The organism is Sphingobacterium sp. UBA7631 (genome assembly GCF_002483935.1).
GTDB lineage: Bacteria > Bacteroidota > Bacteroidia > Sphingobacteriales > Sphingobacteriaceae > Sphingobacterium > Sphingobacterium multivorum.
The window spans coordinates 115344-173014 of record NZ_DLIX01000010.1 but is presented as its reverse complement, the minus strand read 5'-3'; the positions used below and the strand labels follow the sequence as shown (position 1 = coordinate 173014).

The following is a 57671-nucleotide window of genomic DNA, read 5'->3' as shown; positions in this document are numbered from 1 at the left end:
TATTTTTTTAGCACATCAATTTATCACCATCAAAAAATATTACATATTTTTCGTAAATTGTTCCAAGCTTTACAAATATTAATAAGGTAAAAACAGATCATTAAAAGACATATCATCTGCGAATGAAATTACATGCCATAGAAACGGGATTTTTCAAACTTGATGGCGGTGCAATGTTTGGCGTTGTCCCCAAGAGTATCTGGAACAAAACAAACCCGGCCGACTCAAACAATATGTGTACCTGGGGAAACCGCCTGCTCCTCATCGAGGACAGTAATCGTTTAATGCTGGTCGATACAGGATTGGGAGACAAACAAAATGAAAAATTCTTCAGCTATTATTATCTTCACGGCGATGCAACGCTAGATAAATCATTAAAAAATAGTGGGTTTGACAGAAGTGATATCACCGATGTCATCCTTACACACCTGCATTTCGACCATTGTGGTGGCGCTATCGCCCGCGAAGGTGAACAACTCGTTCCGGCTTTTAAAAATGCTCATTTTTGGAGCAATAGCGACCATTGGTCTTGGGCTACCGATCCTAATCCACGCGAAAAAGCTTCTTTCTTAAAAGAGAACATTTTACCAATACAAGAGAGTGGGCAATTAAAATTTGTCGAAGATCACCAAAATCCTTTCGGAAGCAATATTGCTATCCGTTATGCACACGGTCATACAGAAGCGATGATGCTGCCTCAGATACTGTATAAAGGCAAAACGATCCTCTATATGGCGGATCTATTGCCATCGGTGGGACATATCCCCATTCCTTATGTTATGAGCTATGATGTTAGACCTCTCGTGACCATGGAGGAACGCAACAGCTATTGGAATGAGATCGTCGATAATGAATACATCTTATTTTTCGAACACGATCCGATACATGAATGCTGTACACTTCAGCGTACTGAAAAAGGTATTCGGGTAAAGGATATTTTCAAACTGAGCGACATTTAGCTGAGACGTTTATAGAAGATGAAATAGGATATAAAAAGAATATACAAAAAAAGCTACTTTAAAAGTAGCTTTTTTTGTAACGAATATATTTTAAAATCTAAAGCCCAAAGCCCAGTAATTTTCAAAAAACCATATTTGTTGAGAGGCTTTATCTACCCCTCTTCTTCCAGTTGTACGAATGTTCGTTAAATCAGTCCAGCCCGTTTTGAAATTCCCCTGAAGGTAGAGTCCTTTATAAAAACGGTAGTGCAAACCAACTTTTGCCGAAGCGCCATACCCCGCAATGTTCCAAAAATGGTTGGCTCCTTCACCAAAAAGATGTACGTCAGAACGAGGAATCAATAAGCCTACATCCACACCCGATTCCATCGTCAATACCTGTTGACCCTTGCGGTTATTGATGATGTCGTCATAACGCTCTAGCCCTACTGAGGCAAAGTTATAGCCATCGGTGTGTTCAAATGTCAGCATGGCGGAGTCTACAGTAATCAATTCACCGTTATATTGACCAGCGCGATTTCCTGTCGGAATACCAGGGTTAGAAATCTCTTCACCGATAAAACCCGAAATTTTCACCTGTTGCGGAATATCGACCACATATTTCATATGGTCCCATCCCAATGAAATGGAATAATTATCCTTGATATAATAACCAAAGTGCAGATTAAATTGCGGAATAGTCAGTCTGCTAGGATCAAAATACGTTGAACCAAATTTAGTTGGCCTGTCACCCGCTTTTACATCATGCAGAATAAAATCATAATTAGGACCCGTAAAATGAATATCTGATTTCGCGTAAGAAGAGAAGTTGTACCCCCAAAAGAAGAAGAATTTGCCCTTGTTACTCTCTGTTCTCAAATTTTTCGGTTTGAAAATGCTTTTTCCTATCTCAGGATTTTCTTGGGCAAATAAGGCAGAAACACTTAGTGCAAGTGCTCCAATCGTTAAAAATATTTTTCTCATATCGGTGCTAAAAACGTTGGGCAAAAGTACCGGCATTCTATTTTATAAGCAAATAAAAACAGTGGAAATTGGTAAAATATGACGAAGATCACAGAAATGTCATTCGATTTAAAAAAACAAACCTTCTTGACTTCTCAAGCACCGAGAGCAGTTAAAGCAAACTAGCAAGTTCTTTCTGTCGAGTAACATCAGACACTTTCAAAAAAAAGCTGCTTTCCGGGAAAGCAGCTTTTCATTTTATTTCTAAAGAATTATTATCCTTGATTTTTGCGGATGATATTCAAAGCTCCACCGGCTTTAAACCACTCGATTTGTTGCGCATTGTAGGTATGATTCGCCAAAATCTCTTCCGAAGTACCATCAGCATGATGTAACACAAGCGTTAATGGTTTACCTGGAGCAAATTCTGTCAGACCGATAATATCAATGGTATCATTCTCCTGAATCTTGTTATAATCGTCTTTGTTTGCAAACGTTAATCCCAACATCCCTTGTTTTTTCAGGTTTGTTTCGTGAATACGGGCAAAAGACTTAACTAAAACAGCACGAACACCTAAATGACGAGGTTCCATCGCAGCATGCTCGCGGGAAGAACCTTCACCGTAGTTTTCATCGCCGACTACAATTGAACCAATACCGTGTGCTTTATAGTCCCGCTGTGTTGCAGGAACAGGACCATATTCGCCTGTAAGTTGATTTTTAACGCTATCAGTCTTCTCATTAAAGAAATTCAAGGCGCCAATCAACATGTTATTTGAGATATTATCCAAGTGACCACGGTATTTCAACCAAGGACCAGCCATAGAAATATGGTCAGTAGTACATTTACCTTTCGCCTTAATCAATAGTTTCAACCCTCTCAAATCTGTACCTTCCCATGGAGCAAAAGGCTCCAACAATTGAAGACGATCAGAAGTAGGCGCTACATCAACCACCACCGAACTACCATCAGCAGCTGGCGCTTGGTACCCTGGGTCATCTACCGCAAATCCCTTTGTTGGCAACTCATCCCCCACAGGTGGATCCAGCTTCACTTGTTCACCCTTGTTGTTTGTCAAAGTGTCAGTTACCGGATTGAAACCCAAATCACCAGAAATCGCAATCGCTGCTACCAATTCTGGCGATGCAACAAAGGCATAGGTATTTGGATTACCATCTGCACGTTTTGCAAAGTTACGATTGAAAGAATGAACGATTGTATTTTTCTCTTGTTTATCGGCCCCTACACGATCCCACATACCGATACATGGACCACATGCATTTGTAAAAATTGTCGCATTGAGATCTTCAAAAGTTTTCAGCAAACCATCGCGATCAGCCGTAAAACGCACTTGCTCTGACCCTGGATTAATACCGAATTCAGCTTTTGTGATAAGCCCTTTATCAACAGCCTGTCTTGCAATAGAAGCCGCACGTGACAAGTCTTCATAGGAAGAGTTTGTACATGAACCGATCAATCCCCATTCAACTTGCAGAGGCCAGCCATTTTTCGTTGCTTCTTCACGCATGCGTGAAACCGGAGTATACAAATCTGGTGTAAAAGGACCGTTTAGAGAAGGCTCTAATTCAGACAGATTGATTTCAATTAACTGATCAAAATATTGTTCTGGGTCAGCATAGACCTCAGCATCCGCAGTCAAATGCTGTTTTATAGCATTGGCCGCATCAGCTACTTCGGCACGACCCGTAGCGCGCAGATAACGTTCCATCGATTCGTCATAACCGAAAGTTGAGGTTGTTGCACCAATTTCAGCACCCATGTTACAGATGGTTCCCTTACCTGTACACGATAGCGACTCCGCACCTTCGCCAAAATACTCGACAATGGCACCAGTTCCACCCTTTACAGTCAAAATACCCGCGACTTTGAGGATCACATCTTTTGCTGCCGCCCATCCACTCAACTTACCCGTTAATTTTACACCGATCAGTTTCGGGAATTTAAGTTCCCAAGGTAAACCTGCCATCACATCACACGCATCAGCACCACCCACACCGATCGCAACCATACCTAAACCACCGGCATTCACCGTATGCGAGTCTGTACCGATCATCATACCGCCTGGAAACGCATAGTTTTCCAAAACGACTTGGTGAATAATACCAGCTCCGGGTTTCCAAAAACCGATACCATATTTATTGGATACAGAACTCAAAAAGTTGAATACTTCAGAACTTTCGCTTTTAGCACGAGCCAAATCTTTATCCGCACCCTCTTTCGCCTGAATCAGGTGATCACAGTGTACAGTAGAAGGAACCGCTACCTTTGGACGCCCAGCTTGCATAAATTGCAATAATGCCATCTGTGCAGTTGCATCCTGCATAGCAACGCGATCTGGGGCAAAGTCAACGTAAGAAACGCCACGTTTGTAATCCTCAGTAGCATTGCCATCCCAAAGGTGGGCATACAAAATTTTCTCAGATAAAGTCAAAGGTTTGTTAACCACCTGACGAGCAGCAGAAATGCGCTCATCATATTGGCTATAGACCTTTTTAATCATATCTATATCAAAAGCCATATCTCTCTAATTTATGTTGTTTAATTAAGTTACTAAACCCTATCACTAATTATTTTGTTGGAATAGGCGCAAACTTCGTTAAGTTAATGCCTTCCACAGCAGCTTTATATTCTTCAATATTCGGAATCCGGCCCAAAATCGCTGAAAGAACAACAACCGGAGTTGATGCTAATAAAGACTCCCCTTTTTTACCATCTCTGTCTTCAACGACACGTCCTTGGAATAAACGGGTTGACGTAGCCATTACCGTGTCACCTTTAGCTGCTTTCTCCTGGTTACCCATACAAAGGTTACAACCAGGACGCTCCAAATACATAATATTCTCGTATTCAGTACGCGCAGTACTTTTTGGTAAAGCATCGCTAAATTCAAATCCAGAGTACTTTTGTAAGAATTCCCAATCGCCTTCCGCTTTTAGCTCATCAATGATATTGTATGTTGGCGCTGCAACGACCAAAGGCGCTTCAAACGTAACAACACCTTTTTGCTGTTCAATATTTTTCAACATCTTCGATACGATCTTCAAATCGTCTTTGTGAACCATACAAGAACCGACGAAACCTAAGTCCACCTTTTTGTTTCCACCATAGTAAGAAAGATCGCGAATTGTATCGTGTGTATAACGTTTCGAAACATCTGCATTATTCACATCCGGGTCGGCAATCATCGGTTCTTCGATAATATCCAGATCAATAACAACTTCAGCGTAATATTTCGCATTGGTGTCTGGAGTTAAAGCAGGCTTAGTACCAGATTTAATTTCCTCAATACGTTTGTTCGCTTTGTCAATTAAGCCCTGCAAAACATTGTTTTTGTTTTCCATGCCTTTATCGATCATAATCTGGATACGGTTTTTAGCGATTTCCAATGATTCGATCAGCGTATTATCCTGTGAAATACAAATAGAAGCTTTCGCTTTCATTTCTGCAGTCCAGTCTGTAAAAGTAAATGCCTGATCCGCTAAAAGCGTACCGATATGAACCTCAATAATTCGACCTTGGAACACATTTTCACCGGCAAACTGTTGCAACATCTGCGCTTGTGTCGCATGAACCACATCACGGAAATCCATGTGTTCTTTCATACTGCCTTTAAACGTAACTTTGACCGATTCAGGGATTGGCATAGAAGCTTCACCTGTCGCTAAAGCTAGCGCCACCGTACCGGAGTCAGCACCAAAAGCAACACCTTTAGACATACGGGTATGTGAATCACCTCCGATAATGATTGCCCACTCATCGATGGTAATATCATTTAATACCTTATGAATAACGTCTGTCATCGAATGATACACCCCTTGAGGGTCGCGTGCAGTGATCAATCCAAAATCATTCATAAATTTCATCAATTTAGGAATATTGGCTTGTGCTTTTTTATCCCATACCGATGCAGTATGACAACCTGATTGATAAGCCCCATCTACTGTAGGTGAAATTACAGTAGCAGCCATTGCTTCTAACTCCTGCGCAGTCATCAAACCTGTCGTATCTTGCGAGCCAACGATATTCACCTTCACACGCACGTCAGAACCAGCATGTAATACCTTACCTGGCGTTACACCTACCGCATTTTTATTGAAGATTTTCTCCACTGCCGTTAGACCCTGGCCTTCAATTGTAATTTCTTTTGAAGGGGCAAATACTGCTGGCGCTTGAATACCTAAAGTTTCCGCTGCAAAAGTTTGGATCTTTTTACCAAAGACAATAGCATAAGAACCACCTGCTTTAATAAATTCCATTTTTTGAGGAGTCAAAGCTTTCGAAATATCGATTAGCTCCTGCTCGCCGTTATATAATTTTTTAGTCTTGGTATTAATTGTTAAGACAGTACCAGTAGCAACAGAATAAGCTTCTTCAAGAATTGGCTCGTTTTTCTCATTACGGATTACGTTACCATTTTCATCCACTTTCTTCACCCAGTTTTTAAGGTCTATACCGATACCTCCGGTTACGTCCACTGTTGTCAAGAAAATTGGTGAGATACCATTCGTACCACCAACAATTGGTGCAATGTTGACAAAAGGAACGTAAGGGCTCGCTTGTTTACCGGTCCATAGTGCAACGTTGTTTACACCCGACATACGAGATGACCCCACTCCCATTGTTCCTTTCTCAGCAATTAACATAACGCTTTTACCAGGGTGTTGCGCCTGTAATTCAACGATCTGTTGCTGTGCTTCAGGTGTGATCATACATTTTCCATGTAATTCACGATCAGAACGCGAGTGTGCCTGGTTACCTGGCGACAATAAATCTGTCGAGATATCACCTTCACCAGCGATAAAAGTAACCACTTGAATTTCCTCAGCAACCTCAGGCAGTTTCGTAAAAAACTCTGCTTTTGCATAGCTTTCTAAAATATCTTTCGCAACTTCATTGCCTTGCTCAAAAGCTTCTTTCAAACGAGCAGTATCTGCGTCGTATAAGAAAACTTGTGTTTTAAGAACCTCAGCCGCCTGTTTTGCAATAGCTAGGTCTGTGCCCAAAGCCAGGTCCAATAAGACCCTGATCGAAGGACCACCCTTCATATGTGACAACAATTCAAAAGCAAAATCAGGTGTAATTTCAGCAACAACTGATTGACCCAAAATAATTTCCTTCAGAAATTGTGCTTTAACACCCGCTGCAGGCGTAGTACCCGGCAACGTGTTGTAAATAAACAATCTTAAAGATTCAGCTCTATTTTCATTGTTTAAATCTTTAATCTGAGCAATTACCTCACTTAGTAATTCTGCTCCATCAATAGGCTTAGGATGTAATCCTTGGCCTTCTCGTTCTACAACCTCTTGTACGTAATCGTTGTAAATACTCATAGATATCTATCTTTCTATTTTATGGGCAGCATAAAAACACATTATCTTTCTACGCCACCATGTCTGTTATATAATTAAGCTAATACGCCATCTATCGGGTCCCCCTAACAAATCACAAATTAACCCTTCCACTTCATGTTTTGAAGTTGATTCATTTGTCGTAAATCAACTTGTATGACTAATTACAAAAATAGTGAAAATCCAACTTTAAACGCATGCATTCCATTTATTTAAATCAATTTGGAATTGTTCTAAACAGAACTTATGCAATCCCGCCATCTTTCTTTGCAATCCACTATTTTGCATTTATTTCTTTCAAAAAAAAAGGTGATTTATATTATCAAATCACCTTTTCCTTTTATATACTTTCTACAGTTATATCAATGTCTTTTAATGCTTTCACAGTTTCCAAAGGATCTGTCGCGTTGAAGACAAATGAACCTGCCACCAGCACATCTGCTCCCGCTTTCAATAACTGTGCTGCATTCGCAGTCGTTACACCCCCATCGATTTCAATCAGCAGTCCATCATTCACGCCTTGTGCCATCGCCCTTAGTTCCTGCACCTTGGCGTAGGTATTCGGAATAAATTTCTGACCACCGAACCCTGGATTAACAGACATGATACACACCAAGTCTAAATCTGCAAGAACATCTTTTAATAGAGCAACCGGTGTATGTGGATTCAATGCGACACCAGCTTTACATCCCAATTCTTTTATAGCAGCTATTGTACGATGCAAATGTGTACATGCTTCGTAGTGCACTGTAATGATCTCAGCACCCGAATCTTTACATACTTGCAGATAACGATCGGGGTCAACAATCATCAAATGTACATCCAAAGGTTTAGCAGCATGTTTTGCAATAGCCTGCATAACTGGAAATCCAAAAGAGATATTTGGAACGAAAACCCCGTCCATAATATCAATATGAAACCAATCTGCCTCACTGTTGTTTACCATGACGATATCATCGTATAATTTTGCAAAGTCTGCAGCAAGAACGGATGGTGCAATTAGATGTGATTTTGTTGACATGTTGTATTTTTTTTGCAAAGATAACAAGTATTTTTTGTTCATCACAGCATTTACCCGATTTAATACCTACAAACGACAATTGGCAGAAGCTGCAGAAAATAAATTATAACTACATTTGTATATTAACATTATATTAAAAATATAGCTCACAGTGGGAAGACTAAAAATAAAGTACAAAAGAGAATTAAATACAACGGAGAACCTCGTCCGAAAAATTGGATTAATACTTATCACTATTATTCTGATCTGTATATTCCTTCCCAAACAGCCTCGTTTTCGCTATGAATTCCAAAAGGGAAAAGTATGGAATCATGAGAATCTGATATCACCTTATAATTTTGCCATATTAAAAACGCAGGAAGAATTGAATGCGGACAAGAAAAGTATCTTGAACACGATTCAACCGATTTATAATGCCAATACGACGACAAGCAAAGAGCAAATTGATCAGTTCAATACCGATCTGGCCGAAAAATGGCAAAGCAGCAAGCTGGATACAACACATGAGAATATTGCGGATTATAGAAATGCCGGCAATGCCATCTTAAGCCATCTCTATGGCAAAGGCATCCTTTCATTGAACAATCGGTTTCAGAACCGCAGCAATGACAAATCTCCAGCTTCCAAGCATTACAATTTCACACTGATCCAGGACAAAGTTGCCAGTCAAAAAAACACGGCTGACTGTTACACCATCGAAAGCTCTTATGGGTATATGGATGAGATCATGCCCAAATTGACCAAAATAAAACAAAAGAGCTGGCTCGAGGAGACTTTAAAAAACTATATTACCATTAACTATATTTATAACGACCAGCAGACGGAAGCCTTGGAACAGAATGCCATTGCTAATATTTCAGCGACACGGGGTGTAGTCCAAAAAGGCGAACTGATCGCCGAAAAAGAAAAAATAATTTCCAATGAAACTTACCAGAAACTCGAATCGCTCCGGAAGGTATACGAAGATGAAGGCAAGATCAGTGGTAATCAAAATTATGTGACATTAGGGCAATTTCTAATCATCTCGCTCGCCCTTTCAATTCTAATGGTTTTCCTTTTTCTTTTCCGCAAGGACATCTATTTCAACAACAGATTGCTGGTCATTATCATGATTGTCATTATAGGTATGCTCGGCGTCCTATCCTGGGCCATTAAAATCAAGATACCGAATCTCTATTATATGCCGTTTTGTGCCGTCCCCATTATTATTCGTATTCTATTTGATACGCGTGTGGCGCTAAATATCCATCTGTTGATGGTGCTGCTGGCGGGTCTTTTTGTACCAAATAGTTTTGAGTTTGTCTTCCTGCAATTTATGGCGGGCATCGTTGCGATCTATAGTATTAAAACATTGGTCAAACGGGAGCAGCTGTTCATTTCCTCGGCTATCATCCTCGGCACCTATTGGATTGCTTATATCGGCTTGGTCGTCACAAGAAACGGATCAATAGACACCATTTACTGGTCTGACCTTCTTCCCTTTTTCGTAAGCGTCATGATCACCTTATTGGCTTATCCGATGATCTATGCATTCGAAAAGTTGTTTGGCATTGTCTCTGATCTCACACTCATGGAACTTACCAATAGTAATTCCAAATTATTGCGGGAACTTTCTTTTAAAGCTCCGGGAACCTTTCAGCACTCCCTACAGGTGGCTAATCTAGCGGAAGCCGCTATCTACAAAATCGGCGGGAATCCACTGTTGGTCCGCGCCGGAGCCCTATACCACGATATCGGAAAATTGACAAACCCTCAATTTTTCATCGAGAATCAGAAGACAGAAAAAAATCCGCATGACGAGCTTTCACCGGAACAAAGTGCGCAGATTATTATATCACATGTCATCAAAGGGGTCGATATTGCCAAAAAACATCAATTGCCCGACGTGATCCTTGATTTTATCCGCACACACCACGGAACGACGCGTGTTGACTATTTTTATAACGTTTTTGTCAAGAACAATCCCGACAAACTGGTGGATGAGTCTTTATTTACCTACCCCGGCCCTATTCCTTTTTCAAAGGAAACAGCCGTACTCATGATGGCAGATTCGGTCGAAGCCGCATCCCGTGCGTTAAAAGAACCATCGGAAGAGTCTATCAATAATCTTGTCGATAAGATTATTGAACATAAATTGATGCGGGGACAGTTCAATAATAGTAACATTACGCTAAAAGATATCACCGAATCGGCAGTTATTTTTAAGGCAATGCTCAAAAGCATCTACCATGTTCGGGTAGATTACGATTTAAGCAAAAAAACAATGTAATTTTAATTGTCAAACAACAAATTGAATTTCAAACGCTTATTGCAACGTTACATTTTTTTTGCATTTTTTTTATTATTTAGACTTTGCAGAATCAAATAATTGCCTTATGTTTGCAATGTCAAAACGAGGAAGGGTGCCTGAGTGGCCGAAAGGAACAGTTTGCTAAACTGTCGTACTGGAAACGGTACCGCGGGTTCGAATCCCGCCTCTTCCGCAGACAACAGCGCTTTCAGAGAAATCAGAAAGCGCTTTTTTTTGTTTCTGGCGCCAAGGCAGCACCAAAAACAGCACCTTGTTTAAAACCCAGCAGAAAGCGGTTCATGAGAACAAGACAGTTCAAGAACACCTATAAAATTTAGCTATCGAATCCTACTCTTCACACGGTCCATCGTAATCCGTGCAATTTTTAAAACAATTGAAAAAAATGTTTTAAATTCTCAAGCCAATTAGGGCTGACGTCCTCGGGTTGTGTTCGTATTGTGTTCGTACCACCTTCGGAGATGAACAATCTGGCGACAATTATTGACCTAATTCCGACCAGATAATTCCTGTACAGAGTCTGGTCGGAATCAGGTCAGCATTTGTACAATATCTGTATCGCATCCGAATAAGGTACGAAGCAGGTACGAACAAAAGGCAAGTTACATTCCTGAACATCGTTGTACAGTCTTTAGGCCCCAATAAGTATTGCAAATATTTTATCAATTTATTACATTGTGTTTGATTTTCATAACGCTATTAGATTGTTAAAAGCAATTTGTTCAACTTTGGCAATATGAAACAGCTTAAAAGAACAGGTCATCTACAAATTCCCTTCGGTACGCTCGAACTTGTACTCCTGACAGATGGTTATTTTACATTAGAAACATTACAGCCTACCCTTGCCCCAAAAATACCGTCTCAACTAGTCGAAATGGAACTGCAAAGGCTTTCACTTTCAACAAAGATCTACCAAGCACCCATCATCATCATGCTGATTAAACAACAGAATCGATACATACTCATTGATACTGGTGAGGGACATTATGACACCGACAAAGCCGGAAATTTAATGGAAAGTCTGCTTTTAGCGAATATTGACTGTAATAAGATAACAGATATTCTCATTACGCACGCACATCGCGACCATATCGGTGGCATATTGGATTCCGATGGTTCACCCAATTATCCAAACGCAACATACTACATGGCTAAACCCGAATTTGAGTTCTGGATGTCAGATCGTCCTGATTTTTCGAAGAGCGAAAATCCAGAAATTGCTCAAGCTAGCATCGATTTAATACGAAAAACACTCGTTGCTATTGAGGTCAAATTACAGCTATTTGAACCGGGCGATCAACTATTTTCTTGCATTCATACAGAATCAGCAGCTGGGCATACCCCAGGCCATATCATCTATACAATAAAATCCGACAACAGAGCAATTACAAATCTTGTCGATCTGATACATTCACCGATCCTAGTTTCCCAGCCTCATTGGGGAACTCAATGGGATATTGACTTCCATCGTGCTGTGGATACACGGATAAAAATACTTGATCGCTGTTATCAAGAACAGACACTTGTGCTCGCATCTCATATGCCTTGGCCGGGGATAGGCTTCATTGGTAGAAAAAACAACGGTAAAGAATTGGAGTGGATTCCTAAAAACAGCATTAACTAAAATCTCTTTTCCAAAAGACACACAGCAGACAAATAATCTCCTTCAATTCCTTAAATATTCAAAATGCTCTCTTTCATAATTTTTGTTTTCATCATATCCAATTTTTTGTAGCAAATGACATTCTCAAGGATTATAAAATATCGTTTCTGGCACTATACAAAAAAATACCTGAAACCAGTGATAAGGGGTATGGGGCAATTCAGCTATTTTTGTAGGAAAGAAGAGTGAAAAATGAAAAAGTTAATTGGATGCTATTTAATTATTTTAAGCATCGGACCACTTTGCTTAAAAGCGCAGGAAAATTTAAAGTTTGACGATAATTTCAACGTTTGGAACATACAAAAAGGCCAGTCAGCAACTGTTTTTGCAGCCAAAGCTTACGTCCGTGCTCACCCCAGTCTAAAGGCAGCAATCGTAGATTCTTTATCCGTCGGAAATGTCGTTACGATCAATAGTAATCCCATCAAAGGAAATACACTAAAAAATTTTTATGCTCCTTGGTATGAGATAAGTTATTCCGACGGTAACAGCAAAAAGAATGGATTTATTTGGCTTGGACTATTAGCGCTCGGAAAACAGACCGCATCAGACGGCTCGCAATATATTTACGGTTTTGAACGTTTCACCAAAGGTATCAACGAACAGGAACAGGATCATTTCTCAACCGGGGTAAAACTTATCGACGCAAATGGAAATTTTCTAGCTGAACACACCTTCCCTTTCGCCTATTCAGAACAAACCTTCTCCCAAAGTAAATTGCTGCCTGCAATGGGGCTGCAAAATGTCAAACACATTATTCGCATCGAATTTCTGGGCGAAGCTTGTGGCATACCCTCTGAATATAACTATGTGGCCTGGACGGGACGGCAGCTGGTTGATCTTCCTAGCCGATATTCGGTTAGTGATGCTGGTGTGTTCTATTACGATGAAAAGNNCTTTTCATCGTAATAGAACACGGAAAAAATAATCAGATTATCTATAAATACATTGAAGAGGGAGAAGTTATCGACGATAATGCGGAAAATCCAAATTTTAGGGTCACAAAAAAGAGTGAAGAATTTCTATGGAACGGCATTGGCTTTGAAAAGCTTTCGAAAGCTAAATAGTATTTTAAACAGATTTCAATATACTGAATACATACAAGAATTAATAAATGGAAGAAAAGAATATATATGATTTGTTCTACAGCGGACAACTAGACCTCTTTATTATTGAAGGAGAAAATCAACTACGACAAAACGATCAAGATGTGACGCTTTGGACACACCTCGCCATCGCCTACCACGATCAGCTATTTTATGAGGGCCACGAAGCTATTTTCGATGTGATTCAGGAAAAAATGATTCCCTATTTTCAAAAAGCATTGGCCATCGAACCTAATAATGAAACGACTCTATATCATATACTGAATTATGTTTTAGACAATCAAGCAACACTAGCGCAAATTGGTCGACCAAAATCCCATATTACCGAAGACAATAAAGGTTTATTTATCGAATATGCAAAAAAATTAATCGCTTCCCCGAATATGTCCGGATATGGTCACAATTATTTAACCAATATCTACGAAGGACTCCAGGATGATACAGCGTTGCTCCCAGCTTTGGAGGCGAGTATTGATTTCGTTAAAGAAACATTCAAGGATGAACGAGAAACCTCTGATCATAATTTTTCCATCTTTTGGATAAAGAAAATATATCTGCTCGACCGTACAAAACAGATCAACACATCCAATATTTTAGCTTTAATGGAAGCAGATTTTAAGCATTTCATCAGCAGCAACGAAATGAATTATGTGGATCTTGCTGAAATTGCTTACGAAAACAAAGCAATCGACCTAGCATTGCATATTTTACTTAAGCTCATCAAAGGGGAAAACTCAGCCGTGCATATCCATCAGGAGCTGGTTAAATGGCATACTCGATTTGAAGAATTGATTGCCGAGGGGTATGAGCACCCTGAGGTCTTCTACTATCAGCTTATCATTGAGCGTAATTACTCGGAAGAAATCGGAATCCCCCTTGACTATTATTATCTCCATGCACTCAAATTGATCGACGCCTATCCTGACTCTTACGTCGGTTACCATTTTGCGGCAGCCTATCTCTATGACGAGGGACAGTATGCTGCTGCTATTCCATATCTGACTATGGTAGGCGAACGGAAATGGAACGCAACATCCTGGCGACGTCTAGTTGAATGCACTTTTAAAGCCAATGGAAAAGTTTACGATCAGGTCCCTACTTTCAATGACCTTCCCCGTGAATGTTACAATGAAGCTGTTATGCTATCTGATTTCATTCACTCCCTGGACAACTTAACCGCAGTCGATCAGTCTGCACTACAATTGCTCGTCCTCGGACTTTACCGTCAAGCCTACGACGCCTTCAAGGACTATTTTGAACAAAATAAATACGAAAGTGACTATTTTGGAGGCAGTCACAATAGGGCCATGAATTGCAATAATCTAGCTTTAGCTTATAAAGAAGCCGGTGAATTGGAAACCTGTTACGCTATCGCAACCGAAGGATTAAGCTATTCCGACTTTGAAGAACTTCATTTCACCCGAGCCGATACCTTGTCAGCCTTGGAAGATTACGTACGTCTCGAGCAAGTACTTCAACAGTACTTTGACACCTATCAGATCTCGTTGGAAGCCACTCTTGCGCAGCAAGAATTTACTTCGGAAGAAGACGAAGAGGACGAAGAAACGGAGTCTGCCATATTTCCTCCTTGTTACCGCATGCTTATGCATCAAATCGACGTCGAATATCAACTGGGTCGTACAGCGGACATTCAATCCCGGGCGCAACAGCTTCTGGAGTTTATTTACAAATTCTATATTGATCATCCCAATTTAGACGAATATCACTACCGTGACTTTGAAGCGTCAAAGAATGGGATCGAGCATATTATCTATCAGATAACCGAACAGGATAATTTAGCGCAACGCATCTCTTATTACGAACAAATGGCTAAACAATATCCACACGAGGCCCAGCCTCAATATGTGTTGATGCAGCTATATAATGAAAAGAGCAACTACAAAGCCATGAACATCGCTGCGCAGCAATATCTTAAAAATAAACCGGAATTTATTATCGACAATTTCGACAAGGCAAAAACACTCTATCTCATCATTAAAAGCCATTATTACCTTATGGAATTTAGTGCAGGTAAGGAAACATTCCAAAAGCATGATAACTGGGTCCAATCGATCATGGAGCCTAATGACTATGTTCTTTGGTTAAAATTCGGCATTGAACTTTTGGCCGAAAACGGAGCTATAAACGAAGTAGATAAATACGTCAAAGTTTTCAACGGTATTTATGCCCAACACGATTGGGGTTATGACGATGACGTCGAATCGGTTAAATTAGCAGAAGCACATGTGAACTATAAAACTGGGAATCTGAAAAAAGCACACAGCTTACTTGATGAAGTGCTTTCCTATTCGGATCACTCTCCTCTGGCTGATGAATATAAACGTACCTGGAAAAAGCCAGGCTTCTTCTCTGGTTTTAAATTTTAAGTACTTCTTTTGCTTAAAAAAAGAAAGAATTCCAAGCGTCGCTCCATGTTATTCGGCCCTCAGAACCCAAATAACATGGAGCGAATAAAAAAGTCCTTAATGCAAAAAAAAGTTAAAAAGGAAGCAGATTCTGCCCAAAACGACTATATTTGAACTGACATGGCAATTAAGCGACTTATACTACTTTTTTTAACCTTAGGTTTTCTGTTAAGTGCACCCGGCGCTTTTGCCTGCCATAAAATGAATGCACACAGCAGTCACACCCAAGATGATGCTACCACTGACAAAAAGGACCATTGTTGTGCAAAATTTAAATCTTCCAAAAAAAAGGCTTTCTGTAAACATCATAAAGCCTGTAAAAATTGTAATTGTCAATGTGCTTATAGTTGTACGATTTTGGCAATTTCCAACCCTCTTGAAAAAGGTCATGAGCTTTGCGGTATAGCCATCAAAAAAAATTATAAACCCATAGCGCCAACATTTATTTCTGAAGGATATTTCTGTCCCTGGGTTCCGCCAAAAATAAGTTAATTCTCGTATTGATCATTTATCAATCATTTTTGATTACTTATTTTTATATATTCTTTTATCCAATCATATGAAAATCCAACACTATATCATAACAGGGGCTTTAGTGCTATCCTCTTTGACAAACTATGCACAAGACAACAACACCGTGAACAACAATGTTAAAATTGCCGGGAACTGCGGTATGTGTAAAAAAACAATAGAAAATGCAGGAGCCGCCGCTCAGGCGAAAGTTGAATGGAATGAAGACAACCAAACAGCGACAATAGCCTATGATGCAAAGAAAACGTCCTTAGATGCTGTATTGAAAAGTATCGCTGGAGCAGGCTACGACAATGAAAAATACCTTGCTGCCGAAGACACCTATGCTAAGCTACACACTTGCTGTCAATACGAAAGGAATTTAGCTCCTCCAGCTTCAGACGCCCCCCAAGATGCAACCATTGCAGCGGTAGCTTCAGTAGATAACATCAGCAACGCAAGCAATTTTCAAAAGATCTATGACCAATATTTTCTGCTTAAAGATGCGCTTGTAGCAGCGGATGGTAAACGAGCTGCAGGCCTCGCAAACGATCTTGCCGATGCTATCGCCAAGGTCAAAACTGCTGATCTAACGCAAGCGGAACAGAACGTCTGGAAAACCAAAACAGCATCACTCAAAGCCATTGTAAAGAGCCTACAACAGGCCAAGGATATCAGCAAACAACGAGAATCCTTCGCAATTTTGTCAGAAGATATCTATAGTTTGTCCAAAAACTCAAAACCATCTTCTGCTGTTTATTATCAAAAGTGCCCGATGTTTAACAAAGGTAAAGGTGCCACTTGGTTAAGCCGTCATAAAGAAATCAAAAACCCTTACTATGGCGCACAGATGCTAACCTGTGGTAGCACAGTTCAAACGCTTTAACCAATAACGTCAGTTAATCGACTCTTAAAAGGTTTATCTCGTCGGGAGATAAACCTTTTTTTGTAATTGCTGCCGCAATGATCGATTTTTTATAAACCAAAATAGTATATTTAATATCAGCAGAAATAGGTTCGCTTAAATGACAATATGCGTATATTATAAAACAAGGTTCGATTCATGGAAAAAGTAATTATTACAGGTGGTGCCGGAGCTATAGGTCTTCATTTAACAAAACTATTGGTTGCCAATTTCTATGAAGTTATTATTTTTACTAGAAATCCAAAATCCCATCCCGCACAGCCGAATGTCAGATACGTACAATGGGATCCCTATAAGCAAGAGATAGATGCCAAATCAATTCAGGAGGCCGATTATATCATCAACCTGGCAGGCGCAAACCTCAATGCCAAACGCTGGACAAAAACATATCAGCAAGAAATTATTGGCAGCCGGGTCGAAAGTGGGAAACTGCTCTACCAAAGTCTTAAACAACTACCTAATCAGGTAAAAGCAGTTATATCTGCCTCCGCTATAGGCTGGTATGGAACTGACGATCCCTACCAAAAAAGACCTTTTACAGAAGGAGACCCACAAGGGGGCAATTTTCTATCCTGGGTTTGCAACCTCTGGGAAGGAAGCGTAAAACCTATTGAAACACTGGGAAAAAGACTCGTTGTCTTCCGTTTTGGAGTCGTTATCAGTAAGGATCAGGGAATGCTAAAAGAAATCGGACGCTTCCTACCCTTCCGTTCAGTTCCGATATTGGGTTCTGGCAAACAGATGCTCAGCTGGATCCATATGGATGATCTCTGCCGCATGCTGTTATTTGGTATACAAAATAATACCATAGCCGGGATTTATAATGCCTGCTCGTCCGAACCGCTTCCGCTTGCCGAGTTTACCAAAAGAATAGCGAAAAGTAAATACGGTCCATTCTACATACCCCTCCCAGTCCCATCACTGATGATTAAGCTGATGCTCGGAAAAAAAGGAGAGGAAATGGTACTCAATGGGACATGGGTGAGCAACAAAAAGATTGTTCAGGAGAAATTCCCTTTTAAATATCCCCTTTTGGACAATAATTGTATAGATAATTTACATATCGATTAATTGTTAATTCGCGTTAATTTCCGCCCTTTTTGGGACAAAATCCGTATATTTGCGGCTTATGAAGATTTTTAGATATGGCGCAAAGGGCTCCGAAAAAGCGGGAGTCATTTTAAACGAAAAGAAATATGATGTTTCGGAAGGAAATTTTCAATATAACCGCGATTTCTTTGCGGATATTGCAAATTTGGAAAGACTTCAAGCATATATAATTGAAAAAGGCGACAAGCTTAAAGAGATAGCCGACGACGAGCGTATTGGTACACCATTGGAAGCTCCTTCCAAAATACTTTGTGTAGGACTTAATTTCGATGATCACGTCAAAGAGACCAAATTACAACAAGCTTCCGAGCCTATTGTATTTATGAAATCTGTATCTGCATTCAATGGCCCTTTTGATGGAATTACCCTTCCGAAGTTCTCTGTAAAATCTGATTGGGAAACCGAATTTGCCATTGTAATAGGAAAAAAAGCTTCTTATGTTACTGAAGAAGAAGCTTTGGACCATGTGTTTGGCTACGTGCTACACAACGATGTGACAGAGCGTGAATTTCAAATCGAGCGTGGCGGAACCTGGGACAAAGGTAAAGGATGTGACACTTTCGCCCCTATTGGTCCGTTTATAGCAACCAAAGATGAAATCACAGATATCGATAACTTAAGAATATGGCTTAAACTCAATGGTGAAATCATGCAAGACGGCAATACAAGTGATTTTATCTATCGTGTGCCTAAATTGATCTCTTATTTAAGTCACTTTATGAGCTTACTTCCTGGCGATATCATTTCCACAGGATCGCCTGCAGGATCTGGCATGGGCAAATCTCCACAAAGATTCCTGAAAGATGGCGATGTCATCGAATATGGTATTGATGGACTTGGATCGGCAAAACAAGTGATTTCAGCTTATCAAGGTTTATAAAAAATAGATATCTGGGTTCTTTCATTCTTTTTCAGTCTAAAAGAGCCCATTTTCTTTCACTTGATTTTATTTTATCCCCGGCATTTGTGTACATTTATATCAACATCATACATTTGTCCAACTAAAATTGCTAAATCCCTACAGGGTCAATGATTCAACTAAACAACATATCCAAATCTTTTGCGGTAAAAGCGACACGTATTGATGCTTTAAAAGACGTCTCACTGTCTATTGCAAAAGGTGAAATTTTTGGTGTAATAGGCGCTTCCGGAGCGGGTAAAAGTACTTTGATTCGTTGCGTCAACCTTTTGGAAAGGCCAGACAGTGGTCAGGTAATTATAGAAAACAACGACTTGATGTCGCTGCCTGCCAGTGATCTTATGTTAAAAAGACGGAAAATTGGTATGATTTTCCAACACTTCAACTTGCTGTCATCACGAACAGTTTATGGAAACATATCCTTCCCGCTCGAACTTGAGGGCAAATCGAAAGAATTTATCAGCGGAAAGGTGTTGGAGCTATTACGTTTGGTTGGGTTGGAAGACAAAGCCGACGTGTACCCTGCAAATCTTTCAGGAGGCCAAAAACAACGCGTTGCCATCGCGCGTGCATTAGCCAATGATCCTTACATTCTACTTTGCGATGAGGCTACAAGTGCCTTAGACCCAGCAACCACAAAATCTATCCTCAAACTGCTAAAAAAAATCAATAAGCAGCTTGATCTTACGATATTATTGATTACGCACGAGATGGATGTTATAAAAAGTATTTGCGATCAGGTTGCCGTATTAGACCACGGAAAATTGATTGAAACTGGTCCGGTAGAATCAATATTCGCCAATCCTCAGGAAACAACAACCAAAAACTTTATTCAGTCTTCACTTGAAGTTGAAATTCCACTAAGTTTTCAGGAACGCTTGAAAAGTGCTGGAAACCCACTCGTAGAAATCTATCTAACTTCAAATGAAGAATCCATCCCATTTATACAACATTTGGAACAACAATTTCAAGTCAAGACAAATATCATCACCGCTCAAATAGATTATATTGGCGAAATGAAATTTGGTGTTATATTAGCCGAACTATCGGGTGAAAAAGAAAATGTTATGCATAGTCTATCTTTCTTAAAAGAAAAGCATTCACAAACTAAAATCTTAGGCTATGTCTGATCAGGTATTTAATCTTCTGCTATCGGGTACTTTAGAAACCCTAACCATGACTTTCTTATCAGGTTTCTTTGGTTTTGTACTGGGTCTTCCACTCGGGATTTACCTGTTCTTGACCCGCAAACATCAACTGCTTGAAAACAAAGCCATGCACCAACTTGTTTCATTGCTAGTGAATGTGTTTAGGTCTATCCCCTTTATTATACTTATCGTATGGATGATTCCGTTTACACGCAACCTTGTCGGAACATCTATTGGTATGGTCGCAGCATTGGTTCCCTTGAGTATAGGTGCAGCTCCCTTTATTGCAAGACTTGTGGAAAATAGTCTTCTAGAAATTCCAAATGGCCTGATTGAGGCCTCAAGAGCAATGGGAGCAAATGCCCAACAGGTAATTTTCAAAGTTTTACTTCCTGAGGCTCTCCCCTCGCTGGTAAACAATGCAACAATTACGTTGATCACACTTGTTGGATACTCCGCGATGGGTGGCGCTGTAGGTGCCGGTGGACTTGGACAGATTGGTTATCAGTATGGTTATGTCGGATATGATACTTTTATCATGAATTCTGTTCTAATTTTATTAATTTTAATCGTATTCCTGTTACAGTATACAGGAGACTACATCTCAAAAAAAGTAAACCATCGTTAACATAAATTATATCATATGAAAAAATTGAACTATGCATTTGCAATCTTAGCCTTCAGTCTCGTATCGATTGTGGCATGCAACAACAGCGAAAAGAAAGAGAATACCCTTAAAGTCGGTGTAGTATCCGGACCAGAAAAGGAGCTTGCAGAAACGGCTAAGAAGGTTGCAAAAGAAAAGTTCAATCTTGATGTGGAGTTGGTAGCTTTCAACGACTATGTTGTGCCCAATGAAGCCCTAAATCAAGGAGATATCGATGTAAATGTATTTCAGCATCAGCCTTATTTACAGGAACAATCCAAACAACGCGGTTTTACAAAGTTAACCATCGTCGGAAACACATTTGTATTTCCGATCGTTGCCTATTCTAAAAAAATAAAAAGCATCACCGAGTTACAGCCTGGCGCCAGTATTGCCATCCCCAATGATCCTACCAATGGTGGCCGCTCACTTTTACTTCTCCAACGCGAGGGCATTATCGGCTTAAAAGAAAATGTAGGCATACAGCCTAAAGTAACAGATATAGTAAGCAACCCTAAACAGGTTAAAATCATTGAGATGGAGGCACCACAGTTGCCGCGCGTTCTGGATGATCCTCAGGTTACAATTGCCATCATCAACAATAGTTTCGCCGCTCAGGCTGGGTTGGATCCCGAAAAACAAGGCTTATTCACAGAAGACAAAGAATCACCTTACGTTAATCTGATTGTTGCCCGTTCGGATAATAAAAACGATGAAAAGGTGCAGCAGTTTATTCAAGCGTATCAGTCACCTGAAGTGGAAGCTACCGCAAAAAAAGTCTTCAAGAATGGCGCCATTAAAGGCTGGTAAAATTTTTAAAATACAAGTGATAGCATCAGATCAATTATGCCCCTGTGGCTCTGGCAATACCTTTGGAGAATGCTGCCAACAAATTCATCGTTTCCATGCCAAAGCAACCACAGCAGAGGCATTGATGCGTGCACGTTATAGTGCTTTTGTGACACAACAGATCGATTTCCTATACGATACATTTCACCCCTCAACACGACGGTTCCAAAATAAACAGGCCATTGGGCAATGGGCGCGGGACAATAAATGGATGCAACTCGCGATCCTGAAATCTACACTCCATACGGTCGAGTTTGAAGCACATTATCTGGATCCACAGATGGAAGTTCATATTCACCATGAAAAGTCTACCTTCAAAAAACAAGGTGATTTATGGTACTACGTTGACGGGCGCTGATATAAATAGTTTCCTTGCAAGCCATTGGAAAGCATACCAGACTATCAACAACAGCTTGCAAGCAGCTTTCCGTTCCATAAAAATTCTCTTCTATGAAATAAAATGTGTTTTCAACTAAGTCCTTATTTTTGCTCATAAAAAAGCAGTCTCAACGGGGATGTCAAGACTGCTTTTCTGCAACGAATATTCGTTAGTTATTTCTATTAGATCGCCTGTTCAGTATCTTCGCGATAAGGAGCTTCTTCATCAAACTCACCCTCCCATTTAGCAACAACAACGGTTGCCAAACAATTTCCGATCACATTGACAGAGGTACGCGCCATATCCATGAGTTCATCGATACCTAAAATGGCAGCAATGACAAATGTTGGTAAGCCAAACTGATCCGCTGTCGCAATCAAAATAATTAATGAAGCTCTTGGGACAGCAGCAACACCTTTGGAGGTAATCATCAATGTAAATGCAATCATCAATTGATGTCCAAACGACAAATGGATACCAGCCGCCTGAGCGACAAAGATGGCAGCTAATGATAAATAGAGTGAAGTACCATCCAAGTTAAAACTATATCCTGTCGGAATGACAAACGAAACAATCTTACGTGGCACACCAAATTTCTCCATTGCGCTCATTGCTTTCGGTAATGCCGCATCTGAACTTGTAGTGGCAAATGCAATGGAAACAGGTTCCTTAATCGCATTTATAAAACGTTTCACAGGTATCTTTAAATACAAAGCTACAGGAAGCAATACCAAGCATAAAAAGCATACTAAAGCAAAATACAGCGTCGCTAAAAGCATGAAAAGATTCTTAAGGATATCGACACCGAGATGCCCCACAGTATAGGCCATGGCAGCACCAACCCCGATAGGCGCAAAGTACATAATCATGTTCGTAAACTTAAACATCGTTTCAGACATACTCTCGGTAAAATCAACCAAGGGTTTACGCTTTTTCTCATCGACCATTGCCAATCCAATCCCGAACAAAATTGAAAATACAACAATCTGTAAAACTTGGTTATCCGCTACAGATTTGACAATATTTTCAGGAAACAAGTCGCGTATAAAAGAAGTGAACTTGTATACAGGATGCACATGGTCCGGAAGGGTTTTAAGGATATGCTCATCCATACTTTCCTTCGGCGCAGGGAGTTCTTCATGTGGCATATGTGCAACATCAACGCCCACTCCTGCTCGAGTCAGGTTTATAGCACCTAAACCAATAAAAATAGCACATGTCGTTGCGCAAAAGAAATAAAGCATCGATTTCCATGCCATACGTCCCACCTGTTTCAAATCAGAATGCCCTGCAATTCCATATACAAGCGTAGCAAAGAGAATCGGTCCCACAATCGTCTTGACTAACTTGATAAAACCTTTACTCAAAGGTTGCAGGGAAATCGCTAGATTTGGAAAATCCAACCCGACAAATATCCCCATAATCATACAGGTCAAAATCCAAGTGGTCAAATTTTTCTTAAAGAGCGCATTTACAACCAAAACGGTAGCAACTATCCAACGGACAGCCATTAGAAATTCATGCGAAAAGCCTACAACATCAAATTCGTATAATACAGCAATGATACAAGCTAATGTAACTGTGATTAGGGTTATCAACCCTATTTTGGTTTTTAACATTTAAAAGATTTTAATGGTCAAAAGAACAAAAATAAAAAAATACTATGCTTTTGCAAATATTATTATTCCAAATAGCCAAGATTCACAACAAAATATCGATTTCGCCAAAATAGAACGGCACAAAAAAGGCAGGAAAATTTCTTATCCTGCCTTATATTTTAACGGAACACTAAATTTATTCCGCGTGTAACCAAGCTTTTTTCGCTAATAGCTCATCGTTCGATTCACGTACGTCTTCGTCATCCACACAACAATCTACAGGGCAAACCGCTGCACATTGAGGCTCATCGTGGAAACCTACACATTCTGTACATTTATCTGAAACAATATAATAGACTTCATTAGAGATCGCTTCTTGAGACTCGTTGGCATCCAGTGTAACACCATCGCCAAAATCAATAACCCCATCCAAAGCCGTCCCATCTGAGAATTTCCAAGTTACACCAGCATCGTATATTGCATTATTTGGGCATTCCGGTTCGCAAGCACCACAGTTAATGCATTCGTCTGTAATTTTAATCGCCATTTATAACCTCACAATTATGATAAATAAACTATTTTTGCATTATCAATATGAAACAAAGTCTGATTGAACAATAAGGCTAGTTGATTCACGTTGATTAATGTTAACAGCACAAATATAATACAAATTTGTGTATTCATCTTTTAAAATTTTAATATTTTGACAAAGCAACAACGAATAAATGCATTTGTAAAATTAGGCGAGCGGCTGCAAGAGCGACCTGATGATTTGATTCAAATCATTCAATTCGCCCAACATAAAAACCCCTGGTATACGCCTCAAAATGTTGAACGTGCCATTCAAGCCATTGCTGCCAATCTGACAATAGAAAAGCTGAATCACTGGTTAGCTCCTTATCCAGATCTAAATTCAACGAAAATTGTAGGATTAATTCTGGCCGGCAATATCCCCTTGGTTGGCTTCCATGATATGCTATCGGTACTGATCAGTGGCTTTAGAGCCAAAATCAAAGTCTCATCGGACGACGCAGGATTGACAAGTTATGTGCTCCGCCTCCTTAAACAAATTGACCCGTCCTTTACCGATGCCTTTGAAATTGTTGACAAACTAAAAGATTTCGATCTGGTTATAGCAACAGGTTCCAACAATAGCTCGCGTTATTTTGACTATTATTTTGGAACCAAACCACATATTATTCGTCGCAATAGAAATAGTGTTGCCATCATCGGTGGACAAGAATCTCCTGACCAGCTTGAATCACTGGGACATGACATCTTTGATTATTTTGGGTTAGGCTGTCGCTCTGTATCAAAGTTATTCATTCCAAAAGATTATCCAATAGCACACTTCTTCGAAGGTATCGCTGCGTTTAACAACGTGACGGAACATTTTAAATATAATAACAATTACGACTACAACAAATCCATCTATCTGATCAACGGCGACAAGCATTTTGATAATGGATTTTTATTGCTAAAGGAGGATGAGCGCACAGCTTCTCCCCTTGCTGTAGTTTATTATGAAACATACGAAACACTGGCTGAAGTTGAAAATAAACTCCAATTAGCGCAAGAAAATATCCAATGTGTTGTATCAGAAATAGCTTTAAATGTGCCCTCGCCAGTATTTCGTTTTGGAGAGAGCCAATGCCCTGCTTTGGATGATTTTGCTGACGGCGTGAATACATTGGATTTTTTATTCGCAAACCAATAAGCTTCCTTTAAATTCATAGTAAATAAATTGCATTAAAAATACTAACTTTGAAATTATGTATATCATTAAAGTAAAAGGTGTCGCCAAAATCCCTGATTATGTTCAATTAAGAGATGATGCCTTCACCTTGCTGGCATATTTTAGAGTCGACCGCCCAGATAAATCACTTGATAAGATTGGATTAGGAGAAAAGGCAGAATATATCATGCAACTGGTTAAAGAAATGCCTTTTGGGCAAATTAAAAAATTAGAATTTTAGCTTCCATGATTGAAAATAAAGTCATTACATTAAAAAACGTTGATATCTTCCAACAAAAACATTTGGTATTGTCCAATGTCAATTTAAACATTGGTAAAGGAGAGTTTATTTATCTTATCGGCCAGTCCGGCAGTGGAAAAAGTAGTTTACTAAAAATCATTTACGGCGATTTATACATCGGCAATGGTGAGGGAATGATTGCGGGCTTTGATCTTAAAAAGCTGCACGAAAATGATGTTCCCTACCTGCGTAGAAAATTGGGTATTGTATTCCAGGACTTCCATCTTTTATCCGATAGAAGCATCGAGAAAAACCTCGAATTTGCACTGAAAGCAACAGGCTGGAAAGATAAGAAAATGATCGATAGCCGGATATTGGATGTATTGGAAAAAGTTGGGCTTCGTTCCAAACTTAAGAAAATGCCACATGAGCTTTCTGGTGGTGAGCAACAACGCATTGTAATTGCCCGCGCATTACTAAATAATCCTGAAATTATTCTGGCAGATGAGCCGACCGGTAACTTAGATCCTGCGACATCAGAAGAAATCGTCTTATTATTGCGTGACATTGCCAATTCCGGAACGGCTATTTTAATGGCAACACACGATTATACCATTATCCGTAATATGCCATCCCGCATCATCAAAACTACTGATGGGGTATTACAGGACAATGTCAGTATCTAGACAGAAAACTGACATATAAAAATAAGATTCCGACAAATTGTTAGGCTTTTTTAATAAAATCTGACAAGCTGTCGGAATTTTATTGTTTGGCAAAAACTTTGACAAACGAAGCATAGAGTAAATTTTTGAATCTAATTTTAGCATTGAAGATATGAATGAGCAAGATAATTATTACGATGAAGGTCAAGATCCAGTAGAAACAAATTCTTCTGAACAACAGGAACAGCCTGCTGATAATATAGCAGAAGAACTGTCTACTGAAGAGAAATTGGCTGCAGAATTGGCAGAGGCAAAGGATAAATACATTCGTCTTTCTGCTGAATTTGACAATTATAGAAAACGTACAAGCAAAGAACGTGTTGAATTGATTCAATCAGCAGGAAAAGATGTCATCAGTAAGCTATTACCTACACTAGATGATTTTGACAGAGCGTTAACAGCCATGGAAACAGCGACAGATGTTGAATCTGTAAAAACAGGAATGGATATTGTTAACAACAAATTCAGACAAACGTTGTCGCAATTGGGGTTAAAGGAAATGGATACCATAGGCCAAGCCTTCGATCCTGAATTACAAGAGGCTATCACAGCAATTCCTGCACCCACAGCAGAATTAAAGAATAAAGTAGTTGACGTGATCGAAAAGGGGTACTACCTAGGTGACAAAGTGATCCGTCACGCAAAGGTAGTTATAGGTCAATAATATTAAGACGATGTCAAAAAGAGATTATTACGATATACTTGGTGTCTCGCGATCAGCGGACGAGAAGGAGATTAAATCAGCATATCGCAAATTAGCGATAAAATACCATCCGGATAAAAATCCTGGTGATCATGAAGCTGAAGAACAGTTTAAGGAAGCTGCTGAGGCATACGATATCTTGAGCAATCCACAAAAACGTCAACGTTATGACCAATTTGGCCATGCCGGTAATTCTGCTAGTGGTGGTTTTGGCGGTGGCGGCGGTATGAATATGGAAGACATATTCAGCCAATTTGGTGATATCTTTGGTGGAGGACATCCGTTTGAAAGTTTCTTTGGCGGTGGCGGTGGCCAGCGTGGCGGCCGTCGGGTAGCTCGCGGAAGCAACTTACGCATAAAAGTTAAATTAACACTCGAAGAAATTGCCAAAGGCGTCGAGAAAAAGGTAAAGGTCAACAAACAAGTGGTCTGTCATTCTTGTGACGGATCTGGTGCTAAAGATAAATCTTCGTTCCATACCTGTAAAACCTGTGGCGGATCAGGATCAGTTCGAAGAGTAACAAATACCATCTTAGGACAAATGCAAACAACAAGCACTTGCCCTACGTGTAATGGTGAAGGTGTTGAAATCACAGCAAAATGTACAACTTGTAGAGGTGAAGGACTCGAACGCGGTGAGGAAACAATTGCGATCAATATTCCTGCGGGTGTAAGTGAAGGCATGCAACTTTCCATGAGTGGAAAAGGAAATGCTGCTCCGCGTGGCGGCGTCCCAGGAGATTTAATTATCCTGATCGAAGAAGTACCACACGAAAGTCTAAAACGCGACGGACTAAATGTAATCTATGATCTATACATTAATTTCGTAGATGCGACCTTAGGCACTAGCGTGGAAGTTCCTACAATAGATGGAAAAGCGAAGATCAAAATTGAGCCCGGTACACAAGGCGGTAAAATTTTACGGTTAAAAGGAAAAGGTATTCCCGAAGTCAACTCTTATCACAAAGGGGACCAACTTGTATACGTTAATATCTGGACACCAAAAGCTGTGTCTAACGAAGAAAAAGAATTATTGAACAAACTGAAAGAATCACCAAACTTTAAACCTCAACCAGGTAAAAGTGAAAAATCATTCTTCGAGCGAATCAAAGAATATTTCGATTAAAATCGGTCTTTCAAATACAAAAAAAAGCCATTTGTCCGCTGTTGACAAATGGCTTTTTTTTATCTTCTTACTTGAAATTGACAATTAAAAACAAAAAGTCAGGCCAATATCATTATCGTTAAATAGAAACGATAAAAATAAAAATACACTAAATTTTAACGCGCTGAACTACTATCAATTACCATAATGGCAAAACATCTAGACAATCTAGTGACAAAAAATTAAAATAAGATTTCGATATTTGACTAACAAATTTAAAAAGTCAGGAAGTATTTACTGGCTTATTAGAACAAACTATTTTAAATAAAAAAGACATGAAAAAAGTTTTACTAACATTGACTGCCATTGCAGGTTTAACAATAGCAGCACAAGCGCAAACTGAACAAGGAAAAATTATGGTTGGTGGTCAACTTGGCTTCGAAACATCAAAAGTGAAAGATACTGATCATAAAAATAATTCATTCTCAATTAACCCAACAGTTGGTTACTTTGTAAGCGACAACTTGGCAATTGGTACTGGAATTGGTTACAACTGGGGAAAAACTGAAACAAGTAAAGATAATAGCGTTAAAAACGATGCTTTTCAGGTATCACCTTTCGCTAGAAAGTATTCTGCAAATGGCCCTGTAAGATTCTTTGCTCAATTGTCAGTTCCAATGGCGTGGGGTACAACCACAACTGAAGTAAATAACGTAGAGACAAAAAATAAATTCGAATCATATGGTGTGGAACTAGCTCCAGGTTTAGCTTACTTCCCGACAAGCAAAATCGGTATCGAACTAAAAGTCAGAGGTTTATATTACAACTACAATAAAGATAAAACGAATGACGTTGCAGTAAATACATTTGGTCTGAACGTTAACTCATTAGCGCCAACTTTAGGTGTACAATTCCACTTCTAGTCAGTACGGAATTTAACAATAGGAAAGGCTATAATTACTTATAGCCTTTTTTTCCTGTCAAAATTGTTACCAATAATACCGTTTAACAATCCGGAGTTTGTGTGTGTAACGGTTCTGTTCAGCATTAAAAATACCCTCCGTATCCATCCGATCGACACGCACTTTCGCTGAAGCGTGAATAATCGTATCGCGATCCAGCATAATCCCTACATGGGTAATCCTTCCTTCGGCGTTATCGAAAAAAGCCAAATCCCCTACCCGTATTTCCGAAACAAAATCCACTGTCTGCCCCATCTCCGCCTGCTGGTAAGCATCGCGAGGTAAGGAAAGGTCAAAGCAACTATAAATCAATTGGGAGAAACCGGAGCAATCAATTCCCCATTGTGAACGTCCACCCCATAAATAAGGAACGTCCTGATAGCTTAAGGCCAATCGCACCACCTCGGTTTCAAATTGCTCTTTGGTAAAGGTATTGATACTACCTTGATACGTTAATGTCAATGGCGATAAATTGACGGTATTCCCTGTATTTAGATAAAGCTTGGTACCATGACAGAGGTGAAATTGTGTTGTATCGGTAAAAAGAACTCCACCCTCCCGTCCAACGATAGTAGGTTTTCCACTCAGATAATGTTGCCTATCCAAGTCGTTTAGTTCCTGAAACTGTCCGTTTTGAATCCAACCCAAATAGTCCGTTTCCAATAGACGTATTGAGGTCCAATCGGCCTGTTCATCAAGGATCTCAAAAAGTTCTCCAAACAATACCTGAGAAACCATTTCACTGCGGTGTGCCTGTTCTGAACGTAACGGAACGAGAGCTAGTGTACAAATACCATATTTCATGTGCTAAACAAAACAAAATCGTCAAAAATGTGATTATATATTATATGACGAAGATAAATTAATTATAGTAGAAATGGACAATACAAACTCAAAATTCAAAAGGATACTCGTCGCTGTCGACGACGAACCATGCTCAGAGAAGGCGATACTATATGCCAAAGAAATGGCCGCAGTATTTGGAGCCTCTATAGCGCTTGTCACTGTTGTTCCCCCTACTTCTCCGGCCAACTTTGGCGCGGATCCGCTATTAGGTCAGCAACCTATCATTGTTCCGGAAGTATCGGAAATGGAACAGGATAATGCACAAAAATACCTTGAGAAAATAAGCCGCGAGTTTACAGGTGCAGGCGAAGTATATCTTTTTAATCGAATCGGATCCATTAAAGAAGAAATTCTGGCGGCATCCCATGAGTGGTCCGCCGATCTTATTATTATGGGGACCAATGGACGGACTGGCTTTGATCATTTCATTTCTGGTTCCGTATCCGAGTCAGTCATTCGCAAATCAACTTGCCCTGTGCTCGTTATTCCCAGTAAATGTGACTGATATTAATTGATCCCTAAATATAAAAGGCTATTTTTTCATTGGAAAAAATAGCCTTTTGCTTTTATTGCTTCTGAAAATTACCTTTTAATCAATCGCGCCACAAACATACTATCCGCTTTCTCTTCATAACCTTTCAAATAGTCCATGCGTTCGATTTCAAAACCAAAATTATCCACAATGTAATTGACAACATCTTCATTTTCCGCTTTAAAAATGGAGCAGGTTATATAAATCAAAGGCTTGCCCACTTTAACATGTCCTACTACATTACTTGCAATATTTTTTTGTAGTGCATTGAATTCGCCAATCTTAGCAGCCCGAAACTGTCTAATCATTTCTGGTGTACGCCCCCAAGTCCCCGATCCTGTACAAGGCGCATCCAATAACACTCCATCAAATCTTTCGCTCCCAAGAAGCGCAAAGGTATCCTTGGTAAGATCGAGTATTTTCTTTCGGTAATGCTTTATTCCAGCACGGTCAAAACGTTCATCGAGATTTCGGAGAATACTCATGCGAACATCGGATACCAAAAGATTGACAGTCGGACAAGCGTCCATCAATAAGAGAGATTTGCCACCTGAAGCTGCGCACGCATCCCACCAGGATTCCTTTTCAGCTGGATCCATATAATCCAACGTGCGCTGTGAAGAAAGATCCTGCACTTCTATCATCCCATCCAACACATCAAATCGCTGCAAAGATGTTCCATTATTCAAGGCAATAGTCTGATCGCCAATCATGGAATAAGGAATCTGATTGTTATCCAAAATAGCGCACACGACTTTTGTCTTGCCGCGTTTCACCCGAATATATAAATAAGGCTGTATCAACTGGCTCTCTAAAAATTGTACCATGTCGATCTCATCAGAAATATGATCCGTAAATGGAAAGAGGTCATTCAGGTTAAAAACGCCTTCTGATTCCAGAAATGCAATTTTGTCCTTCAGTGGTTGCTGGATCTTATCGCTGTACGAAGGCTCAAAAAGAGCCACCAAGGGGCTTTCGTGTTCACACAGGAATTCCGCAAGCACCAATCTACGCTGTTGTGACAGCTGCGAAGCTGCCGTTCCCAGACGAAAATAATTATAACATAAACGGGAAGTAGCCTTGCGATCGGATGATCCCATTTGCTTATTCAGCTTAAAAAAAGTAGTCAAATAACGCGAAAAGGGTTGATCCGCTTCAAAACCATCCATTGCCCGCTCAAAATTACGTATTTGCTGATGAACACGTCTTTCACTGAATTCCGCCATTCAAAGATTATTTTCTTTCAAATTTTTTGTTGTGATAAACCATCATACCCAAAGCTCTATTGGCATAGCCCCATTTTGGATAAAATTCAAATTTGTAATCGCTATTCAATCCCGAAAACTTATCCTGCGTCATTCGGCTAACATAATCTACGCCATATTTGTGGATCAATCGACCGAAATACAACGCCGCGTCATAACCTTTATAAGAAAATTCAGACGGGTCCACTTTATAAGCCGATTTATAATTTCCAATAAATTTACGGGTATCACTATCACTCTCATTCACCAAGTTGGAAGAAGTAATAGTAAGTCCATAAAAATCCATATTTTCGAAATTCTCATACGAAAGCTTAGCCATGTTTGGATGTCCATACAACTTAAATTGATTACCTGGATTCAAAAAGCGTTCGTCCATCTTATCCAATAAAGCTTTAACAAGATTCTTATTGGCTGTACCACTTACAATATGATTTGAACCGGTCAAGACAAGACTATTATCCAGTTCAGCAAGATTATAAACCGTTTTCACTTTTGCCTGTGCATTGGCTTTTGAAATTTCGCTAACAAAATTAACTAGAAACTGTTTGCTTTCATCGTCACCGGCATCGTATACTAATATTTGATCACCCGTATAGTATTGATCAGCAACATATTTCGCCAATGTCTCGGAATGTGTTCGAATAGAAGGTGTTATGGAAACCAAATTAGGTAAGCTAAATTCAGAAGCCATAGTGGCCGCCAAGGGAGAAACTTGCAGCACATTCTTATTTGCAAATGTTTGCCCAAAGCTTTTTATCTCACGTGGATACACCGGGCCCACCACAAGTACGGCATCCTTCACATTGACCGCTGTCCCCAAGGTCGCATTATAGGCAACATTGTCTCGAGAATCAATTACTTGTAAATCAAATAAAGCGCCCTCTTTGGCAATTTTGTCAAGGCCCAACTGAAACCCCTGATAAAAATCAAGTGCCAGGGAAGAACGCTGCACATCTTCTTTTGTAATTGTACCGGCAATACCACTTAACTCAAATGGCAATAGTAGTGCTATTCGATTATTCTTCACGGCGTGCCCATTGACATTTTGCACATCGCCCACTTTGGCAATCGTCGTTTCTTTGTCAACAGCCGGTTTAGTCACAGCAGTTTGCTGTTCGCCTTGACCAGAGGAAGGCGAACGCAATACTGTGCTTTTTTTGGTTGTACAGCTTGCAAGGCATAATGCTACAAGTGCCGCAACCCATATTTTATTCCCACTCAATTGTAGCGGGCGGTTTTGAACTGATATCATATACAACTCTGTTTATTCCTTTCACATGGTTGATAATTTCATTTGAAATTTTTGCCAACAGGTCATATGGTAAATGTATCCAATCCGCAGTCATTCCATCAAGAGAACCAACTGCACGTAAGCTAACAACATGCTCGTAAGTACGCTCGTCACCCATCACGCCTACAGAACGCACTGGCAAGAAAATTGTACCAGCTTGCCATACTTTATCGTACCAGCCAGCTTCCTTCAGATTATTGATAAAGATCGCATCAGCCTCTTGTACAATACGTACACGCTCAGGCGTAATATCACCTAAAATACGAATTGCCAAACCTGGTCCAGGGAAGGGATGTCTGCCTAAAATTGCCTGATCCACTTCTAAAGCTTTTCCTACTCTTCTTACTTCATCTTTAAACAACGTTTTAAGTGGTTCTACGACTTTCAATTTCATAAAATCAGGTAAACCACCAACGTTATGGTGTGATTTGATTGTTGCTGAAGGTCCTTTCACTGAAACCGACTCGATAATATCTGGGTAAATTGTGCCTTGTCCCAACCATTTCGCTTCAATTCCCTCAGGTAATTCCTTTTGGATTTCTTTTGCAGCTTCATCAAAAACATCAATAAATGAATTACCAATGATTTTGCGTTTCTCTTCTGGTTCAGAGATTCCAGCTAATCTACCATAAAATAAATCCTTGGCATTTATTCCTTTAATATTTAACCCCATATTTTTGTAAGAATCCAATACCTGCTCGTATTCATCTTTACGAAGCAGACCATGATCTACGAAAATACAATGTAAATTTTTTCCAATTGCTTGGTGCAACAATACCGCTGCTACTGTCGAATCTACGCCCCCTGACAAAGCCATGATAACGTGATCGTCACCCAATTGTTCTTTCAAAGCGGATACTGTTGTTTCAACAAATGCGTCTGGTGTCCAATCCTGTGCACAACCACAAATGTTTACAACAAAGTTTTTTAATAAGATAGCACCATCTGTACTGTGTGTTACTTCCGGATGGAATTGTATACCATAGGTACGGGTGCCTTTTACTTGATAAGCTGCAACGCGCACTTTATCCGTACTTGCAATAATATCAAAATTTGCAGGAACTTCTTTGATGGTGTCTCCATGTGACATCCATACCTGCGATTGAATGGGTACTCCTGCCAATAATTCATTCTCGCTATTGACAAACTGCAGATTTGCACGACCATATTCACGAATTTCAGACGGCAACACTTCACCTCCTGATTTTTGAGCAATGTATTGCGCTCCGTAACAAACTCCTAAAAGTGGGAAACGATCCTGAATAGCAACAAAATCAATTTGCGGTGCATCTTCTTGTCTAACAGAATAAGGACTTCCCGAAAAGATAACACCTTTTACGGTATCGTCAAAATCTGGCAATTTATTGAACGGGTGTATCTCACAATACACATTTAGTTCTCTGACACGTCTAGCGATTAACTGTGTGTATTGAGACCCGAAGTCTAGAATTATAATTTTTTCTGGCATGCTGCAAAGGTAAGTATTACGAATGAATTATTAAATGTCAAATCAGGAAATAATGCCTGCTTTTAACAGTTCTACTTCCATTTCTTTCTGTAGAATCAGCGCTTCCTCCCGTGCCCTTTCAGCGAAATCACGTCCGTTTGAGGCATAGATAATTCCCCTTGTGCTGTTTACTAAAAGCCCGCAATCTTTGTTCATACCAAATTTACAAACATCTTCAAGCGAGCCGCCTTGTGCCCCCACTCCTGGAACCAATAAAAAATGATCTGGTGCATGTTCTCTAATTTTAATAAAGCCCTCCCCACGTGTTGCTCCGACCACATACATCAAATTATCAGGTGTACCCCAAGTATTGACTTTATCGATCACCTGTTCGAACAATTGCAATCCTTCTTTGTTTTCAAAATTTTGAAAGTCCAGGCTACCTTCATTCGATGTCAACGCAAGTACGATTGCCCATTTATCGTTAAAATCCAAAAATGGTGTCACCGAGTCCTTCCCCATATAAGGTGCGATAGTAATACTATCAAATCCAAGTCCAGACGTCTTTTCATCAAAAAATGCCATCGCATAACGTCCCGACGTATTACCGATATCGCCCCTTTTTGCGTCAGCAATACTGAAACAATCCTTTGGCAACGCTGCCCAGGTTCTTTGAAGCGACTGCCAGCCTTTAATACCATAACATTCATAAAACGCAATATTAGGCTTATAGGCAACACATAAATCAGCTGTTGCATCTATGATGGCCTTATTGAAGCTATAGATCGGATCCTCATCATCTAAAAGATGCTCCGGGATTTTGGTGAGGTCTGTATCGAGTCCGACACATAGAAATGAGCGTTTCGCTTTTATTTGATGAATAAGTTCTGCTCTTGTCATACTATATTTAGAGATCTTAAAAATTATTTATTGATTAAATCTTGCATAAATTTGCCTACATCCGGACTTGAATAATCCGCCATACCTTCATGCCGTGTCGCGATCTTACCCGCTTTGTCCAATATCACCGTTGATGGAATCGGTCCCGAGAGCCATTCTTTTGGAATATCGCTATTTGGAAAACTAATTGGTAGGATTAACTGCTGTTCTTTCATGAAAGCCTCTGCCTTAGCCCTGTCGCCTTCAATCTCCACAATTAAAAACACCATATTTGGGTCATCTTTATACCGCTCATAGAGTACATTGATCGAAGGCATTTCGGCACGACAGGGAGCACACCAGGTTGCCCAAAAATTAATAAAGACCACTTTTCCCTTCAGATCCGCCACCTTGATTGTTTCTCCCCGCGAATTGACAAAGGAGACATGATTGAATGAAGTCTCTGGAGCCCGCCTGTCGGATTCTTTAGTAGTTGAAACAAGCTCCAGTTTAGGGTTGAAAAACCCCAATTTCATTAAAAATTGCTGAAAATAACTTCTACTTGTTGGCCAGATCAACAAACCGATGAGCAGTACAAATACAACGTTTCCGATGATGTTTCTTGTCTTTGGACTCATTAGGCAATCCCGGTATTAAGCATCGAACTTATCCAACAGCTTCAATAAGGTCGCAAAATCCTTTGGATAAGGTGCCTCAAAAGCCATCTTAACTCCATTCAACTCAAATTCAACCTGTTTTGAATGGAGTGCAAAACGTTTCATAATAGGCTGCTCCTCTTCATCTTTCGACAATGTATATCCCCTTTTCTTAATTTGGGACAAATACACAGGTTTACCGCGATACATGTCATCCCCCACGATAGCGGCATGTTGTGTGGCGAGGTGAATACGGATTTGGTGCATACGTCCTGTAATAGGTTTACATTCCACCAAAGTATAATTCTTATAGTATTTGATCGAATTGAAGATGGTCTCGGCCGGTTTACCGTTTGCACGGTCAATAGATACGTTTTTATTGCCCTGGTTCAAGATGGGTAAATCGACAAGCAAGTCCTGAAAAGTATGTGTACCTCCTATGACCGCATGATAAATCTTATTCACTTTTCTTTTTTCAAATGCAATGGAGATTGTACGGTATGTTTCTGGATTTTTTGCAATTAGTAAAATACCCGAGGTCTCTTTATCCAGGCGGTGGCACACCTGTGCATCAGGATGATATTTCTTCGCCAAACGAAGAATATTGACCTCCCCTCCCTCACGTTCATCTAACGAAGCGACAAACGGCGGTTTATTGATAACGATCAAATTTTCATCCTCATGGATGATTAATTCTGAAAATTTGGGGAATTTAAATAGACGAGTCTCATTTTGTATCATTCTGCAAAAATACAAAACACAAGGCAGAATATTGGTCAATGTATGATAAAAAGCTTACTTTTGAACACACAATATAAGTTAAGATGTCTGTAAACAAAGAAATGAAACGAGTAAGCACAGCAATGCTGCAAGCCATGAAAGAACGTCAGGAAAAGATTTCTATGCTTACAAGCTATGATTACTCCATGGCCAAAATGGTCGATCAAGCCGGTGTTGACGTTATTTTAATTGGAGATTCTGCTGCTAACGTATTCGCTGGCTACGAAACTACCTTGCCTATCACCCTAGATAATATGATCTACCATGCCGCTGCCGTTGCTAGAGGTACCGAACGTGCCATGGTATTAGCAGATTTGCCATTTGGATCTTATCAGGGCTCCGCCAATGAGGCTTACAATGCCGCTGTACGCATGATGAAAGAATCAGGTGCGCACGCATTGAAACTAGAAGGAGGTCTTGAAATCATCGAAAACATCAAAAAAATCATTGCCGGAGGCATCCCTGTATGTGGACACCTGGGCTTGACTCCCCAATCCATCAATAAATTTGGAAATTTTGGTGTGCGGGCGAAAGAAGAACAAGAAGCCGCTAAATTAATAGACGATGCCCTCGCTTTACAGGAGGCGGGCTGTTTTGCCATTGTTTTGGAAAAGATACCTGCAAAATTAGCTAAAACAGTTACCGAAAAATTGGTGATTCCGACAGTTGGTATTGGAGCTGGACCGGATTGCGATGGACAAGTCCTTGTGGTTAACGATATGCTGGGTATGAATGCTGATTTCAAACCAAAATTTATGCGTCATTTCGCTAATTTGCACGAACAGATCACAACTGCAGTAGCTCATTATGTGGCCGAAGTAAAAGCGGTACAGTATCCGAACGAAGACGAACAATATTAGAAAAATATGCGGTTTTTGATCATTGGACTTATTATTCTTATTGCTTATCTGGTGATACGCAAAAAATTCAATCTATTTGGGTTTACCGAGGATATGTCCAGAAATTTAAAATCAGGTTTTCAGTTGATTGAAGCTTCATCTCCGGTCATCCAGGCAAATCTAAAGAAGAGCGTTTCCAACGCCATGATGGGGGTTGTCCTCATTTTGATCACCGTCTTGCTGTTCATGAAGATAAAAATTGTCCTGTTCCTGCTTCCGATTGCCTTTTTCCTGCTGGGTTATCTTTTTCTGTTCAACAACCACTTTAGTAAGCTCAAAAGCCAGCAAATCTGGTACAATGCCAAAACCAATGAAGTTTTTATTGAACAGCTCAAAGGAGAAAATTATGCTTTTAACATGTTTAAGGACATAGAAGCCGTTCAGAAAATCGAATCAATTCAAACGACCAAAGGTTTATTATACGGCTACTACCGTCTCAAGTTAAAGAACAAAATAGTAGAGATCCCCTATTTGGTCGCCGAAAACAAGCCGGTCAATAATTTATTTTTCGACACCATTAACCAAAATTTCACCATAACTGTTCAAAAACGTATTTTTCCAATCATTTAAAAATGAACAAATTGAATATCTAAAAAGAATGTGGTATATTTAGGTAATTAATAAAATTTGTTAAAACCAAAATATTTCACACTATGGGAAAAGGTGACATCAAGACCAGAAGAGGAAAAATATCGAATGGTTCTTTTGGAAAAAGAAGACCACATGTATCGAAAACTGCAATCAAGGCGGAAGTAAAACAAGAGGCTCCAAAAGAAGTCCAACCAAAAGCAAAATCAAAGAAATAGTAAACAGGAAGCTAGAAAGTTATTTCTAGCTTTTTTTATTTCCAACCATTCGCGCTCGTCCATTTCGCTGTCCATTTGCAAAGTTTTCGTGGTATTGTAAAATCCTTTTGACAACTGATATCGGCATAATAATAAACCTATATTTACCTGTTAAATGTAAAAAGTACATAAGAGACTATATCGTATGAATAAAAAATCGATCATTTACCTCCTTTTGGCCTGTGCTGTGTTTGGAGGTGGATACTTTCTGATAACTGCTAAAAAAGATAAAAAAGAAGCTGATAAGCCCAATGGAAAAAAAGATATGCCCGTCCCCGCACAGGCGATCATTGCCAAATCTTCCGTCGCCGATAGATCCATTAATCTCTCGGGAAGCATTGACGCAGAAGAGCAGGTTGAAATCAGAAGTGAAGTAAGTGGTCGAATCACCAAAATCTATTTCTCTGAAGGACAGCGCATCAAACAGCGCGAGCCCTTGATCAAGATCGATGATATTGAGCTGCAGGCACAATTAAGACAAGCGCAAACAACAAATCAGCTGAATGCCGAAAATGAACGTCGGGCCAAACTGCTGTTGCAAAAAGGAGCAATCAGTCAGGAAGAGTTTGATATTGCCAGTGCAGCCTTAAAAACCTCCTTAGCACAGATCCAGTTGATTCAGGCACAAATATCCAAAACAACCATCCGCGCCCCTTTTAGTGGCATGATTGGACTTCGGAACATTTCCGTAGGTGCCATTGTCTCATCCAGTACCCTGATTACAAATTTAGTGAAGGACAATCTTGTCAAAGTTACTTTTGCAGTGCCCGAAAAATACAGCAATATAGTTAAAATAAATATGCCCATTGAGTTCAGTGTAGCCAACGACCCAACGATCATTACAGCAAACATTTACGCTATTGAACCACAAGTATCACTTAACACCAGAACACTCACTGTCCGCGCCAGAGCGACGAACGATCAGGGCAAATTGAAAGTCGGATCCTTTGTTAACGTTATTGTGCCGATCGAAGTGGAAAACGATGCGATATCCATTCCTACAGAAGCTATTGTTCCCGTACAGGACGGAAAGAAGGTCTTTGTACTACAGCACGGCCTCGCCAAGGAAGTGAAGGTTGAAACAGGTGCACGTACCGACAAGGACATCGTTATTCTATCTGGCATCAGTGCCGGCGACACCGTTTTAACCACGGGCGTTCTGTCTTTAAAAGATGGAGCAAAAGTTAAGGTATCATTAGCTAACTAGTTGTACATGAATTTATCTGCAGTTTTTATTAAACGCCCTGTTTTAACTATTGTCGTCAATATTACCATCATCTTGTTTGGCTATATTGGTTTTAGTTTTCTGGGCGTACGCGAATACCCCTCCATTGACCCCGCCATTGTTTCTGTCAGAACAAATTATGCCGGTGCCAATCCTGATATCATTGAATCTCAGATTACCGAGCCACTAGAGAAGGCCATAAACTCGATCGATGGTATTCGTAACATCTCTTCTTCGAGTAACCAGGGATCCAGCAATATTACCATCGAGTTTGATTTAAAAAAGAACCTGGAGGAAGCCGCAAATGATGTCCGGGATAAAGTATCCCAAGCCGTCCGAAGCCTACCACAGGATATTGATGCTCCACCGGTGGTATCCAAAGCCGATGCGGATTCCGATCCCATTATTACGTTGACATTGCAAAGTGAGACACGCGACAAACTTTCGCTGAGCGACTACGCCGAAAATGTGATTTCTGAAAGGTTACAAACCATCCCCGGCGTCAGCAGCACACAGATCTATGGCCAAAAACGTTACGCCATGCGGCTATGGCTCAATCCCGACCGTATGGCTGCCTATGGTATCACGGCTTCAGATATTCGTACGGCATTAAATAATCAGAATGTTGAATTACCTTCGGGAAAAATTGTCGGAAACACAACCGAGCTCACCGTAAAAACTATAGGCAACCTGTCTACCCCCGAGCAATTCAACAACATCATTCTAAAAGCCGACAGCAGCCGTATCGTCAAGTTTACCGATATTGGTCGGGCCGAAATAGACGCTGAGAATCTCGAAACAAAAATGGTGAGTAATGGTAAACAGCTGGTCGGTATTGCCATTATTCCGCAACCGGGGACAAATTACCTTGATATTGCCAACAATTTTTATAAAATGCTCGATCAGATCAAAGAAGATCTGCCGCAGGATATTATACTCAACATCGCTTCTGATAATACGACATTCATTAAAAAATCAGTTGAAGAAGTCGCCGAGACACTCCTGATTTCGATCATACTGGTCACCCTAATTATTTATTTTTTCTTTCGCGACTGGGGCATAGCGTTACGTCCGTTATTGGATATTCCGGTATCCTTGATTGCGACATTCTTTATTATGTATATTTTTGGTTTTTCCATCAATGTACTGACGCTACTCGCTATTGTACTCGCGACGGGGCTTGTCGTCGACGACGGTATTGTTGTTACCGAAAATATCTTCAAGAAAGTTGAAGAAGGAATGTCTCCAATTGAAGCCGCGCTAAAAGGGTCTAAGGAAATATTCTTCGCTGTTATTTCCATTTCAATTACACTTGCAGCGGTATTTTTACCGGTGATATTTCTTCAGGGCTTTGTGGGAAGGCTGTTCCGGGAATTTGGTGTCGTCATCGCCTCGGCCGTATTGGTTTCGGCATTTGTTTCCCTCACCCTTACACCGATGCTCAACGCTTATCTGATCAAAGGTGGTGGCCACAAAAAGACGAAGTTTTACGATTGGACAGAACCCATGTTTGTCAAAATGAATAAAGGTTATGCCAAGGCTCTGGAAAAATTCATGAAATTCAAATGGATTAGCTTTCCAATTCTGATCCTATGTTTTATCATTATTGGTATCCTTTTCTCCTCCATTAAAAAGGAAACAGCGCCTTACGATGACAGAAGTAACATCTCCGTCAATGTAACAGGTCCTGAAGGTGCCACCTATGAATACATGGATCGCTACATGCAGGAATTGGACAAATTGGTCTACGACTCCATTCCTGAAAACAAAATCAGTTTAAACATTACCTCTCCGGGTTTCGGCGCGAGCTCAGTCAACTCCGGACGTATACGGATGACTTTGGTTGATCCTGGTGAGCGCAAAAAATCACAGGACGATATTGCCAAGGAGCTCACTAAATGGACAAAACAATACGATGCCGTACGCGTCAATGTTTCGCAAACGCCAACGATATCCATGAATCGAAGAGGTGGACTACCTGTTCAGTACATTATCCAAGCACAGAATTTTGAAAAACTTCAGGAAAAGATTCCCGAATTTATGAATGAGGTCAACAGCGATCCAGCATTCTCGACAACGGATATCAACCTGAAGTTCAACAAACCCGAACTGCATGTCGAAATTGATCGTCTGAAAGCACTTAGTCTGGGTGTTTCCGTACTTGACGTTTCACAGTCCCTCCAATTGTTGTTAAGCGGTCAACGTTTCGCCTATTTTATGCGTGATGGCAAACAATATCAGGTCATTGGCCAAGTTGAAAACGACCGTAGAGCTACGCCGACAGACCTTGCTTCAATTTATGTACGTAATAACATCGGTCAGCTTATCCAGTTAGATAACGTCGTAAGCGTCAGGGAAGAAAGCAGTCCACCCCAACTCTACCACAATAACCGGTATATGTCGGCTACAGTTTCAGCTGGCTTGGCGCCAGGCATGAGCATGAGCGACGGAATTGCAGCAATGGATCGCATAAAAGAGAAGGTACTCGACCAGAGCTTCACCACCGACCTTAGTGGTGAATCACGTGACTTCGTTGAAAGTAGCTCCAATACCTTATTTGCTTTTGGTCTTGCTTTATTGCTTATTTACCTGATCTTGGCGGCCCAATTTGAAAGCTTCCTCGACCCATTTATCATTATCCTGACGGTGCCTATGGCCGTTGCCGGTGCACTAATAAGTCTATGGCTATTTGATCAAACCTGGAATATCTTCAGCCAAATTGGAACGATTATGCTTATCGGTCTAGTGACCAAAAATGGTATCCTGATTGTTGAGTTTGCCAACCAAATGCGTGAAGAAGGCATGGAAAAATTTGAGGCAATTATGCACTCTGCCGAATCACGCCTCAGACCGATCCTAATGACAAGTTTGGCCATTGCCTTGGGTGCATTACCGATTGCCATGTCACTTGGAGCTGCCTCAACGAGCAGAATTGGTATGGGAGTTGTGATCGTTGGTGGTACAATATTCTCCCTTATCCTAACCTTGTTCATTATCCCGGCGATCTATTACATGTGGTCAAGACAAAAAAAACATAGACCGGAATTTGATAACATTAAAAGCTACGAATAATAAAGACATGAAGAGAAATTTCATCCTACTAGTATTACTTTACTCCATCATGTTTCAAGCTCGGGCGCAAGAAGTACTGACTTTGGAAGATGCACTGAAAACTACACTGAGCAATAACTTCAATATTCTCCTGGCTAAAAATGACAATAACATTGATAGGGAGAATACCAGTTTAGGAAGCGCCGGTATGCTTCCAGCAGTAACTGGAACGTTCAACAGAAGCAACTCCATCCAGAACTCCAGACAGGTCAGAGCAGATGGTCAAATACAGCAGATCTCCAATGCAAAAAACGACAACATGTCTTATGGAGTCAACCTAAACTGGACGATATTCGATGGATTGGGTATGTTTGCCCGTCGCGATCGCTTCAAAGAAATACAACGCCAAGGGGAAGCGGAGATCAAATATCAAGTGATCACCCAACTCAGCGAAGTCATGGCAACCTATTACAATCTGGTGCAGCAAAAGCGCCTGATAAATGCACTGGATACCACCATTACCTTATCGAGATACCGCGTCACGCTGGCCGAAAATCGCCTGGAGATCGGAAAAGGCTCCAAGCTGGATCTCCTGAATGCGAAAGTCGATTTAAATACCGATCAGACAAACTTACTCAGACAGCAGGAAAGCTTCAAAAATACCAAGACTTACCTCAATCAGCTGATGACACGCGACTTGAGCCTGGATTTTCAGGTTGAAGATGAAATGAAACTTGATACGGATCTTAAACTTGGTAATCTGATCGAAATTGCCGATCGCCAAAATCCACAAATCCAGCTCGCCATCATCAACAATCGGGTGGCCGAACTAAACTTAAAAGCAGTTAAGGCCGAACGTTATCCCAAAATTGGATTAAACAGTGGTTACAACTGGAACGAATCCCACTCCTCCCTCGGTTTCTCGACAGAAAATAAAAATAGAGGTCTTACCTACGGTATATCGGCTTCCCTTAATATTTTCAATGGATTTCTTCAAAATAGAAACGAACGGATCGCTAAATTTCAGATTAAAGGTTCTGAGCTGCAGATACAACAACAAAAACAAGATATTCAGGCACAGGTCAGAACGCTGTTCCAAACCTACATCACCAATATGGAACTGGCTCATGTAGAACGGAAAAACGAGGAGCTGGCAAAAGAAAATTTAAACATCACCATGGATAAATTCCGTATCGGTACCATCACAACTTTGGAAGTAAGAACAGCGCAGTTAAACTACATCAATGTAATGACTCGGAGCTATACAGCACAATATGATGCAAAGGTATCCGAAATAAGGCTAAAAGAATTGACAGGCGAAACATACTAGAAATTTCTTTCAGCATGAGGTCCTCTTCATGAAGGGACAGGATTTTGAAGCGCTTTTCAGCAGCATCTATTCTTAAAAAGCGAAAGGCTCCTTAACTAAATGAGGAGCCTTTCGTTTGTCTATTTAATAGTCTATTGCTATAATAGATTTCAGTGGTATTAACACGCCACTTTTTATCTGAATATATCTATCGGTTAACGACCATACGGTGGTCTCGATACGCTTTGGTCCGGAATCAGTCTCAAAGGCGATTTCAGTTTTGGATTTAAACTCATTTCCCAACCGAAGTGCCCCTTTCAATTTATCCATAAAAGTCGCTGTCTTATCTTCACTCGCCGGGATAAATTTAAATTGAGGAATTTCCTCTTTAGCTATTAGTTCTCCAACCATAATACTAGCATTTAATGTGTAAATTATTGTTTTGCGCTATGCTACTCTTATAACGCTTTAAAGCCAATCTTATTTTATCTCTTTCTGCCATTGGCTTATTTAAATCTACCGATTCCCATGATAAAAATCAATTAAATCCTTGAAAACTATCATTTATTTTACAATAAAAAAACGATTGTACTTTGGACACACTACTCCCCTTTGAGGGTCACCGGCAGGCCCAACAGGCATTTATAACGAGATATCTAAATATAGTGTCATTTCATTTTGAATTTATAGCCCAAATCATTCATATTACCTATTTTTGATCAAAAAAATATGTAAATGGAAAAATCTGTTTTTGAAAAAGAGTGGGAAATTTATTTCACGCAATGCTATTCTAATGGCCGTATTCGTTTCTCCGATTTATCCAATATCCTGCAGCTTACCGCGGGAGAACACGCCAATGCTGTGGGATTCGGTTTTAAAGAAATGGCCAAACATAACCAAACTTGGGTACTTAGCCGCATACGTATAGAGATTGCACGATTGCCCAAATGGATGGACATCGTCAAGGTTAAAACTTGGATACAAGAATTAGAGGGCGCACGCTCAACACGGAATTTCGAAATTACCGTCAATGGACAGATCTATGTTACGGCAACCAGTTATTGGGCTGTCATCAATACCGTGAAGCGGAGCTCTGAAACACTCGCGATTTCCACCGAAAATTTTACCACCTATCCGGATCGTCCCGCAACACAACGGCCATTTTCAAAATTGGATATTTCCCAGACAGTCAAAAATCTTGATGAATATTGTGTTAAGCTCTCGGACCTGGATATTGTCAATCACGCCAACAATGTAAAATACCTGGACTGGTGTATGGACAGGTTGCCCATTGAGCTTGTATTGACCAATCAAATCAAATCATTAGAGATGAATTACCTGCGCGAATTACGCTATAATGATACTGTAGAGATTAATGGTGATGCGACAGATCAGGGTTACTTTATGACAGTGACCAAACAGCAGCGCATTCATTTTGCGCTGGCCATAGAAACAAAATAAAAAGGGGAAACAAAATAAAAACGCGAAACAATAAAAAAAGGGAGGCTACGGGCCTCCCTTTTTATCTTACATAGCGCATCGTTTATGCAAATGCTTTATCGCCTTTTTTGTAAGGAAGGTTACCATCAAATTTTCCCGGTATCTTCACAAAACGCAACGCTTTTGTACAACCCAGCTCCGAGTTAAAGAAACCAGTCAATGTCAATTGTTTGAACATCGTAAACCAATGTGGTGGATCGTTCTCAACATAATTATACAATTGATTTTGTTTTTCTTTATTCTTCTCCAGAATATCCTTTTGATCTTCAGCTTGCTTTTTATTAAACTCGTTTGCTTCTTTGTCCAAAGCAGCCGCAACAGCTGTTCTGTCTGCCGCAGAAAGCTCCAGGAATGGCTTGCCTTTCACCTCTTTTGCCTTATCATCTAAGCTCGCAAAACCAGTTAAAAATGCTTTTTGTTGCTTTTCGGTATAACAGTCACGAACCATGACCGGAATAAAACTTCCTACCCCTGCTTCTTTCGCACCCGGAGTTGCGGTAGCTGGTAAGATTGCTTCAGCCAAGTCACCTAATAAATCAGTTGTCTTCGCTTCAAATAATGCTTGCACATCTTTGGTTGCTGAGCGTGTACAACCTTCCAAAAATAAATTAGCGCCGATAACGGTACCTCCTAAAATTAAGGCAACTCGTTGTAATGCTTCTCTTCTATTCATACTACTAAATATCTTAATTTTAGAAATTATATTTCATTTCCCAACCTTGTCTGTAATTACGTTTTACATATTGATTGACGTTGTCAAAGTTGGTGACACGCATGTTATCGTTATCCCACAACAATTTCAGGTTACGTCCAGGGTATTTACCATCAATACGTAAATCAGCACCTCTGATTGCCAGGTTAGCCATTAATAAAGCTTCTGTCAACGGACCTGCTATTTCAAAAGGTGAACTTACTTCTTTCTTGCCGTATCCAGCCTGACAAGCTTCAACCCATTGTGCGTAGTGTCCACCTTCTTGTCCTGGTACACGGGCATATTTCTGTGCCACCTGCTCTTTTCTTGAAGTCGGCAACAAGCGTGCATTCTGGCCGTAGGTATCCGCAAGGATTTTACCTTTTGTACCTACAAGTAAGATACCGTTACCACCATCACCAAAAATTTCGTTTGGACCTAATTCATCCGGGCGAGCAGGCTGAATACCACCATCCATCCAATGTAAAGTCACCGGACCATTGGTACGTGGTGTTTTAGGGAATGTTAATGTCGCATGGCTCGATGGAGGACAGCTTTCAGGGAAATATCCACGTTTGAATTCATCCACATACACCGATCCTACAGTTGCCTGTACATCCTGTACATAAGTCAATCCCAAGGTACTGAAAGGAACTTCCAACAAGTGACAGCCCATATCGCCCAATGCGCCAGTACCATAATCCCACCAGCCGCGCCAGTTGAAAGGCACCAATTTATCCACATACTCTTTATAAGGCGCTGTACCTAACCAAAGGTCCCAATCCAATTCTTTTGGAACTTCGGCCTTGCCTGTAGGCCATGCAATACCTGAAGGCCATACCGGACGATCTGTCCAACAATATACCGTATGTACATCACCGATCAGACCTGCTTCGTACCATTCACGTACAAAACGTGGTCCATCATTCGATGCACCTTGATTTCCCATCTGGGTAACCACTTTATATTTTTTAGCTGCATGCGTCAATGCTCTCGCTTCCCATACATCGTGAGTCAACGGTTTTTGAACGTACACGTGTTTACCCAATTGCATAGCTGCAAGTGCCTGAATGGCATGTTGATGATCTGGAGTTGATACAGAAACGGCTTCTATACGTTTGTGCTCCTTATCCAACATCTCACGGTAGTCTTTGTAATACTTTGCTTTCGGGTAACGTTTCAACGCACCAGCTGCACGACGGTCGTCCACATCACACAAGAAAGCAAGATCTGCTTTTCCTGAATCATGGAATGCATTGATGTCACTAAAACCTTTACCCCCTACACCAATACCTGCTACTTGTAATTTGTCACTTGGAGCTGTAAAGCCATTTCCGCCCAATACATGGCGAGGGACGATCATAAAAGCCGCAGCAGCTGTTGCCGCGCTCTTTATAAAACCTCTTCTACTCGTCTTATTTGAGTTATTTTCCATTGTTATCAATCTTTAGCTATTAGATGTTACCTTTTTTCAATTCGCTTACTGCGAAATCAACCGCACGAGCAGTAAGTGCCATATACGTCAATGAAGGGTTGACACAACCTGCAGAAGTCATACAAGCACCGTCCGTTACGAAAACATTCAATGCATCCCAAACTTGGTTGTTACCATTTAATACCGAAGTTTTTGGATCACGTCCCATGCGGGCAGTTCCCATTTCGTGGATACCTTGGCCCAAACCATATACGTTATCGTACGTATAGGTATCTTTTACGCCAATGCTTTCCAACATTTCCTTCATTTCATTTTGCATGTCGCCACGCATCTTCAATTCATTATCCTTGATCTCAGCGTCAAATGATAATACAGGTAAGCCCCATTTATCTTTTTTGCTCTTGTCAAGTGTAATTTTATTTTCGTGATATGGCAAGGTTTCTCCGAAAGCAGTAAAACCAACAGTCCAGTCACCTGGCTCACAGATCGCATCTTTCCATGCACCACCAACTTCCATCTCGGCAACAGCACCAGACCAACGTCCACGACCTGCAGCACCCTGGTAACCAAATCCACGTACATAGTCACGTTTTTTGGTATCACCTTCTACATTTACAAAACGTGGCACATACAAGCCTGTTGGTCTACGACCATATACATAGCTATCCAAATATCCATCTATTTTACCTCCGGCACCACAACGGAAATGGTGATCCATCAAATTGTGGCCCAATTCACCGCTACTGCTACCCAAACCGCCTTCCCAAACATCTGTAGCTGAGTTCATTAACACCCAAGTCGAGTTCAATGCAGATGCACAAACAAAAATTACTTTAGCGAAAAACTCATACGTTTGGTTTGTTTCAGCATCAACAATTTCAACACCTTTTGCCTTTTTCGTGTTTTTATCGTAGATAATCTTTGTTACGATAGAAAAAGGACGTAAAGTTAGATTGTTTGTTTTACGTGCTGCAGGAAGAGTTGCCGATTGCGTACTGAAATAAGCACCAAAATTACAACCCAACCAACATTGATTTTGATATTGACAATTTACACGATCATGATGCGGAACAGTAATGTTGGCTGTTCTACCCATGATGAAATGACGTTGACCACCATATTGCTTTTTCAAACGCTCAGCCAGGTCTTTTTCAACAATGTTCATCGCCATTGCCGGCATGTAATCTCCATCTGGCAAAGATGGTACACCATCTCTATTTCCGGAGATACCAGCAAATTTTTCAGCATAACTATACCAAGGGGCAATATCCTTATAACGAATCGGCCAATCCACACCGTGGCCATCTTTTAAGTTAGCTTCAAAATCCAAATCGCCCAAACGATAAGATTGTCTTCCCCACATTAAAGAACGTCCTCCAACATGATACCCACGGTACCAGTCAAAACGTTTTACCTCTGTATAGGGACTCTCTTTTTCATTTACCCAAAAATCCAGGTTCTTCTCATTCAACGGATAATCTCTACGCAAAACCGGATATTCTTCGATCATTTTTTGTGTACGACCGCCAGCATGAGGCCATTCCCATGGATTTTTATTTGGCGCAGTGTAATCCTTAATGTGTTCAATGTTACGACCACGCTCCAGCATAATTGTTTTCAGCCCTTTCTCTGTCAATTCTTTCGCAGCCCATCCACCACTTATCCCCGAACCGATTACAATTGCGTCATAAGTATTTGTTGCCATCTCTCTTCTAATTATTTGTTTTTAAATAGTTATTTTTTCTGTTTAGTGTGCAGCATTTGTACTGTCGATCTTTTCGTCCTTAAATAAAGCTAAAAAGATAAAAAATACAACAGCTGCGATAATTGCAGGTACAACCCAGGTATGATTCCAGAATGCCGCCATATCAGTTGCTTTCAATTCTTTGTACTTATCTCCAACATAACTTGCTACCCAGAATCCGATCAACTGTCCAACACCATAGGTTGCCAAGGTAATCAAACCCTGTGCTGCCGATTTGTATTTAACCCCCGCTTTGCTGTCTGTATAAATTTGTCCCGAAACAAAGAAAAAGTCATAACAGATACCGTGCAATGCAATACCGATCAACAACATGAATGATAATTCCCCTGCATTGCCATAAGCAAATAACAGGTAACGGATTACCCAGGCCAACATACCGACCAAAATTGTTTTCTTGAAGCCAAATTTTGTAAAGAAAACTGGCAAGGCCAATAAAAACAATACCTCAGATGCTTGACCGATTGTCATCTTACCTGTTGGATTTTCCAATCCTATTTCGGTAAGGAACAAGTTTGCATTTGAATAATAAAATGCCAATGGAATACAGATCAATACCGAAGAAACGAAAAAGATCAAGAAGTTTTTGTCTTTCAACAATTTGATCGCATCCAGACCAATGATTGATGCAAAGGACGGTTTTTCGTTTTCATCCAATTTAACCGGCGGCGTTTTAGGTAAGGCGAAGGAAAATACCCCTAGTACCAATGAAGCTACACCTGACATTAAGAAGGTATTTTTCAAAGCTCCCTCTGATGCAGCAGCATCCCATCTAAAGATATAACTGATTGCTAAACCTGCTACAATCCAACCAATTGTTCCCCATATACGTATACCTGAAAATTGTTTTTCCGGATTGGTCAATTGGCGAAACGAAACTGAACTCGCCAAGGCCAATGTTGGCATATAAAGCACCATATAAGCCAATACATATGGATAAAAAGTAGACATATCTGCAGCACCATACATTTGGTACATTAATACTGCACCGACCAAGTGTAAAACACCCAAAATGCGCTCCGCATTAAAATAACGGTCTGCAATCATTCCGACAATAAAAGGCGCGATAATCGCTCCCAATGATTGTGTTGAAAATACATTGGCCATTTCAAAATCCGTTGCATGTAGATTTTTGCTCAAGAAAGTACCTAATGTGACAAACCATCCCCCCCAAATAAAAAATTCGAGGAACATCATAAAGGATAGTTTAAATTTTATTGTTGATGAAATCATAAAAAAAATGGTGTTTTACAATACTACTAATTGGTTTTACCTGCTCAATTTAAGAAATTAAATCTAATTGTCAATAGTACACTATTAAAATATTACAAAAAGCTATCGACCTCGCGATATGCCGCCACCAAGCGATCCTCACCCTCTTTACCAGGCTTGGAAATACCATGCTCCATCCCCATGATACCCTTATATCCTTTACTATGAATGTGTTTGAATACGTTTTTATAATTGATCTCGCCCGTAGTCGGTTCTTTACGACCTGGATTATCGCCGATTTGAATATACGCAATTTCATCCCAACAACGATTCATATTTGCAATTAAATCTCCTTCGGTACGCTGCATATGATAAATATCATATAAAATTTTACAGGATGGACTATTCACGGCCTTACATAAAGCATAGGTCTCATGCGTTTGCTGCAAAAACAAATCTGGTGTATCACTTAAGGTTTCCAACACCATCACCAAACCATGTGGTTCAAAGATCTCCGCACCCTTACGCATCGCAGTAAGGATATTGCTGAACTGATTACCCCAAGGCAGTTTTCTTTCATAAAAGCCCGGTACCACAGTCAGCCATTTTGCGTTACAACGCTTGGCAGCTTCGACAGACTTCTTGCATGTTTCGACAAACTTGTCCAAATACTCCTGTTTTCCTGTCGCTAAAGAAGGCATCCAGTTTTGTCCGCCATCCACAACAAATACACCCATGGTCATGCCTAACTTCGCTAATAAATCACCGATCTTCTGCTGCTCGTTCAATGTTCTACCCAAATAGCCATTATCTTCTATTCCACGGAATCCCAAATCATACATATACCGAATTTCATCCAGGAAACTATCACCTGCATGATTTTTGAACATTCCCTGATGGGGAGCATAATTTAAATTGAATGTCTTTCCTTTATCCATCGTATTTGCTGTATTTTGAGTTGTAGACGCAAAAGTCTGTCCAGCTAGTCCTGCCCCCGCGGCCAAAAGACTACCTTTAATAAAATCCGATCTCTTCATTTTATTTATAATTGATTAATTTTTAAATAATTTACCAAATCCATCCGAATAAATCGTTTCTATGGACTGATTTTTATTTTTAAAAATGACAAAAACCGCCACACCTTTCAATTTTTTGGCCTTTGTCTTAATTTGTTCGGGTTCCATGCCCATAAAATAATTATCCAGTGCATCCGCCTCCATGGCAGTCTTCGCATAGACGCTGACACTCAATATATTGGTCATGTATGGAAAACCCGAAACAGGGTCAATATGATGACCCAATTTTTTCCCTTTGTATTGAATAAACTTTTCGAAACTGCCGGCTGTTGTCAGCGCCCCTTCATTGAGCTGCGCAACAGCAGTCATCAATTCCTCCCCACTTTCACCATCGGGCTGAACAATACCAATGGAAAAGCCCTGCCCACCTGGCGGAGTTCCCAAAGCCCTGATTTCACCACCTACCTCGACCATATAATTGGCAATTCCCTTACGTTCGAGATAGTCGGCCAAGACGTCTACCGTATACCCCTGTGCAATACCATTAACATCGATTTTAATCCCCTGTTTCTTTTTAATCAGCCGGTTGCCGCTGACCTTCAGGTAGTGCATTCCTACCAGTTCCTTCGCTTTTCGTACCGTCGCCGAATCCGGGGCCACCGGGCTCTTATTAGCACCAAAGCCCCATAGGTTGACCAGCGGGGCAATAGTGATATCGAATTGACCTTTCGATAATTTGTGGTATTTAAAGGAAGCATTTATCACCTTAGCCATGTGGCTATCCATCACAACAGACATTACCGTATCTGTATTGAACTTGGATATCCTCGAGTCTTTGCGGTAAATTGACATCGACAAATCGATTGCCGTTAAGATACTGTCAACTTCCGACCGCCTAACAAGACTGTCGGAAGCGAAGTAAGTGATATGGAATTGGGTACCCTGCGCGGGTCCCTCCAGCCGAATTTTATGGGGTTTCGTTGCCGGTATCTGCGCCTGTGCATCAATGCAACAAATCGTAGCAAAAAATAGAAGGCACAAATTCCACTTTAATCCCATCGGCCCAATTGCTTAAATATATAAGTTGGTGTTTTGACCAGGCATCGCTACTGGGTAAAAACCTTCTGCATCCGGAAGTAATTTTGGTTTAGCATCCCAAGCAAGTACATCTGGTCCCAATTTGATGGTCGATTTCAAGGCTTCATCCCACTTGATTACCTTACCGGTATAACAAGCGATACGTCCGATAATACCTGTTAACGTACTGTAAGCACCATATTCTGCATTATCAAATTTATATTCGCCTTTCGAAATTGCCGTAAATAGTTCTTTATGTTCTTGTTGATACGGGTTTGGATTACCCTTCGCATCATGGCGATAGATTTCTTTTCCCTTCCAGTCGTACAATACAGCCTGTCCACCTGCAGAAAGATAAGCACGTCCTTTCGTTGCCTGGAATTGCTCGTCTACACGGTTATGTATACCTTCGAAGTGTCTACATTGACTATAAACAACGCTGTTGTCGGCATAGGTCAATTCTAATGCAAAATTATCATAGATTTCACCATACTCTTTGCCGGTGCGGTGTGCCCTGCTACCTGTACCTTGGATCGATACCGGGTAAGCACCTTTCACCCAATTGGCGATATCAATATTATGTACGTGCTGCTCTACGATATGATCGCCACATAACCAGTTGAAATAATACCAGTTACGCATTTGGTACTCCATTTCAGTTTGCTCTGGCTTACGCGGACGCACCCATACACCACCTGAGTTCCAATAAACTTGTCCCGAAGTAACATCACCGATTGCACCCTCGTGAATACGTTTGATCGCCTCACGGTAATTCGTTTGATAACGGCGCTGTAACCCGACTACAACATTCAATTTTTTACGTTTAGCTTCTACAGCCACGCGTAAGACCTGCTGTACACCAGGAATATCAACAGCAACCGGTTTCTCCATGAAAACATGTTTACCTCGACGGATCGCTTCCTCAAAATGCATTGGTCTAAATCCTGGGGGAGTCGCTAAAATAACAACATCGGCCAATTGAATTGCATCTTTATATGCATCGAACCCCACAAATTTGTGATTGTCACTTACATCGATCTTATCTTGCCATTTTTCCTTCAGCGTTTTATAAGTACTCTCTAAATTATCTTTAAAAGCATCTGCAAGAGCCACCACTTTAATGTTCATGCCCGAACTTAGCGCATCAAATGTAGCTCCAGTTCCGCGGCCCCCACAGCCCACTAAGGCAACTTTGATAACATCCGAACCAGCGGCATATGCACCTGATAAAGGCATTGAGCTCAGCACAGCGCCTCCAGCAACTACAGCAGAAGTTTTAATAAAATCTCTTCTTTCTAGATTTTCCATAACAGTTTTATATTGATTATTTTATATTAAAAGTCTTTGATTGGCTGTTTATCGTAATAAGCCATAATCTCTTCGTGACTAGGTGGGTTGAGGGGTCTGACTAGTCTCATACCCACGAATGGGGCTTCTGGAAACCACCAGTTACTTTTTGGAATTTGTGGATCCAACTGTTTCCATACGGGATCTGAGGCACCACGCGCTGCAGAGCGCATGTCCTCGGCACCACTGTCAAAAGCACCACCACGTACAACATGTGGATACAGGGTTGTCGGAACGACTACAGGATTAGTCAATACCTTGCCTTTACCTTCATTGTAACTATCGGCCTTATATTGATCATAAGTCCATTCGGCAACATTGCCATAAATATCATAAAGGCCCCAAGGATTCGGTTTCTTCTGTCCTACAATATGTGTTTTCTGTTCAGCATTATCTTTAAACCAGGCATAATCTGCTAATGGCGTTGCTTGATCACCGAAAAAATAAGTCGTCTTTGAACCTGCTCGAGCTGCATATTCCCACTCGGCCTCTGTTGGTAAACGGTAAAATACACCGGTACGGACATACAGCCACTTACAGAATTGAATAGCATTGTAATGGGTCATCGCTAGGGCCGGGTGCCCTTCCTTTCCAAAACCAAAAGTCATATCCAAATAAGGTTTGGTCGGTCGCGTAACGGCATCAATCTCTTTCGATACTTTACCGTCCTTACTCTTTGCGATCTCATAATCTTTATACAGAAATGGCTCAAACAGATCCCAGGTTACTTCATACTGGCCCATCCAAAATGGATCCAACTTCACCTCGTGTGCAGGTTTTTCATCCTCTTTCCCACCACTTGTAGTTCCCATTTTAAAACTACCGCCAGGGATTGCCAGCATTTTGAACGTCAGATTAGTCCCTTCAATAGGTTGTTCATAAGGTTCGAAAGCTTTCTGAGCCATAGCGTGCACGCCGGCAAATAACAAAACAGGAATAAAGATTCTTTTTAACATATTTAGGTTTGTAATTAAAGACTAAAATATAAAATAAGGTGTATACTTTACACTTTGACACTATAACTTTTTTATTACAGTTTAATTCTTAACATAATAGTCCATTCGTAATATCGATTTAGCCAGATGCTGGCAAGTATCCAGGTTAACTTAACTAGCCTGAAAATCAAGATCAATAAAAAAGGTTTTCCATTCTCATGGAAAACCTTAATATCTTATCACAGTATGCCCCTGTCTAAAGCAGAATCTTACGACTTACCGCTTTATCGATGGTAATATATCCCGGATAGAATACCGACTGCCCTGCGATATTGATAGAAGGTTTCACTTTTAACGTAAATATTCCCTTTTTATTCTCATCGCTCGACATTAAAAAATCCTGCAGGTCCGAATTCTTTAATAAATCATAGATATTGGTCGCTATACGCACATTGGCCACAGTAGATTCTCCGGGCTCTATTTGTAATGATTGATTGACAATCCCTTCCACAAGCTGCTGTCCACCATAAAGAATGATATACTGAAACTTATTAATGGATGCCTTTTTGAGCGTCGGGTTGTCTATTTTAAGCCGGATAACTGCATTCAATGGAATATCTTTCCGCAAATAGGCCAACGCCAGGCTCGGCGCTGCTCCCAGGTCGATTTGATTATTCTTGATCAGTCGTTGCAATGATATTCCGGCCAACCGAATACTATCTACCGATTCCACATCGAACTTACATTTCGCCAAATTCTCGATCTGTGCCTTTTGTCGATTCACGCCGCAGCCGGAGATAAACAAACCCAGCAGAACCAAACATCCAAATAAAATTTTCTTGCTCATAATCCCTATTTTCCTCCAAATTTATATAAAACTCCCAGTGTAAACAATGGGTACCCTGCTTTTAAATAGGTATTACTTTTAAAACCAAATACCATACCGTTCGTATATTGCAGCTTCCATCCTTTCCCTAAGCCCATCCTTGTATAAAATACAGGTTCAATAAGCATATTGTCTTCTTTCTCTGCCGGAAGACCATCAATAGCGAAATTCTTCATCCGCATATTGCTCAACCGAATGATGGTACCGTAATCGATATCGTGCCGGTTGCCAAACAACTTTAGGGCATCCTTTTTCTCCGATGAAAAGTTTACCTGCACAAACACCTTTTCAAAATCCATATCCTTCGTTTCCACAATAGCTTGTCCCATCGTCGACGAACGCTTATCAACCACACTGGTATTGCCTAGCCCATACCCCCCGTAAACCTCAAATACACGATTATTTTTCCGACCGAAGCGTGTATAATAGCCAATCCCCGCTTCGCCCATCTTTTGCGCATAGTCTTTGATATTGGATTTATTATCCACATAGGAACCATTGGCAATGACAGCTACATGATCGGTTACGGCTACCCCCAGGTTGGCCGATACATTAGCCTTTGTATTGATATTACCGGAAACATATACCTCCCCAGCTTCTGTAAACATCGGCGCTGAAGGCACATTAGGCATGTAAATCGAACTACAGGAATAAAATGAACAGGCAAATAACCCCGCACACAAACCATATCCAAACTTGTTGTATTTCATATGTAAGTATTTATTCAATCGTGCTTGCATCCAATGGTATTCCGGAATGTTTCGCCTATTGTCTTAAAAACACCTATCCTTTATAAAAATTGTACCAAAGCTTTACATTTAACAGAAAATAACAATTTAAATAAAACCAAAACCTTAACGCACTCATTACCAACTCCGATAAATTGGCGGGGCAGCAGCGCTGCGGGCCAACGATATTGCCAACAGTGGCTCTGTGCAACGAAAGTGCAGCAAGTAGCATCCGATTTCGTTCATATTGCCCAAGGGTAGATCCACGGGAGAACAGACAAACAAAAAAAGGCATCAATTTCTTGATGCCCTTCCAATATTGTTGCAAAACCTTACGCTTGTTCTGTAGGAACTACAGATACATAAGATTTATTGTTAGCTTTTTTACGGAAAACTACTTTACCGTCTACTAAAGCGAACAATGTGTGGTCTTTACCAATACCAACGTTTGTGTCAGGATTGTGTTGTGTACCGCGTTGGCGTACGATGATGTTACCAGCGATTGCTTGTTGACCACCGAAGATTTTGATACCTAAACGCTTGCTATGTGACTCACGGCCGTTCTTAGAACTACCCGCACCTTTTTTGTGTGCCATTTCTTTATCTTAATTTAAGACTATTTGTCTGATTAAAAATTCAATTATAACGTAATACCAGTGATCTGGATTTTAGAAAATTGTTGACGGTGACCGTTTTTCTTTTTGTAG

Annotated in this window: 52 protein-coding genes and 1 tRNA gene (1 of these 53 only partly in view); 27 read left to right on the top strand and 26 right to left on the bottom strand. The window is 40.4% G+C overall.

Going from position 1 to position 57671, the window contains the following annotated elements:
• Window positions 1–122: 122 nt before the first annotated feature.
• Window positions 123–959 (top strand): MBL fold metallo-hydrolase, encoded by an 837-nt coding sequence (locus B3P16_RS17100; RefSeq protein ID WP_046672870.1) that lies wholly within the window; start codon window positions 123–125, stop codon window positions 957–959.
• A 90-nt stretch (window positions 960–1049) separates the two neighbouring features.
• Here the strand turns inward: B3P16_RS17100 and B3P16_RS17095 are convergent, their stop codons facing one another.
• The 4 genes from B3P16_RS17095 to rpe form a co-directional block, all read right to left on the bottom strand.
• Window positions 1050–1922 (bottom strand): hypothetical protein, encoded by an 873-nt coding sequence (locus B3P16_RS17095; RefSeq protein ID WP_046672928.1) that lies wholly within the window; start codon window positions 1920–1922, stop codon window positions 1050–1052.
• 254 nt (window positions 1923–2176) lie between these two features.
• A complete protein-coding gene (locus B3P16_RS17090) occupies window positions 2177–4441 on the bottom strand; it encodes an aconitate hydratase (RefSeq protein WP_286843661.1) in 2265 nt (754 codons plus the stop codon).
• Window positions 4442–4490: 49 nt separating this feature from the next.
• On the bottom strand, window positions 4491–7253 hold the full coding sequence (locus B3P16_RS17085) for a bifunctional aconitate hydratase 2/2-methylisocitrate dehydratase (RefSeq protein WP_286752066.1): 2763 nt from the start codon (window positions 7251–7253) through the stop codon (window positions 4491–4493).
• Window positions 7254–7611: 358 nt separating this feature from the next.
• Window positions 7612–8292 carry a ribulose-phosphate 3-epimerase gene (gene rpe / locus B3P16_RS17080; protein ID WP_286843660.1) on the bottom strand — a complete coding sequence of 227 codons (681 nt, stop codon included), beginning with the start codon at window positions 8290–8292 and terminating at the stop codon, window positions 7612–7614.
• 151 nt (window positions 8293–8443) lie between these two features.
• On the opposite strand from rpe, the gene B3P16_RS17075 reads away from it, so the two are divergent.
• From B3P16_RS17075 to B3P16_RS17020, 12 genes are all read left to right on the top strand, one after another.
• Window positions 8444–10561 (top strand): HD family phosphohydrolase, encoded by a 2118-nt coding sequence (locus B3P16_RS17075; protein WP_046672874.1) that lies wholly within the window; start codon window positions 8444–8446, stop codon window positions 10559–10561.
• 127 nt (window positions 10562–10688) lie between these two features.
• Window positions 10689–10775, top strand: a tRNA-Ser gene (locus B3P16_RS17070).
• A 561-nt stretch (window positions 10776–11336) separates the two neighbouring features.
• Window positions 11337–12224, top strand: coding sequence for an MBL fold metallo-hydrolase (locus tag B3P16_RS17065; protein ID WP_286843659.1), 888 nt, complete (start codon window positions 11337–11339; stop codon window positions 12222–12224).
• 1153 nt (window positions 12225–13377) lie between these two features.
• A complete protein-coding gene (locus tag B3P16_RS17060) occupies window positions 13378–15756 on the top strand; it encodes a hypothetical protein (RefSeq protein ID WP_286843658.1) in 2379 nt (792 codons plus the stop codon).
• 159 nt (window positions 15757–15915) lie between these two features.
• Window positions 15916–16287: a hypothetical protein gene (locus B3P16_RS17055; protein WP_112376367.1), complete on the top strand. Its 372-nt coding sequence runs from the start codon at window positions 15916–15918 to the stop codon at window positions 16285–16287.
• Between the two features lie 67 nt (window positions 16288–16354).
• On the top strand, window positions 16355–17191 hold the full coding sequence (locus B3P16_RS17050) for a DUF3347 domain-containing protein (protein WP_286843657.1): 837 nt from the start codon (window positions 16355–16357) through the stop codon (window positions 17189–17191).
• Window positions 17192–17368: 177 nt separating this feature from the next.
• A complete protein-coding gene (locus B3P16_RS17045; RefSeq protein WP_286843655.1) occupies window positions 17369–18301 on the top strand; it encodes a TIGR01777 family oxidoreductase in 933 nt (310 codons plus the stop codon).
• 58 nt (window positions 18302–18359) lie between these two features.
• A complete protein-coding gene (locus B3P16_RS17040; RefSeq protein ID WP_204991113.1) occupies window positions 18360–19220 on the top strand; it encodes a fumarylacetoacetate hydrolase family protein in 861 nt (286 codons plus the stop codon).
• 149 nt (window positions 19221–19369) lie between these two features.
• A complete protein-coding gene (locus tag B3P16_RS17035; RefSeq protein ID WP_112376361.1) occupies window positions 19370–20389 on the top strand; it encodes a methionine ABC transporter ATP-binding protein in 1020 nt (339 codons plus the stop codon).
• Window positions 20382–21035 (top strand): methionine ABC transporter permease MetI, encoded by a 654-nt coding sequence (gene metI, locus B3P16_RS17030; protein ID WP_286843653.1) that lies wholly within the window; start codon window positions 20382–20384, stop codon window positions 21033–21035. Before B3P16_RS17035 ends, metI begins: the two co-directional genes overlap by 8 nt.
• A gap of 15 nt (window positions 21036–21050) precedes the next feature.
• On the top strand, window positions 21051–21863 hold the full coding sequence (metQ, locus tag B3P16_RS17025; RefSeq protein ID WP_070561115.1) for a methionine ABC transporter substrate-binding lipoprotein MetQ: 813 nt from the start codon (window positions 21051–21053) through the stop codon (window positions 21861–21863).
• Complete coding sequence (locus B3P16_RS17020) at window positions 21841–22260, top strand: YchJ family protein (protein WP_070561116.1); 420 nt, start codon at window positions 21841–21843, stop codon at window positions 22258–22260. Before metQ ends, B3P16_RS17020 begins: the two co-directional genes overlap by 23 nt.
• A gap of 203 nt (window positions 22261–22463) precedes the next feature.
• Here the strand turns inward: B3P16_RS17020 and B3P16_RS17015 are convergent, their stop codons facing one another.
• Both B3P16_RS17015 and B3P16_RS17010 read right to left on the bottom strand, forming a co-directional pair.
• Window positions 22464–23900, bottom strand: a complete 1437-nt coding sequence (locus B3P16_RS17015; RefSeq protein ID WP_070561117.1) for a dicarboxylate/amino acid:cation symporter — start codon at window positions 23898–23900, stop codon at window positions 22464–22466.
• A gap of 175 nt (window positions 23901–24075) precedes the next feature.
• Entirely contained in the window at window positions 24076–24426 is a 351-nt protein-coding gene (locus tag B3P16_RS17010) for a 4Fe-4S dicluster domain-containing protein (RefSeq protein WP_046672889.1), read from the bottom strand.
• Window positions 24427–24582: 156 nt separating this feature from the next.
• Here B3P16_RS17010 and B3P16_RS17005 point away from each other — a divergent pair, with 156 nt between their 5' ends.
• The 6 genes from B3P16_RS17005 to B3P16_RS16980 all read left to right on the top strand — a co-directional run bounded on the left by B3P16_RS17005 (window position 24583) and on the right by B3P16_RS16980 (window position 29311).
• Entirely contained in the window at window positions 24583–25596 is a 1014-nt protein-coding gene (locus tag B3P16_RS17005; RefSeq protein ID WP_112376359.1) for an acyl-CoA reductase, read from the top strand.
• 55 nt (window positions 25597–25651) lie between these two features.
• On the top strand, window positions 25652–25855 hold the full coding sequence (locus tag B3P16_RS17000; protein ID WP_070561119.1) for a fructose-6-phosphate aldolase: 204 nt from the start codon (window positions 25652–25654) through the stop codon (window positions 25853–25855).
• Between the two features lie 5 nt (window positions 25856–25860).
• Window positions 25861–26541 (top strand): cell division ATP-binding protein FtsE, encoded by a 681-nt coding sequence (locus tag B3P16_RS16995; protein WP_070561120.1) that lies wholly within the window; start codon window positions 25861–25863, stop codon window positions 26539–26541.
• Window positions 26542–26692: 151 nt separating this feature from the next.
• On the top strand, window positions 26693–27244 hold the full coding sequence (locus tag B3P16_RS16990) for a nucleotide exchange factor GrpE (protein WP_112376358.1): 552 nt from the start codon (window positions 26693–26695) through the stop codon (window positions 27242–27244).
• A 10-nt stretch (window positions 27245–27254) separates the two neighbouring features.
• On the top strand, window positions 27255–28409 hold the full coding sequence (gene dnaJ, locus B3P16_RS16985) for a molecular chaperone DnaJ (protein ID WP_046672894.1): 1155 nt from the start codon (window positions 27255–27257) through the stop codon (window positions 28407–28409).
• A 314-nt stretch (window positions 28410–28723) separates the two neighbouring features.
• The gene (locus B3P16_RS16980) at window positions 28724–29311 is read left to right on the top strand and encodes a porin family protein (RefSeq protein ID WP_046672895.1); all 588 of its coding nucleotides are present in this window, start codon (window positions 28724–28726) and stop codon (window positions 29309–29311) included.
• 66 nt (window positions 29312–29377) lie between these two features.
• Here B3P16_RS16980 and B3P16_RS16975 read toward each other — a convergent pair whose 3' ends face one another.
• Entirely contained in the window at window positions 29378–30154 is a 777-nt protein-coding gene (locus tag B3P16_RS16975; protein ID WP_286843651.1) for a C40 family peptidase, read from the bottom strand.
• Between the two features lie 73 nt (window positions 30155–30227).
• Here B3P16_RS16975 and B3P16_RS16970 point away from each other — a divergent pair, with 73 nt between their 5' ends.
• On the top strand, window positions 30228–30701 hold the full coding sequence (locus B3P16_RS16970; protein ID WP_046672897.1) for a universal stress protein: 474 nt from the start codon (window positions 30228–30230) through the stop codon (window positions 30699–30701).
• A gap of 77 nt (window positions 30702–30778) precedes the next feature.
• Here B3P16_RS16970 and B3P16_RS16965 read toward each other — a convergent pair whose 3' ends face one another.
• Genes B3P16_RS16965 through B3P16_RS16940 form a run of 6 tightly spaced genes read right to left on the bottom strand, consistent with a single transcriptional unit; the run spans window position 30779 to window position 37007 of the window.
• Complete coding sequence (locus tag B3P16_RS16965) at window positions 30779–31954, bottom strand: RsmB/NOP family class I SAM-dependent RNA methyltransferase (RefSeq protein ID WP_286843649.1); 1176 nt, start codon at window positions 31952–31954, stop codon at window positions 30779–30781.
• A 7-nt stretch (window positions 31955–31961) separates the two neighbouring features.
• Window positions 31962–33245 (bottom strand): ABC transporter substrate-binding protein, encoded by a 1284-nt coding sequence (locus tag B3P16_RS16960; RefSeq protein ID WP_286770843.1) that lies wholly within the window; start codon window positions 33243–33245, stop codon window positions 31962–31964.
• Window positions 33202–34752 (bottom strand): glutamine-hydrolyzing GMP synthase, encoded by a 1551-nt coding sequence (guaA, locus tag B3P16_RS16955; protein ID WP_046672899.1) that lies wholly within the window; start codon window positions 34750–34752, stop codon window positions 33202–33204. The genes B3P16_RS16960 and guaA overlap by 44 nt, the downstream gene beginning before the upstream one ends.
• Before the next feature lie 42 nt (window positions 34753–34794).
• Window positions 34795–35631: an orotidine-5'-phosphate decarboxylase gene (gene pyrF, locus B3P16_RS16950; protein WP_070561124.1), complete on the bottom strand. Its 837-nt coding sequence runs from the start codon at window positions 35629–35631 to the stop codon at window positions 34795–34797.
• A gap of 23 nt (window positions 35632–35654) precedes the next feature.
• Entirely contained in the window at window positions 35655–36248 is a 594-nt protein-coding gene (locus tag B3P16_RS16945) for a TlpA family protein disulfide reductase (protein WP_286843647.1), read from the bottom strand.
• Window positions 36249–36263: 15 nt separating this feature from the next.
• Window positions 36264–37007 carry an RluA family pseudouridine synthase gene (locus B3P16_RS16940; RefSeq protein WP_046672902.1) on the bottom strand — a complete coding sequence of 248 codons (744 nt, stop codon included), beginning with the start codon at window positions 37005–37007 and terminating at the stop codon, window positions 36264–36266.
• Window positions 37008–37090: 83 nt separating this feature from the next.
• Here B3P16_RS16940 and panB point away from each other — a divergent pair, with 83 nt between their 5' ends.
• The 6 genes from panB to B3P16_RS16910 all read left to right on the top strand — a co-directional run bounded on the left by panB (window position 37091) and on the right by B3P16_RS16910 (window position 44396).
• Complete coding sequence (gene panB, locus B3P16_RS16935; RefSeq protein WP_070561127.1) at window positions 37091–37906, top strand: 3-methyl-2-oxobutanoate hydroxymethyltransferase; 816 nt, start codon at window positions 37091–37093, stop codon at window positions 37904–37906.
• 6 nt (window positions 37907–37912) lie between these two features.
• On the top strand, window positions 37913–38515 hold the full coding sequence (locus B3P16_RS16930; RefSeq protein ID WP_070561128.1) for a hypothetical protein: 603 nt from the start codon (window positions 37913–37915) through the stop codon (window positions 38513–38515).
• Between the two features lie 83 nt (window positions 38516–38598).
• A complete protein-coding gene (locus B3P16_RS16925) occupies window positions 38599–38751 on the top strand; it encodes a 30S ribosomal protein THX (RefSeq protein WP_070561129.1) in 153 nt (50 codons plus the stop codon).
• Window positions 38752–38935: 184 nt separating this feature from the next.
• Complete coding sequence (locus B3P16_RS16920; RefSeq protein WP_286843646.1) at window positions 38936–39997, top strand: efflux RND transporter periplasmic adaptor subunit; 1062 nt, start codon at window positions 38936–38938, stop codon at window positions 39995–39997.
• Between the two features lie 6 nt (window positions 39998–40003).
• A complete protein-coding gene (locus B3P16_RS16915) occupies window positions 40004–43087 on the top strand; it encodes an efflux RND transporter permease subunit (RefSeq protein WP_204991110.1) in 3084 nt (1027 codons plus the stop codon).
• A gap of 7 nt (window positions 43088–43094) precedes the next feature.
• Complete coding sequence (locus tag B3P16_RS16910) at window positions 43095–44396, top strand: TolC family protein (protein WP_286843644.1); 1302 nt, start codon at window positions 43095–43097, stop codon at window positions 44394–44396.
• A 123-nt stretch (window positions 44397–44519) separates the two neighbouring features.
• Here B3P16_RS16910 and B3P16_RS16905 read toward each other — a convergent pair whose 3' ends face one another.
• Window positions 44520–44786 carry a hypothetical protein gene (locus tag B3P16_RS16905; protein WP_172462508.1) on the bottom strand — a complete coding sequence of 89 codons (267 nt, stop codon included), beginning with the start codon at window positions 44784–44786 and terminating at the stop codon, window positions 44520–44522.
• A gap of 324 nt (window positions 44787–45110) precedes the next feature.
• Between B3P16_RS16905 and B3P16_RS16900 the strand changes: the two genes are divergently transcribed.
• Window positions 45111–45836 (top strand): acyl-[acyl-carrier-protein] thioesterase, encoded by a 726-nt coding sequence (locus B3P16_RS16900; protein ID WP_070561133.1) that lies wholly within the window; start codon window positions 45111–45113, stop codon window positions 45834–45836.
• Window positions 45837–45918: 82 nt separating this feature from the next.
• Here B3P16_RS16900 and B3P16_RS16895 read toward each other — a convergent pair whose 3' ends face one another.
• The 12 genes from B3P16_RS16895 to rplU all read right to left on the bottom strand — a co-directional run.
• Window positions 45919–46548, bottom strand: a complete 630-nt coding sequence (locus B3P16_RS16895; protein WP_286775268.1) for a gluconate 2-dehydrogenase subunit 3 family protein — start codon at window positions 46546–46548, stop codon at window positions 45919–45921.
• A gap of 19 nt (window positions 46549–46567) precedes the next feature.
• A complete protein-coding gene (locus B3P16_RS16890; protein WP_070561135.1) occupies window positions 46568–48001 on the bottom strand; it encodes a Gfo/Idh/MocA family protein in 1434 nt (477 codons plus the stop codon).
• A 19-nt stretch (window positions 48002–48020) separates the two neighbouring features.
• Entirely contained in the window at window positions 48021–49706 is a 1686-nt protein-coding gene (locus tag B3P16_RS16885; RefSeq protein WP_070561136.1) for a GMC oxidoreductase, read from the bottom strand.
• A gap of 42 nt (window positions 49707–49748) precedes the next feature.
• Window positions 49749–50993 (bottom strand): MFS transporter, encoded by a 1245-nt coding sequence (locus tag B3P16_RS16880; protein ID WP_115049605.1) that lies wholly within the window; start codon window positions 50991–50993, stop codon window positions 49749–49751.
• A 95-nt stretch (window positions 50994–51088) separates the two neighbouring features.
• A complete protein-coding gene (locus B3P16_RS16875) occupies window positions 51089–52012 on the bottom strand; it encodes a hydroxypyruvate isomerase family protein (RefSeq protein ID WP_286843641.1) in 924 nt (307 codons plus the stop codon).
• 15 nt (window positions 52013–52027) lie between these two features.
• Complete coding sequence (locus B3P16_RS16870) at window positions 52028–53050, bottom strand: FAD:protein FMN transferase (RefSeq protein ID WP_286843639.1); 1023 nt, start codon at window positions 53048–53050, stop codon at window positions 52028–52030.
• 12 nt (window positions 53051–53062) lie between these two features.
• Window positions 53063–54376, bottom strand: a complete 1314-nt coding sequence (locus B3P16_RS16865) for a Gfo/Idh/MocA family oxidoreductase (protein WP_286843637.1) — start codon at window positions 54374–54376, stop codon at window positions 53063–53065.
• A 26-nt stretch (window positions 54377–54402) separates the two neighbouring features.
• Window positions 54403–55371 carry a formylglycine-generating enzyme family protein gene (locus B3P16_RS16860; RefSeq protein ID WP_070561140.1) on the bottom strand — a complete coding sequence of 323 codons (969 nt, stop codon included), beginning with the start codon at window positions 55369–55371 and terminating at the stop codon, window positions 54403–54405.
• A gap of 235 nt (window positions 55372–55606) precedes the next feature.
• Window positions 55607–56197: a hypothetical protein gene (locus B3P16_RS16855; RefSeq protein ID WP_286843635.1), complete on the bottom strand. Its 591-nt coding sequence runs from the start codon at window positions 56195–56197 to the stop codon at window positions 55607–55609.
• Window positions 56198–56202: 5 nt separating this feature from the next.
• Window positions 56203–56946, bottom strand: coding sequence for a hypothetical protein (locus B3P16_RS16850; RefSeq protein ID WP_115049607.1), 744 nt, complete (start codon window positions 56944–56946; stop codon window positions 56203–56205).
• A 350-nt stretch (window positions 56947–57296) separates the two neighbouring features.
• Window positions 57297–57560: a 50S ribosomal protein L27 gene (rpmA, locus tag B3P16_RS16845; RefSeq protein WP_046672918.1), complete on the bottom strand. Its 264-nt coding sequence runs from the start codon at window positions 57558–57560 to the stop codon at window positions 57297–57299.
• Window positions 57561–57604: 44 nt separating this feature from the next.
• Window positions 57605–57671 carry the end of a 50S ribosomal protein L21 gene (gene rplU, locus B3P16_RS16840; RefSeq protein ID WP_028068281.1) on the bottom strand. It continues 245 nt past the right edge of the window, so only the last 67 of its 312 coding nucleotides appear in the window; its start codon lies off the right edge, out of view; it ends in the stop codon at window positions 57605–57607.

Bases quoted from the DNA above. Each gene is read 5' to 3' on its own strand.
- B3P16_RS17100 (WP_046672870.1), top strand. From the start codon at position 123: ATGAAATTACATGCCATAGAAACGGGATTTTTCAAACTTGATGGCGGT.
- B3P16_RS17095 (WP_046672928.1), bottom strand. From the start codon at position 1,922: ATGAGAAAAATATTTTTAACGATTGGAGCACTTGCACTAAGTGTTTCT.
- B3P16_RS17090 (WP_286843661.1), bottom strand. From the start codon at position 4,441: ATGGCTTTTGATATAGATATGATTAAAAAGGTCTATAGCCAATATGAT.
- B3P16_RS17085 (WP_286752066.1), bottom strand. From the start codon at position 7,253: ATGAGTATTTACAACGATTACGTACAAGAGGTTGTAGAACGAGAAGGC.
- rpe (WP_286843660.1), bottom strand. From the start codon at position 8,292: ATGTCAACAAAATCACATCTAATTGCACCATCCGTTCTTGCTGCAGAC.
- B3P16_RS17065 (WP_286843659.1), top strand. From the start codon at position 11,337: ATGAAACAGCTTAAAAGAACAGGTCATCTACAAATTCCCTTCGGTACG.
- B3P16_RS17060 (WP_286843658.1), top strand. From the start codon at position 13,378: ATGGAAGAAAAGAATATATATGATTTGTTCTACAGCGGACAACTAGAC.
- B3P16_RS17055 (WP_112376367.1), top strand. From the start codon at position 15,916: ATGGCAATTAAGCGACTTATACTACTTTTTTTAACCTTAGGTTTTCTG.
- B3P16_RS17050 (WP_286843657.1), top strand. From the start codon at position 16,355: ATGAAAATCCAACACTATATCATAACAGGGGCTTTAGTGCTATCCTCT.
- B3P16_RS17045 (WP_286843655.1), top strand. From the start codon at position 17,369: ATGGAAAAAGTAATTATTACAGGTGGTGCCGGAGCTATAGGTCTTCAT.
- B3P16_RS17040 (WP_204991113.1), top strand. From the start codon at position 18,360: ATGAAGATTTTTAGATATGGCGCAAAGGGCTCCGAAAAAGCGGGAGTC.
- B3P16_RS17035 (WP_112376361.1), top strand. From the start codon at position 19,370: ATGATTCAACTAAACAACATATCCAAATCTTTTGCGGTAAAAGCGACA.
- metI (WP_286843653.1), top strand. From the start codon at position 20,382: ATGTCTGATCAGGTATTTAATCTTCTGCTATCGGGTACTTTAGAAACC.
- metQ (WP_070561115.1), top strand. From the start codon at position 21,051: ATGAAAAAATTGAACTATGCATTTGCAATCTTAGCCTTCAGTCTCGTA.
- B3P16_RS17020 (WP_070561116.1), top strand. From the start codon at position 21,841: ATGGCGCCATTAAAGGCTGGTAAAATTTTTAAAATACAAGTGATAGCA.
- B3P16_RS17015 (WP_070561117.1), bottom strand. From the start codon at position 23,900: ATGTTAAAAACCAAAATAGGGTTGATAACCCTAATCACAGTTACATTA.
- B3P16_RS17010 (WP_046672889.1), bottom strand. From the start codon at position 24,426: ATGGCGATTAAAATTACAGACGAATGCATTAACTGTGGTGCTTGCGAA.
- B3P16_RS17000 (WP_070561119.1), top strand. From the start codon at position 25,652: ATGTATATCATTAAAGTAAAAGGTGTCGCCAAAATCCCTGATTATGTT.
- B3P16_RS16995 (WP_070561120.1), top strand. From the start codon at position 25,861: ATGATTGAAAATAAAGTCATTACATTAAAAAACGTTGATATCTTCCAA.
- B3P16_RS16990 (WP_112376358.1), top strand. From the start codon at position 26,693: ATGAATGAGCAAGATAATTATTACGATGAAGGTCAAGATCCAGTAGAA.
- dnaJ (WP_046672894.1), top strand. From the start codon at position 27,255: ATGTCAAAAAGAGATTATTACGATATACTTGGTGTCTCGCGATCAGCG.
- B3P16_RS16980 (WP_046672895.1), top strand. From the start codon at position 28,724: ATGAAAAAAGTTTTACTAACATTGACTGCCATTGCAGGTTTAACAATA.
- B3P16_RS16975 (WP_286843651.1), bottom strand. From the start codon at position 30,154: ATGAAATATGGTATTTGTACACTAGCTCTCGTTCCGTTACGTTCAGAA.
- B3P16_RS16970 (WP_046672897.1), top strand. From the start codon at position 30,228: ATGGACAATACAAACTCAAAATTCAAAAGGATACTCGTCGCTGTCGAC.
- B3P16_RS16965 (WP_286843649.1), bottom strand. From the start codon at position 31,954: ATGGCGGAATTCAGTGAAAGACGTGTTCATCAGCAAATACGTAATTTT.
- B3P16_RS16960 (WP_286770843.1), bottom strand. From the start codon at position 33,245: ATGATATCAGTTCAAAACCGCCCGCTACAATTGAGTGGGAATAAAATA.
- guaA (WP_046672899.1), bottom strand. From the start codon at position 34,752: ATGCCAGAAAAAATTATAATTCTAGACTTCGGGTCTCAATACACACAG.
- pyrF (WP_070561124.1), bottom strand. From the start codon at position 35,631: ATGACAAGAGCAGAACTTATTCATCAAATAAAAGCGAAACGCTCATTT.
- B3P16_RS16945 (WP_286843647.1), bottom strand. From the start codon at position 36,248: ATGAGTCCAAAGACAAGAAACATCATCGGAAACGTTGTATTTGTACTG.
- B3P16_RS16940 (WP_046672902.1), bottom strand. From the start codon at position 37,007: ATGATACAAAATGAGACTCGTCTATTTAAATTCCCCAAATTTTCAGAA.
- panB (WP_070561127.1), top strand. From the start codon at position 37,091: ATGTCTGTAAACAAAGAAATGAAACGAGTAAGCACAGCAATGCTGCAA.
- B3P16_RS16930 (WP_070561128.1), top strand. From the start codon at position 37,913: ATGCGGTTTTTGATCATTGGACTTATTATTCTTATTGCTTATCTGGTG.
- B3P16_RS16925 (WP_070561129.1), top strand. From the start codon at position 38,599: ATGGGAAAAGGTGACATCAAGACCAGAAGAGGAAAAATATCGAATGGT.
- B3P16_RS16920 (WP_286843646.1), top strand. From the start codon at position 38,936: ATGAATAAAAAATCGATCATTTACCTCCTTTTGGCCTGTGCTGTGTTT.
- B3P16_RS16915 (WP_204991110.1), top strand. From the start codon at position 40,004: ATGAATTTATCTGCAGTTTTTATTAAACGCCCTGTTTTAACTATTGTC.
- B3P16_RS16910 (WP_286843644.1), top strand. From the start codon at position 43,095: ATGAAGAGAAATTTCATCCTACTAGTATTACTTTACTCCATCATGTTT.
- B3P16_RS16905 (WP_172462508.1), bottom strand. From the start codon at position 44,786: ATGGTTGGAGAACTAATAGCTAAAGAGGAAATTCCTCAATTTAAATTT.
- B3P16_RS16900 (WP_070561133.1), top strand. From the start codon at position 45,111: ATGGAAAAATCTGTTTTTGAAAAAGAGTGGGAAATTTATTTCACGCAA.
- B3P16_RS16895 (WP_286775268.1), bottom strand. From the start codon at position 46,548: ATGAATAGAAGAGAAGCATTACAACGAGTTGCCTTAATTTTAGGAGGT.
- B3P16_RS16890 (WP_070561135.1), bottom strand. From the start codon at position 48,001: ATGGAAAATAACTCAAATAAGACGAGTAGAAGAGGTTTTATAAAGAGC.
- B3P16_RS16885 (WP_070561136.1), bottom strand. From the start codon at position 49,706: ATGGCAACAAATACTTATGACGCAATTGTAATCGGTTCGGGGATAAGT.
- B3P16_RS16875 (WP_286843641.1), bottom strand. From the start codon at position 52,012: ATGAAGAGATCGGATTTTATTAAAGGTAGTCTTTTGGCCGCGGGGGCA.
- B3P16_RS16870 (WP_286843639.1), bottom strand. From the start codon at position 53,050: ATGGGATTAAAGTGGAATTTGTGCCTTCTATTTTTTGCTACGATTTGT.
- B3P16_RS16865 (WP_286843637.1), bottom strand. From the start codon at position 54,376: ATGGAAAATCTAGAAAGAAGAGATTTTATTAAAACTTCTGCTGTAGTT.
- B3P16_RS16860 (WP_070561140.1), bottom strand. From the start codon at position 55,371: ATGTTAAAAAGAATCTTTATTCCTGTTTTGTTATTTGCCGGCGTGCAC.
- B3P16_RS16855 (WP_286843635.1), bottom strand. From the start codon at position 56,197: ATGAGCAAGAAAATTTTATTTGGATGTTTGGTTCTGCTGGGTTTGTTT.
- B3P16_RS16850 (WP_115049607.1), bottom strand. From the start codon at position 56,946: ATGAAATACAACAAGTTTGGATATGGTTTGTGTGCGGGGTTATTTGCC.
- rpmA (WP_046672918.1), bottom strand. From the start codon at position 57,560: ATGGCACACAAAAAAGGTGCGGGTAGTTCTAAGAACGGCCGTGAGTCA.